This window comes from Streptomyces sp. NPDC058464, from assembly GCF_042721035.1.
Taxonomy (GTDB): Bacteria; Actinomycetota; Actinomycetes; order Streptomycetales; family Streptomycetaceae; genus Streptomyces.
In genome coordinates, this window is the sequence record NZ_JBHXMA010000061.1 from 1 (window position 1) to 50,828 (window position 50,828).

Genomic DNA, 50,828 nt, shown 5'->3' on the forward strand with positions numbered 1-50,828 from the left:
GTCCTCGGACCGTGGGGCTCGCTCGTCGTCGGTGGACTTCGTCGGCGGGGGGCGTGTTGTCGGCGAACGTGTTGTCAGCGGACGGTGATGGCCCGTTCCGGGCAGGCCGTCGCCCCGTCCCGGGCGGCCTGCTCCAGGCCCTGGGGGACGTCGCCGTCGAGGGGCAGCGCATAGCCGTCGTCGTCGAGACGGAACAGCTGCGGGGCCGCGGCCGCGCACCGCGCGTGGCCCGAACAGGACGACGATTCGATGGTGATCTTCATTCAACCCACTCCGTTCTACGGCTTGTTGGTCGACCCCGCGTCGACGGTGAACTGCAGCCCGGTGACGTACCTCGCCTCGTCCGAGGCGAGGAAGAGGACGGCGTTCGACACGTCCCGGGGCTCGACGTACGGGGCCAGGGGGTTCATCGCGGCGAGCGCGAACAGCGGCTCGCGCGCGGCGAGTTCCTCGACCGGCACGCCGACGGTGATGCCCGTGTCGCCGACCCCGGTGGGATGGACGGTGTTCACCCGGATGCGGTGCGGGGCGAGTTCGTTGGACAGGGCCTTCATCAGGCCCACCACGCCGTGCTTGCTCGCCACGTAGTGGGCGTACGGCACATGGCCGCGGATGCCTGCGGCGGAGCTGGTGATGACGATCGAGCCGCCCTGTCCCGCCTCGATCATCCAGGGGATCGCGGCGCGTGCGGTGTTCCAGGCGCCCTTGAGGTTGACGTCGACGACGACGTCCCAGACGTCCTCGGACAGCTCCCAGGCGGTGCCGGAGCTCATGACGCCGGCGTTGGCGACGACCGTGTCGAGCCGCCCGAACTGGCTGCGCGCGGCGTCGACCGCGGCCCGCATCTCGGCGATCGAGCGGACGTCGGCCTGTACGGCGACACACCGCCGGCCGGTCTCCCGGACCAGTTCGGCGGTCTCCTCCAGTTGTTCCTTGGTGCCGAGCGAGTAGGGCAGTTCGTCGCTGATGTCGTGGCAGACGTCGGTGACGACGACGTCCGCCCCCTCCTCGGCCAGCCGCACGGCGTGGGAGCGGCCCTGCCCGCGGGCCGCTCCCGTGACGATCGCGACCTTGCCGTCGACGCGTCCCGTGGCCACCTCAGTTCTCCTTCGGCTGGTCGTTCAGGTCCGCGGCGGCCTCGCGCAGGGCGCGCAGCCGGGACCGGAGGAGTTCCCGCTCGGGCCCGTCGGACGTGCCCGGCTCGGCGAGGCGTGCGTCCGTCTCGGCGATCTCGGCGAGGAGCCGGTTGTGGGCCTCGTCGCGGGTGAGCAGGTCCAGGTCGGTCCAGTCGGACCGCTCGGACTCGGGTCGCCGGCTCACGCGGGCAGGTTGTAGAGGCGGCGGGTGTTCAGCTCCACGATCTTGTGCACCTCTTCGTCGGGTACGTCGGCCAGGACCTCGGCCGCGTAGGCGCGGGACTTGGGCCAGTAGGAGTCGGAGTGCGGGTAGTCGCACTCCCAGGTGATCCTGTCGACGCCGACGTGGTGCCGTACCTCCACGCCGAACCGGTCGTCGATGAAGCAGCCGTGGAAGTGCCGGTGGAACAGCTCCGAGGGGCGCACGCTCTGGTTGACGTTCTGGTAGAAGCGGTGCCGCTCCCAGGTGCCGTCGGCGCGCTCCAGAAGGTACGGGATCCAGCCGATGCCGCCCTCGGACAGGCCGATCTTCAGCTTGGGGTGCTTGTGCAGCACCGAGGAGAAGAGCAGGTCGGCGGTGGCGTACATGGCGTTGCAGCCGAACAGGGTGATTGTCACCGCGAACGGGGCCTCCTCGGCGGTCTTCGGCGGCTTGCCCGAGGTGCCGAAGTGCAGGCACACGGGCAGGTCGGTCTCCTCGGCCGCCGAGAACATGGGGTCCCAGTAGCCGGTGTGGAAGGAGGGCAGGCCGCGGGGGGCGGGGTTCTCGGGGAAGGAGATCGCCTTCGCACCCTTGGCCGCGGTGCGGTGGATCTCGGCGACACAGGCGTCGACGTCCCACATCGGCATGATGACCAGCGGGATGAGCCGGCCCGGTGCGGTGGCGCACCACTCGTCGAGGACGAAGTCGTTCCACGCCCGCACGCAGAGCAGGGCCAGTTCGCGGTCCTGGCCGTCCAGGAAGACATGGCCGGAGAACCCCGGGAAGGACGGGAAGCACAGGGCGCCCCACACGCCGTCCAGGTCCATGTCGCGGATCCGGGCCCCGGGGTCGTAGCAGCCGGGGATCATCTCGTCGTAGCGCGTGGGTTCGAGGCCGAACTCCTCGGGCCTCTTCCCGGCGACGGCGTTGAGGCCGATGTAGGGGTAGACGCGGTCCTCGTAGACCCAGACCTCGGCGGGGGCCCGGCCCGCGCCGCGCGGTTGCTCCACGATGCGCGGCCCGGCCTCCCGGTGTTTCGCCGGCAGCCGGTCGGACCACAGGCGCGGGGGTTCGATCAGGTGGTCGTCGGTCGACAGCAACTTCATCCATGGCTGCAACGGCATCGTGTGCTCCCTCGGTCTCGGGGACTCTCTAGCACCGGGCGCATTGTGTGCACTGAACCTGTCTCACTGGGCGGGAGAGATCGACTCAATCGGCCGTGATTCGGAGATCCTCGAAGACGGACCAACCTTCCCTAGTATCATTTAGGCTACTCTTTTCTTCTGTGGAAGGAGACCCCATGGGTCGAGTGCAGGACAAGGCCGTCTTCATCACCGGGGCCGCGCGCGGCCAGGGCCGGGCCCACGCGGTCCGGCTCGCCTCGGAGGGGGCCGACATCATCGCCGTGGACCTGTGCGCGGACATCGCCACCAACGGCTATCCGCTGGCCACCGAGGCGGACCTGGACGAGACGGTCCGGCAGGTGGAGAAGCTCGGCCGGCGCATCGTCGCCCGCAGGGCCGACGTACGGGATCCGGCCGCGTTGAAGGCGGCGGTCGCCGAGGGGGTGGCGGAGCTGGGGCGGCTCGACGCCGTGGTCGCCCAGGCCGGGATCGCCCCGCTGGGGCCGCAGCAGACCGCGCAGGCCTTCCTGGACGCCGTCACCGTCGACTTCAACGGGGTGGTCCACGCCGTCGACGCGGCCCTGCCCCAGCTGCCCGACGGCGGCTCGATCGTCGCGACCGGGTCCATCGCGGCGCTGATACCGGCGACCGTCGACAACCCGGCCAACGGGCCCGGCGGACTGGGATACTCCTTCGCCAAGCGCCAGGTGGCCGCGTTCGTGCACGACCTGGCGACGGTCCTGCTGTCCCGCCGGATCCGGGTCAACGCGGTCCATCCCACGAACGTCAACACCGACATGCTGAACAGCGACCTGATGTACCGGTCTTTCCGGCCCGACCTGGAGAACCCGACCCGCGAGGACGCGCTGCCCGGCTTCCCCGCGACGACCGGTTTCGGGATCCCCTACGTCGAGCCGGAGAACGTCTCCGACATGGTGCTGTTCCTGGTGTCGGACGAGTCGCGGTACGTCACCGGCATGCAGATGCGCGTCGACGCCGGCGGATACGTCAGGCGGCGCCCGCAACTGCCGGCGTTCTGACCCTCATGCCCCCATGTCGATGACCACCTTGCCGGTGGTGCGCCGCTCGGCCACGTCGGTCAGCGCGGCCGCGACGTCGGCGAGGGGGTGGACCCGGGAGACGAGCGGGCGCATCCCGTCCCGGACCATCCGGGCGAGCGCCCGGTCGCCCGCGGCCACCGCGTCCGGGGCGTACCGGCGCAGCATCCGGATCTCGAAGCCCCGTACGACCGTGTCCTTGAGCAGCACCAGGTTGAGCGGGATCCGCGGGATCCTGCCGTCGGCGTAGCCCACGGTGACGAACCGGCCGCCGCGGCGCAGCGCGCGCAGGGCGGCCTCCGCGTGGTCGCCGCCCACGGGGTCGACGACCAGGTGGGCGCCTTCGCCGCCGGTCAGTTCGCGGATGCGGGTCTTCAGGTCCTCGCGGACGTAGTCGACGCCGCCCTCGGCGCCCAGCTTGCGGGCGACGGTGAGCCGCTCCGGGCCGGAGGCCGCCGCCACGACGCGCATGCCGAGCCGGGTGGCGATGTCGACGGTCGCGGAGCCGACGCCGCCCGCGGCCCCGAGCACGGTCGCCCACTCCCCCGGCGTGCCCTGCCCGACGGTGGTCAGGGCGTGGTAGGCGGTCGCGTAGGTGACGTGGAACGCGGCGGCGTGGACCATGTCCAGGCCCTCGGGGACGGGGCGCAGGCCGGTCACCGGCACCACGGCCTGCTCGGCGAAGGCGCCGGTGAGCACCGCTCCGGCCACGGGTGTGCCCACCGCGGGGCCGGAGACGCCCGGGCCCAGCGCGGCGACGACACCGGCGAACTCGCTGCCCGGGGTGAACGGCAGCGGTGCGGGCACCTGGTAGCGGTTCGCGACCAGCAGTACGTCCGGGTAGTTGACCGCGGCCGCGTGCACCCGGACCAGGACCTCTCCCGGGCCGGGTACGGGGTCGTCGACTTCGATGACGGCCAGGCCGTGCGGGGGCCCGTAGTGCGTACAGCGTGCGGCTCTCATGGTGTTCTTCCGGTGGCCGGCATCGCCGGGTCCCGGGGCAGTCCCAGGACCTGTTCGGCGATGGTGTTGCGCTGGATCTCGGCGGTGCCCGCGCCGATGGTCGAGGCCCGGGTGCGCAGGAAACCCCACACCCAGCGGCCGCGCTGGACGGCGTGCGGGTCGCGGCGGCCCAGGATCCCGTAGGACCCCAGCAACTGCATGGCGAACTCGTGCAGTTCCTGCTCGAAGGTGACGATGAACAGTCGTGCGGTCGAGGAGGCGGGGCCGGGTTCGCCCTTGGCCATGATGTCGGCGATGGTCCGCATGCCGGTGAGCCGCATGATCGTCACCCGGATCTCGAAGTCCGCGAGCCGGTCGCACACCAGGGGGTCGGCGGTCGCGCCGCGTTCGTGCGCCAGCTCGACCAGCTCGTCGAGGACGCGCCGGTACCGGGCGGCCTGGTTCATCGCCCCGGCGGCGCGTTCGTGGCCGAGGCTGGTGCGGACCAGGGGCCAGCCGCCGTTCTCCGCGCCGATCCGGTCGGCGACCGGGACCCGGACGTCGTCGAAGAAGATCTCGCAGAAGTGCGCGTCACCGGTGAGGTCGCGCAGTGGGCGCACGGTCACGCCGGGGGCGTGGGCGTCGATCAGGAGGTAACTGATGCCGTCCTGGCGGGAGTCGGGGGGTCCGGTGCGGACCAGGGTGAAGAGGATGTCGGCGATGTCGGCCGAACTGTTCCACACCTTCTGGCCGTTGACGACGTACTCGGCTCGGGGGTCGTCGGGGCCGCCGCCCGCACGGCGTGCCGTGGTGCGCAGTGCGGGCAGGTCCGAGCCCGCCTCCGGTTCGGAGTAGCCCTGTGCCCAGACGGTGTCGCCGCGCAGCATGGGGCGCAGGAGGCGTTCCTTCTGCTCGGGCGTGCCGTACCTGATGAGGGTGGGCGCGGCGATGCCGATTCCGGTGCCCAGGGGGCCGGGGACCCGGGCTCGCGCGTACTCCTCCTGGTAGCTGACCTGGCGGGCGAAGGGCAGGCCCATGCCGCCGTACTCGCGCGGCCAGCTCGGGCCGGCGTATCCGGCGTCGCAGAGCGTGCGCAGCCAGTTCTTCTGCCAGGCGAGGCGTTCGGCGGGGTCCTCGGGGCGGCGGCCGGGGTGGTGCCGCGTCAGGAAGGCGCGCAGGCGGGAGCGGAACTGATCGTCGGTCTCGGCCGCGGTCATCGCGGGGCCATGCGGATGGCGCCGTCGAGACGGACGGTCTGGCCGTTGAGGTAGGGGTTCTCCAGCATCTCCACGGCCAGGCGGGCGAAGTCGTCGGGGTCGCCCAGGCGTTTGGGGTGCGGGACGGAGGCGGCGAGTCCGTCGCGGATGTCCTCGCGGAGGCGGCCGAGCATGGGGGTGTCCATGATGCCGGGGGCGATGGTGTTAACCCGGATCTGCCAACTGGCGAGGTCACGGGCGGCGACGAGGGTCATGCCGTGCACGCCGGCCTTGGCGGCGGTGTAGGAGGTCTGGCCGATCTGGCCGTCGAACGCGGCGACCGAGGCGGTGAGGACGACGGCCCCGCGGTCGCCGTCCACGATGTCGTTGCCGGAGAGGCGGGCGGCGGCCAGGCGCAGCACGTTGTAGGTGCCGATCAGGTTGACCCGTACGACCTCGGCGAAGGTGGCGAGTTCGCCGGGGGTGCGCTCGCGGTCGATGATCCGGGTGCGGTCGCCGCCGCGTCCGGCGCAGTGCACGGCGAAGCGCAGCGGACCGTGTTCCTGCGCGGCGTCGAGGGCGGCGTTCACCGCGGCCTCGTCGGTGACGTCGGCGCGGACGAAGCGGGCGGCGCCGCCGAGTTCGGCGACCGCCTTGGCGCCCTGCTCCTCGGAGAGGTCGGCCAGGACGACCCGGCCGCCGCGGTCGGTGATCCGGCGCGCGGTGGCCAGTCCGAGGCCGGAGGCGCCGCCGGTGACCAGTGCCGTGGATCCGTCGATGTTCACTCGGGTCTCCTCACAGGCCCAGGGACTTGCTGACGATGGTCTTCCGCCGCAGTTGCCGGCCACCCACCTATTCAGTATACGTAATTAGCGACCGCTGGCACAGCAGAAAGCCCAGCACGGCAAAAAGCCGCACGGGGCGTCGGTAATCAGTGTCACTAAATCAGTGCCACCAGGGGATGAGGGCGTCCAGGTGGCGGCGCATCCGGTGGCGGGCCACTCCGGCGTCGCCCTGCACGATGGCGTCGAGGATGCGCTGGTGGACGTGCCGGACCTCGTCGGCCGCCGAGTCGCCGGGCAGCGGCCGGTCGTGTCCGGAGGCGTGCCGGCGGAACAGCTCGGTGATGATGGCGAGGAACAGCGACAGCACCGGGTTGTCGGCCAGGGCCGCCAGTTCGGAGTGGAACAGGTCGGCCTTGCGGTGGTCGTCGGCCGGGCCCTCGACGGTCCAGCGGACGGCCTTGCCGAGGCGCTCGGCGACCTGCGGGGCGCCCGCGGCGTGCCGGGCGGTCACTCGGGCGACGATGCCGAGTTCGACGGCGTTGCGGACGATCCGCAGGTCGTCGGCGGTGACGCCCTGGTATTCGAGGAAGAGGGCCATCGTGTCGATGCTGGCCTGCGGCTCGGGCGCGGTGACGACCAGGCCCCCGCCGGGGCCGCGCCGCATCCGGGCGACCGAGTGGTACTCCAGGAGCCGTACGGCTTCCCGCAGCACGGCCCGGCTGATTTCGTAGCGGGCCAGCAGGTCCGCCTCCGAGCCGAGGACCATGCCGATCTGCCAGCCGCGCGCGGCGATGTCGTCGTGGATCCGGGAGGCCACCACCTCGGCGAGTTTGGCGCGCGGACCCTCGACCAGCTCGGGCTCGACCACGCTCCCCGAGATCCGCGCCCCGCGGCGTACCCGGTGCTTCTCGATCCAGGCGGCCACCGACTCCAGATGGGCCGTCAGCTCGGTCTGCGCGCGGGCCCCGTCGTCGGCGACGACGGCGTCCACGACGGCGCGGTGCTCGCGGTGCGAGGCCTCCTTCGCCGCATGCATCTCCGCCTTGGAGATCCGGCGCGAGGTGTGGGCGTAGCGGGCGGTGAGGCGGGTGAGCACGTCGATGAACAGGTGCAGCACCGGGTTGCCCGACAACTGTCCGAGCACCGGGTGCAGGGGGTCCTGCGAGTGGACCGACGGGTCGTCCCAGTGGTCGCGTTCGGAGTCGAGGGTGGCGCGCAGCGTGGCGATGCCCTCCTCGGTGATGCGGTCGGCGGCGAGGCCCGCGGCGATCGGTTCGAGCAGCCGGCGGGCCTGGAGCAGATCGGTGACGCTGGTGCCCACGTACTCCAGGTAGATCACCATGGCCCGGGTCGCCGGTCCCGCGTCGGGAGCGCAGACGATCAGGCCGCCACCGGGGCCGCGCCGCATCCGGGCGACCTGGTGGTGCTCGACCAGGCGCACCGCCTCGCGCAGCACCGCCCGGCTCACCCCGAGTTGCTCGCGCAGGTCCACCTCGGAGCCCAGCGACTCGCCGACGGGCCAGCCCCGGCGGATCACGGTCGCCTCGATGCGCTGCGCGGTCTGCGCGGCCAGTTTGCCGACGGGGGTGTCGGTCTCGCCGTCGGCGGGCTCGCGGTCGACGGCAGTCGCCATGGGCCAACTCCTCTGCGGAAACATTGCGGATCCCCAGTCTATTCAGCACCGGGTCGGGAGCCCCCGGACCGGACATCCGGCGCCGAGATCGGTTCACTGATTTCGGTACCACCTCTTGGCAACCGGGCCAGAGCCATGATTAGAGTACCCTCATTTCGAGATCGCTTGCATGAGGACCGAGGAGTCGGCGGCGATGCGGCTGGAGCCCACACCCGAACTGGAGGCCTTCCGCGGCAAGGTGCGCGCCTTCGTGGCCGAGCACGCGCCGGGCGTCAAGGCGCACGCCGGGGTACGCGCCCCCGGGCCGGAACTGATGCCGGCGATCCGGGCCTGGACCGCCGAGCTGTACGAGGCGGGCCTGCTCGGCATCGACTGGCCCGCCGAGTACGGCGGCCGGCCGGACGCGCACCCCCTGGAACCCTCCGTGGTGGCAGAGGAGATCGCCCGGGCCCGCACCTGGGCGCCGGTCGGCGCGGCCTCGCTGGCCTCGGCGGCCCTCATCGAGTTCGGCACCGACGTGCAGCGGGCGCGGTTCCTGCCCCGTATCCGCTCCTGCGACGACGTCTGGTGCCAGCTGTTCAGCGAGCCCGAGGCGGGCAGCGACCTGGCGTCCCTGCGCACCCGGGCCCGCCGCGAGGGCGAGGGCGACGACGCGGTGTTCGTCGTCGACGGCCAGAAGGTGTGGACGACCAACGGCCAGCATTCGGACATGGGTTACCTGCTCGCGCGCACCGACGCCGACGCGCCGAAGCACAAGGGCATCACGGCCTTCGCGCTGGACATGCGCAGCCCGGGGGTCGAGGTGCGGCCGCTGCGCGAGATCACCGGGACCACCGACTTCAACGAGGTCTTCCTGGACGGCGTACGGATCCCGTCGGCGAACGTGATCGGCCGGGTGGACGACGGCTGGCGGGTGGCGATGAGCAGCCTCGCCCGGGAGCGGTCCGGGGTGGCCGCGCGCGGCGTCGAGCTGTTCGCCGTGCTCGACGACCTGGTGCGGCTCGCGGAGGAGGTACCGGTCGGCGGACGGCCCGCGCTCGACGACACCGCCACCCGCCAGGAGATCGGCGAACTCGCCGCACGGGTGCAGGTGAACGCCGCGCTGATCGCCCTCGCGCAGTCGCGGATGCTGCACGGCACGGAGCGGCCCGCGGACGCCCTGCTGGGCAAGATCTTCTTCAGCGAACTCAACCACGACCTGGCCGACTTCGGCCTGCGCCTGCAGGGCACCGACGGCCTGCTCACCGAGGACGATCCGGCGGCGGTCGCGGCGGGCTGGTGGCAGGACGCCCACCTGTACTCGCGCGCGTACACGATCGCGGGCGGGGCGAACGAGGTGCTGCGGACACAGATCGCCGAGCGGGGCCTGGGGATGCCCCGGGAACCCCGCTGACCTGGCCGAAGCCCTCGCCGTCCTGGTCGAACGCGCGGCGCCCAGACCGGCGTCAATCAAATAGACCGATTGGTCGATAGAAAGTCGACTCTCCGGCCGAAAACCTGCCCGCAATATTGATTGTACCGGTCGGTCCACGTATGGTGCCCTCAATTGCGCCGCCGAGAGAACGAGGGAACCATGAGCGAGAGCATCGCCGGGACCGATGCCGCCACGGAGCTGCCGGAGCTGCCGGAGTTTCCGACGCCCCGATCGAGCCAGTGCCCGTTCGCGCCCCCTCCGGGCCTGCTCGCGCTGCACGAGACGGACCAGGACGTCATACGTGTCCGGACCTGGGACGGCACCACTCCGTGGCTCGTCACCTCGCACGCCGCGCAGCGCGAGCTGATGACCGACCCGCGGCTCAGCGCGAACATCGGTGCCCCCGGCTACCCGCACACGACGGAGGCCATGAAGGCGCACGCGGCCGAGATCCAGCCGTCGATCAACAACACCGACGGTGCCGAGCACACCCGCTGGCGCCGGATGCTGACGAATTCGTTCACCCGTCACCGGATGGAGAAACTCCGCCCGGAGATCCAGCAGATCACCGACGGTCTCATCGACAGGATGCTGGCCGGGCCCAACCCGGTCGATCTCAACGAGGCTCTGTCCCTGCCGCTGCCGTCGCTCATGATCTGCGCGCTCCTCGGCGTGCCGTACGAGGACCACGACTTCTTCCAGGAGCACGCCGGGGTCACCAACGCCCGCTTCAAGACCCCCGAGGAGGCGGCCCGGTCCGTCGCGGAGGTGCGCCGGTACATCGCCGGGCTCATCGAGGCCAAGATGGACGACCCCGGTGAGGACGTCCTCTCCGACCTCGGCGCGCGGATCAGGGAGGGGGTGCTCTCCATGGAGGAGGCCGCCCCGCTCGGGCACATCCTGCTCGTCGCCGGCCACGACACCAGCGCCAACATGATCACCCTGGGCACCGCGCTGCTGCTGCAGCACCCCGACCAGCTCGCGGCGCTGCGGGAGAACGAGGACGACCCGAAGTACGTGACCAAGGCCGTCGAGGAGCTCCTGCGCTACCTGACCATCCCGCATCTGCTGGCGCGGCGGGCGGTGCTGGACGACATCGAGATCGCCGGGGAGACCATCCGCGCCGGCGAGGGTGTCATCGCCTCGCTGCCGGCGGCCAACTGGGACCCGCAGGCGTTCCCGGAGCCCGGCAAGCTCGACCTGACCCGTACCGCGGCGCACCACCACGCGTTCGGCTGGGGTCCGCACCAGTGCGTCGGCCAGCAGCTGGCCCGCATCGAACTGCACGTCGTGTTCAGCACGCTGTTCCGTCGCATCCCGACCCTGCGGCTCGCGGTCGACGTCTCGGAGTTGAAGTTCAAGGAGGACTCCCAGGCGTACGGCATCTACGACCTGCCCGTCACCTGGTGACCGGCGCCCCGGGGAAGGAGACATCCGCGTGGCCACGATGAGATCCGTCCGGACCGGCGCGAAGAACACGGTCGACGTCGTGGAGACCGAGCGTCCGGTGCCGGGCCCGAAGGACGTGGTGGTCAGGATCCGCGCCTGCGGGATCTGCGGCACCGACACCTTCTTCGTCCAGGCGGGCGGCACGCCGTACAACGCCGACGGTTCGGTGGTGCCGCTGCTGCTCGGGCACGAGCCGGCCGGCGAGATCGCGGAGGTGGGCGCCAAGGTCACGGATCTCGAGGTCGGCGACCGGGTGGTGGTCAACCCGCAGGGCGTGCCCTCCGGCATCATCGGGTGCGGCGGCCCGCACGGCGGGATGAGCGAGTACCTGCTGCTGGAGGACGCGGAGATCGGCAGGACCCTCGCCGTCTTCCCCGACACGATGCCCTTCGACGTCGCCGCGCTCAACGAGCCGATGGCCGTCGCCCGGCACTGCGTCAACCGGTCCGGGGCGGGGCCCAGTGACAAGGTCCTGGTCTTCGGTGCCGGGCCCATCGGGCTGGGCGTCACCATCTGGCTGAAGCTGCGCGGGGTCGAGCACGTCGTCGTCGCGGACGTCATCCCCGAGCGGCTGCGGACCGCGCTGGCCGTCGGTGCCGACGCCGTGATCGACTCCTCGGTCGAGGACGTCACCGCGCGGCTGACCGAGTTGCACGGCGAGGCGGCCAACGCCCTGGGCCAGCCGGGTGCGGGCACCGACATCTACATCGACGCCGCCGGTGCCGCCGCCGTCTTCAACACCACGGTCGACGCCGCCAAATGGGGCGCCAAGCTGGTGATGGTCGCCGTGCAGAAGCCGTCCGAGGCGATCGACCTCGGCGGGATGCTGCGCAGCGAGCTGACCCTCATCGCCTCGCAGGGGTATCCGACCGAGATCTTCGAGGTGACGGCGGAACTCGCGGAGCACCAGGAGCGGTTCGCCAGACTGATCAGTCACCGGGTGCCGTTCGCCGAGGTGCACCGGGCCTTCGAGCTGGCGCTGACTCCCGGCGCCGCCGAGAAGGTCGTCGTCACCTACGACGACGAGGGGTGAGCAGCCGAGGAGGGCGGAGTCCCGCTCCGCCCTCCTCGGCGGCATCCCCGAGTCGCCTCGTCGTCACAGGAGTTCGACGATCGTCGCGTTGGCCGTGCCGCCGCCCTCGCACATGGTCTGGAGGCCGTAGCGGAGGTTCTCGCGGCGCATCCGGGTCAGCAGCCGGGTCATCAGGATGGCGCCGGAGCCGCCGAGCGGGTGGCCGACGGCGATCGCGCCGCCGAGCGGGTTGAGCCGCTCGGGGTCCGCGCCGGTCTCGGCGAGCCACGCCAACGGCACCGGTGCGAAGGCCTCGTTGACCTCGTAGACGCCGATGTCGTCGAGGGACAGCCCGGAGCGGCGCAGTACCTTCTCGGTCGCGGGGATCGGGCCGAGGAGCATGGTGACCGGGTCCGCGCCGCTGACCGCTCCGGTGTGATAGCGGGCGATCGGGGTGAGACCGAGGTCGCGGGCCCGCTCGGGGGTGGTGATGAGCAGGGCCGCCGCGCCGTCGGAGATCTGGGAGGAGTTGCCGGCGTGGATCACGCCGTCCTCCTTGAACGACGGCTTGAGCCGGGCCAGCGTCTCGGTCGACGTGCCCCGGCGCAGACCCTCGTCCGTGCCGAACTTGGTGCCGTCGACGTCGATCGGCACGAGGTGGTCGTCGAAGACGCCCGCGTCGATCGCCGCGGCGGCCTTCGCATGCGACTCGGCGGCGAACTCGTCGAGGCGGGCACGGCCGAACCCGTGGCGTTCGGCGATCATCTCGGCGCCGATGCCCTGGCTGAACTCGACGCCGTCGTAGCGGGCGATGACGGCGGGACCGTACGGCTGTCCGGTCGTCCGGTGCGAGCCGAGCGGCACCCTGCTCATGGTCTCGACGCCGCCCGCGACCACCAGGTCGTACTGGCCGGCCATGACGGCGTGCGCGGCCTGGTCGACGGCCTGCTGGCTGGAGCCGCAGGCCCGGTTGACGGTGACGGCCGGGACGTGCTCGGGCCACCCGGCGGCGAGCACCGCGGAACGGCCGACGTTGCTGGACTGGTCGCCGATCTGGGTGACACAGCCCCAGACCACGTCGTCCACGGTGCCCGGGTCGATGCCGGTGCGCTGCACCAGCGCCTTGAGCACCTCGGCCGACAGGTCCGCCGCGTGCACCGACGCCAGCGAGCCGTTGCGCTTGCCGATCGGGGTGCGTACGGCGTCGACGATGACGGCGTCTCGCATGACAACTCCTAGGTCAGGTCATTCGGGGAACGGCACGCCCCAGTCGCGGAACACGGCGCGGCTGTCGGCGCCGACGGCCGGTGCCGTGCGGCCGGGGCGGGTCGGGGTCGCCGAGAAGCGGGGGGCCGCGGCGGGCTGGAGCACGCCGTCGCGGGTGAACAGGCTGGCGCGTGCCGCCAGATGAGGGTGTGCCGGCGCCTCGGTCAGGCTCAGGACCGGCGCCACGCAGGCGTCGGTGCCCTCGAACAGCGCCGCCCATTCGTCCCGGGTGCGCTCCGCGAAGCGGTTCGCCAGCAGCTCCCGCAGCTCGGGCCAGGCCGAGCGGTCGTGCTGCCGGTCCGGGTCCACGCCGAGGCCGAGCAGTTCGACCAGGTTGCGGTAGAACTTGCGTTCCAGCGCGCCGACGGCCACATGGCGGCCGTCCTTCGTCTCGTACACGGCGTAGAAGGGCCAGCCGCCGTCGAACCGGTTGACGCCCCGCTCGTCGCGCCACTCGTCGCGGGCGAGCTTGGCGAAGGTGCTGGCGAGCAGGTGGGCGGAGCCGTCGACGACGGCCGCGTCGACGACCTGGCCCGCGCCGGTTCGCCCGACGACGTGCAGCGCGGCCAGTACCCCGATCACCAGGTAGCAGCCGCCGCCCCCGAAGTCGCCGACGAGGTTCAGCGGGATCCGCGGCGGGCCGCCCGCCTCGCCGATGGCGCCGAGCGCGCCGGTCAGCGCGATGTAGGTGATGTCGTGTCCGGCCGCGGCGGCGAGGGGGCCGTCCTGGCCCCAGCCGGTCATCCGGCCGTAGACCAGGCGGGGGTTGCGGGCCAGGCAGTCGTGCGGTCCGATGCCCAGCCGTTCGGTGACGCCCGGCCGGAACCCCTCGATCAGGACGTCCGCGCGCGCCGTGAGTCGCAGCAGTGCGTCGATCGCGGCGGGTTGCTTCAGGTCCAGTACGACCGACCGCTTGCCCCGGTCCAGCACGGCCGCCGGTCCGCCCGCGTCCGACTCGGCCTCCCGTCCGGGCCGGTCCACCCGGACGACCTCGGCCCCCAGATCGGCGAGGAGCATCCCGGCGAACGGTCCCGGTCCGATACCGCCGAGTTCGAGGACCCGGCAGCCGGCGAGCGGCCCGACCGCACCGGTCGGCGCCCCACCGCGGTCGGCGTTCTCGTCCCGGCCTGCGGTCTCGGCTCCGCCGACGGTCCCGTCCCAGCCGGTGGCCTCGGCTCCGGACGCCATCGTCAGCGGCCCTTCCAGGCCGGTGCCCGCTTCTCCGCGAACGCCGCCGCCCCTTCCCGGGCGTCCTCGGACCGGAACACCGGCTCGGCGATGTCGAACTGCCTGCCCCACGCCTCGTCCAGGGTCCAGTCGGCGGTGGAGCGGGCGATCTGCTTCGTCGCCGCGACCGCGAGCGGGCCGTTCGCCGCGATGGTCGCCGCGAGGTCGAGGGCGCCCTCCAGCGCGCCGCCCTCCTCGGTGAGCCGGTTGACCAGGCCGTGGCCGGCGGCCCGGGCGGCGCCGATCGGCTGCCCGGTCAGCAGCAGTTCGAGGGCGATGGCGTACGGGATGCGGCGCGGCAGGTGGAGTGCGGCGCCCGCGCGGGCGACCAGCGAGCGGGTCACCTCGGGCACGCCGAGCCGGGCCGTGCGGGCGGCGACGACGAGATCGCAGGCCAGCAGCAGTTCGAAGCCGCCCGCCAGGGCCCAGCCCTCCACGGCGGCGATCAGCGGCTTGCGCGGCGGGGTCATGCTGATCCCGCACAGGCCGCGGCCCTCGATCGCGGGGGTCTCGCCGCGCAGCCAGGCCTTGAGGTCCATGCCCGCCGAGAACGTGCCCCCCGCGCCGGTGAGCACGCCGACCCGCAACTCGTCCGACTCGTCCAACTCGTCGACCGCGGCCGCCACTCCTTCGGCCACCGCGGCGTCCAGGGCGTTCTTCACCGCCGGGCGGTTGATCGTGATGAGCTGTACCGCGCCTCGGCGCTCCACCAGTACCTCGTCGGACACGCCTACCTCCTCGGATGCTCGCCGGAAACGGCGAATCGGGCCAGTTCATGGGCGACCATGCCGTCCAGGTCCGCCGCGGGCGGCGCGGGGAGTTCGACGGCCCGGTCGCGGGTGGGCAGCAGGACGACGGCCGTCCCGGGGGTGGTGACCTCGCCCCGCTGGTTCTCGCAGCGCACCTCGATGTCGACCTCGGCGCGCCCGTCCGTCAGGCGTTTGCCGACGACCGTGCCGCGCACCCAGGTGGTGTCGCCGCGGTAGTTGAACCTGCGGTGCTCGCAGCGGAGTTTCCACAGCCAGCCGTCGTCGCCGATCCAGTCGGTGAGCAGATGGCACAGCCAGGTCTCGCGCATGCCGCCGTAGTCGTAGGGGGCCGGCAGGCCCAGTTCCCGGGCCCGCTCCGGCTCCCAGTGCAGCCGCTGTACGGTGTCGGGGATGTTCAGCGGGTTGGGCGGGTAGAGGCCGGGCGCCTTGCGCCGGACCTTCGCGGCGATCCCGAACGCGCCGGGCGGGGTGAGCTGCATGCCCCAGCCCAGGTGCCACACGACCACGTCGGTGGTGGTCAGCGGCCCCTTCACGCGGGGCTGGAGCTCGTCGCCGATCTCGACGTCCTCCCAGTACCGCGGCTCGGCGCCGCGCCGGGTCTCGGCCGCGTACGCGCCGTCGATCGCGGCCAACTCACCTTCGGTGTAGGGCTGTTGGACGAGCTGTTCCTTGGCCCGCCGCTTCGAGGTGTGCCGCTCCGCGTTGATCCAGGTGCCCCGCCGCAGCGCGTGCATCTCGCCGCGTCCGTTGGCGTAGAGGTAGTCGTTGACCACGTGGGCGGTGCGGCCGCCGAAGCGGCTGGGTTTGAGGTCCGCGCCCACCTGGGTCTGCAACACCCGGCAGCGGTCGCCGCGTTGCAGCGGCCGCCACCACTCGAACTCCATCACCGCCTGGTAGGAGCCGAGCCCGGCGAAGGGGTCGCCCTTGAGCAGCGCTCTGGTCTCGGGGTCGGGCGCCGGGGCGGCGTCCTCGCCCATCGTGTAGAGGAAGGTGGGCGGTGCGATCAGTGCGCCCCAGCGGGTACCGGCCGCGTAGTCGGGATCGCAGTACAGGGGGTTGTCGTCGCCGTACCCGTAGGCGAAGTGGCGGGTGGCGTCCCAGGTCACCTCGTAGTTGTGCGGCGGATTGCGCTGGGGCCGGGGGATGCCGAGGCGGCGCCGGGAACGCTCGACGGCGTCGTCGGTCAGGACACCGAACCGCTCCTCGGTTTCCGTCATCGCTGTTCCTCCTCCTTCAGTTCCAGCCGGTCCCGGACCAGTCCCAGCAGCTCCACCCGGCTGACCTTGCCCGAGGGGGTCCGGGGCAGTCCGCCGAGGACGACGATGTGCGCGGGCACCTCGTAGGGGGTGAGCCGGCCCCGGCACAGGGCGACAAGTTCGGCGGGGTCCGGGGCGGGCCGGGCCGGTTCGGCCTCGACCGCCGCGACCGGCACCTCGCCGAGCCGCACGTCCGGCAGTCCGGCCACGGCCGCCTCCCGTACGGCAGGGTGCGACTCCAGGACACGGCGGACCGTGTCCGGCTGCACCTTGAAGCCGCCGCGGATGATCGCGTCGTCCGCGCGTCCCTCGATCCAGACGAACCGGTCGGCGTCGATCCGGGCGAGGTCGCTGGTACGCGCCCACACCCTGCCGCCCTGCGTGCTCTGTTCGGTCCTGACCTCAAGCCGACCCGTCCGGCCGGCGGGCAGTTCCGCGCCGTCCTCGCCGGCCACCCGCAGTTCGACGCCGTCGAAGGCGCGCCCGGCGCTGCCCGCCTTGTGCCGCCACCACCGCTGGTGCAACGGCAGCGTCCACCCGGCCACGGCTCCGGCGAACTCGGTCGCCCCGTAGGTCATCAGGACGGGCACGCCGTAGGTGCGGAAGAACGCGTCGGCGAGTTCGGCCGGGCAGGGCGCGGTGCCGGAGGTGACGACCTGCAGGCTCGCCAGGCGTTCCTTCGGCACCTTGGCGTCGAGGACGGCGCGGATCGCGGCCGGCACCAGGCTCGCCGCGCGCAGCCCGTGCCGCTCCACCGCGCTCGTCCACGGTTCGACGGCGAACCTGGGCATCAGCAGCATGCGGCGGCCGGTCGCGAGGCAGGCGAGCGCCCGCCACAGCCCGCCGATGTGCACGAGCGGGCTGGACACGAGCGAGGCCGACGCCGACAGCAGGCGCTCCGCTCTCGGGGTCTGCCCGCCGGAGACGAGGGCCTGGTCGAGCTGGCCGATGCGCAGGTGGACGCGTTTCGGGGGGCCGGTGGTGCCGGAGGTGAGCATCTCCACGGCGACGCCGGGGTTGGCCGGGGCGTCGGCGGGAGCGGTGCCGCCGGCGGGCTTCACCGAGCCGTCCGGGCCGAGTTCCAGCGCCGCGCCGTGGGCGGTCACCGCCTCCGACACGCCTGGGCGGGCCAGTGGTTCGGCGCCGGCGACCACGACGGGCAACGCACAGCGGTCGACGTCGGCCGCGAGCCGCTCGGCGGGCTGCAACGGGCTCAGCATCACCAGGCAGCGCCCGGAGGCGATCACCGCGGCGACCACGGCGACGTGCTCGGGCCGGTTCTCCAGTACGACGCCGACCCGGCCGCCGGACGGCAGGCCCGCTTCGTCCAGCAGCGCCACGACACCGCTCGCGGTCCTGCGGACCTGTCCCCAGGTCCACCACTCGCCGTCGTACTCGATCGCCTCGGCCTCGGCGGCGGCTTCGCCGAGCAGCCGGGTCAGGCGGTCACGGATTCCCACGTGCTCGGCCTTTCGTCGCCTCGGGCGCGGTGATTCCCACCAGCCCGGCCAGCCGTCGACGGTGTGTCGCCGGGCTGCCGAAGAGCTGTTCGGAGGACTTCGCGCGTTTCAGGTGGAGGTGCGCGTCGTGCTCCCACGTGTAGCCGATGCCGCCGTGGATCTGGATGTTCTCCTTGGCCGCGTGGGTGTAGGCGTCCGCGCAGCAGACGGCGGCGACCGCGGCGGCCGCGGACAACGGCGACTCGCTCGACTCCCCCGACTGCAGCGGGTTCGTCGCCGCCACGGACAGCGCGTGGTACGCCGCCGAACGGGCCGCCTCGACCTTCAGCAGCATGTCGGCGCACTTGTGCTTGACCGCCTGGAAGGAGCCGACGGGCCGGCCGAACTGCACCCGGACCTTCGCGTACGCCACGGCCGCGTCCAGACACGCCTGCGCGCCGCCGGCCTGCTCGGCGGCGAGGGCCACCACCGCGAGGTCGGTCACCCGGCGCAGGTACGCTGTGGTGTCCGCGGCCTTGGGGCCGACCGGCTGTGCCAGGGCGCCGTCGAGGTCGATGCGGGCCAGGCGCCGGGTCGGGTCGAGCGTCTCCAGCCGGGTCCGGGTCACTCCGGGCGCCGTACCCTCCACAGCGAACAGCCGGGGGCCGGTGGCCGCGCGAGCCACGACCAGGATGAGGTCGGCGCTGTGGCCGTCGACTACGAACATCTTCGTGCCCGACACCCGGTTGCCGGCACCGCCCCTGTCGGGTACGGCCCCGGCCCGCACGTCGTCGACGTGCCACGACCCGCTCTCCTCGGCCAGCGCCAGCGTGCCGGTCAGCGAGCCGTCGGCGATGGCCGGCAACCAGCGTGCCTTCGCCGTATCGTCGCCGGAGACCGCGAGGGCCTGGCCGGCCAGGGCCACGGTCGCGAGGTACGGGGAGGGCAGCAGGGCCCGGCCCAGTTCCTCCAGTACAAGGCCCAGTTCGACGGGGCCGCCGCCGAAGCCGCCGTACTCCTCGGGCAACGCCAGCCCGAGCAGCCCGAGTTCGTCCGACATCCGCCGCCACAGCGCCGGGTCGTATCCGTCCGCGGACTCCATCGAGCGGCGCACGGCCTCGCTCGGCGCCTTGTCCGCCAGGAAGCGGCGCAGCGTCGCGCGGAGTTCCTCGTGCTCCTCGGTGAAGGTCGGTGCCACGTCTCTCCCGTCCTCGGCCGTCACCGGGGCGTCTTCGACCGCAGGTAGGCGGCGAAGTCGGGGATCCGGGTGCGGTCCACGATCTCGATGCGGATGCCGGAGGGGGCCAGGTGGTAGGCGAAGACGGACGGTTCGCCGTCGATCAGCGCGCAGGCCTCGGGGGCGAAGCCCGCTTCCGTCAGCCGTTTCGACGTCGTCGCCAGGTCGTCGCAGAAGTAGCCGAGGTGGTGCGTGGCGTTGTGTTCGGCGGCCGTCCACGGTGTGCCGGGGATCTCCTGGACGAGTTCGATGTGCGGAGCGTCCAGGGAGTAGGCGTAGCGGAGGTTCAGCACCCGGTCGCCGTCCGCCAGCCGGACCGGGAGGTGCGCGGACATGGTCCCGGTCCACCGGTACCCGGCGACCTCGCTCATCCGGGCCTTCCAGGCGTCCACGTCGTCGACCACGATCCCGGTGTGGTAGAGGTCCGCCGCTCGCAGGGGGTGTGTCATGGCCGGTGCCTCACCACTCCAGCCGCAGCGACTTGATGCCGTACATGTTGCCGTGCTGCCACAACTCCTGGCCGGGGGCGACCCGGTAGTCGGGGATGCGCCGATGCCATTCCTCGACCGCCACGTTGAGTTCGAGGCGGGCGAGGTGTGAGCCGAGGCAGCGGTGCGGGCCGGAGCCGAACGCGATGTGGTTGGTGGCCTTGCGGTGCAGGTCCACCGCCGTCGGGTTCTCGTACCGCTCGGGGTCGCGGTTGGTGACCGCGAGCGGGAGCATCACCATCTCGCCCGCCCTCACGGGGCAGCCGCCGATCTCGACGTCCTGGGCCGCCTTGCGCGCCGGGACGACGAACGAGTAGACGCGCAGGATCTCCTCGACCCCGGTCGGGATCAGCGAGGGATCGGCGAGGATCTCGGCGCGCTGCTCCGGGTGCGTGGCGAAGTGGTACAGCGCCCAGCCGATCGAGATGGGCACGGTGTCGAAGCCGGCCTGGAACATCAGGACGCAGAAGGCGTGCATGTCCCGGTCGTCGATCGGTTCGCCGTCGATGGTCCAGGTCATGGCGTGCGAGAGCAGGTCGTCCAGGGGCGTCCTGCGGCGCCGGGCGATCTGTTCCTCGAAGTACGCCGACACCTCCCGCATGGCGGTCAGCTGCCGGGCGCCGTCCGGGTCCTCGGCATGCGAGAGGTGCAGCAGTTCGCGGGTCCAGGCGAGGAAGATCGGCAGGTCGTCCTCCGGCAGGCCCATCATCCGCATGAAGATCAGGGTCGGGAAGCGGCGCGCGAACTCGTCGAGCACGTCGGCGCCGTCGCGGTCCTCGAGCGCGTCGATCAGGTCCGCCGCCGTCCGGCGGACCTCCGGTTCGCGGGCGGCCACGGTGCTCGGGGAGAAGTAGCGGCCGAGGAGGCGCCGCCACACACTGTGCGTGGGCGGGTCCAGCATCTCGGGGATCCACAGGAACTTCGGGTCCGGTTCGAGCGCCGTCACCGACCTGCTGGAGAAGGTCCGCCAGTCCTGGAGGGCCTCCTGCACGGCCGGGCCGTCCGTGACGACCCAGAAGCCGCGCGCGACGGTGCTGCGGAACCCGCCGTGGGTGCCGGCCATCTCGTCCCAGCGCTCCTGGTGGCTGAGGACCGGTCCGCCGAGCCGGTTGTCGAAGTGGTAGGCGGGCGTGCCCTCGTACGTCCCCTCGGACTCGTCGAGTGTCGTCCCCATCACGGCTCCTTTCGTCGCACGTCCGTCAGGTCTCGTCGTGCGTCCGTCGGGTCTCGTCGTACGTCCGTCGGGTCTCGTCGTACGTCCGTCACGTCGCCGCGCCGTCGATCTTGAGGGCGATCAGCTCGTCGTCGCCGAGGCCGAGCGAGCGCAGGACCTCGTCGGTGTGTTCCGCGAACTGCGGTGCCCGGGTGAGGGTGGCGGGGGTCTCGTCGAACTGGACGGGGCTGGCGACCAGTTCACGGTCGACTCCGTCGGCGTCCACGACGGGGGCGATGAGACCGTTGGCCCGCAGGGCGGGATCCTGGCCCACCTCCCAGGCGTTCTGCACGGCCGACCACTGCCCCTCGCCCCGGGAGAGGATCTCCGCCCACTGGGCGTAGGAACGCGAGGCGATGAGACCGGCGACCAGCTCGGCGGCCTCGGCCGCGTTCGCCATCAGCTTCTCGGTGCTGTCGAACCGCTCGTCGCCGCTCAGCTCCTCGCGGCCGGCCAGCTTGCAGAACTCGGCCCAGTAGCGGCCCGGTTGCAGCATCGACAGTTCGATCCAGCGGCCGTCGGCGGTGCGGTAGGCGCCGATGAGCGGGTTGGTGGCCGAGCCGTACCGTGGCTGGGTCTTCACCGGGAGCGGGCCGCCGGTCAGCAGTGCGAGGTTGACGGTGAACTGGGTCGCCCAGGCGCCGACCCCGATCAGGGACACGTCCACGACGGACGGTTCGCCGGTGGTGGCCCGGGAGTAGAGGGCGGCGGCGATGCCGCCGGCGATGGTCATGCCGCCCATCGAGTCGCCGTAGGCGCCGGCCGGCATCCGGATCATGCGGTCGGCGGCGGGCGGGGTGACACCGGCGGCGCTGCCGCCGCGCGCCCAGAAGGCCGTGCTGTCGTAGCCGCCCTTGTCGGCTTCTTCCCCGCGGGCTCCGAAGCCGCTGCCCCGGACGTAGATGATGTCGGGGTTGATCGCCCGGACGTCCTCCAGCTCGATCCGCAGCTTCTTCCGCGCCTCGGGCAGGAAGTTGGTGAGGAACACGTCGCTGGAGCGGATGAGCTCCTCAAGGACGGGCCGCGCCGAGGGCTTCTCCAGAGCGAGGCCGACGCTGCGCTTCCCGCGGTTGGGTCCCTCCATGATCGGGAAGAACGACGAACCCTCGCTGGCCGCCTCGTACCCGAGCACCCGCACCAGCCCGCGCTGGGCGTCGCCGCGTTCGGCGTGCTCGATCTTGATCACGTCGGCACCCCAGTCGGCCAGTACGGCACCCGCCGCCGGGACGAAGGTGAACTGCGCGACCTCAAGCACCCGCACGCCCTCCATCGGCCTCTGCATCCGACCAGACCTCCCCGACCCCGCTCCTGCGCACACCCGCTATTGCGCATACCCAATCGGCTATCAGTGGGTCCGAGTATGGACCGAGTGCGCTAAAAAGTATACTGTTTTCGCCATGCTGGATTTCACGATCGAACCTGACTTCCAGGCCAAGCTCGACTGGGCGGCCGCCTTCGTACGCGAGGAGGTCGAGCCGCTCGATCTCCTGTTCCCGCACGGCGGCGACCCGTACGACACCGGCAACGAGAAGGCCCGCGCGATCCTCGGGCCGTTGCGGGAGCAGGTCCGGGATCAGGGCCTTTGGGCCTGCCACCTGGGCCCCGAACTGGACGGACCCGGCTACGGCCAGGTGAAGCTCGCCCTGCTCAACGAGGTCCTCGGCCGCTCCTACTGGGCGCCGACGGTCTTCGGTACCGCCGCCCCGGACACCGGCAACGCCGAGATCCTGGCGATGTTCGGCACCGAGGAGCAGAAGGCCGACTATCTGCGGCCGCTGCTCGACGGTGAGATCGTCTCGGCCTTCTCGATGACCGAGCCGCAGGCGGGTGCCGACCCCAAGGAGTTCACCTGCCGCGCCTGGCGGGACGGCGACGAGTGGGTGATCGACGGGGAGAAGTGGTTCTCCTCCAACGCCCGGTACGCCGCCTTCCTCATCGTCATGGCCGTCACCGACCCGGACGCGCCTCCGCACCGGCGCATGTCGATGTTCATCGTGCCGTCGCGGACACCCGGCATCGAGATCAAGCGCAACGTCGGCACCATGGACGAGCGCGAGAACCTCGACGAGGGCATCCACGCCTACATCCGCTACCACCAGGTCCGCGTCCCGCTCGACGCCATGCTCGGCGGCCCCGGCGAGGGCTTCGAAGTCGCCCAGGCCCGCCTCGGCGGCGGGCGCGTGCACCACGCGATGCGTACGGTGGGCAAGTGCACGCGTGCCTTCGACATGATGTGCGAGCGGGCGCTGTCCCGTCGTACCCAGGGCACCCTGCTCGCCGACAAGCAGGCGGTGCAGCAGTTCATCGCCGACTCCTGGGTGGAGCTGCAGCAGTTCCGGCTCCTCGTGCTGTACACGGCCTGGATCATCGACACCCAGCCGCACGGCGCCGCCCGCACCCAGATCGCCATGTGCAAGGTGCAGACGGCGAAGGTGCTGCACGACGTCATCCAGCGGGCGGTCCACCTGCACGGCTCGCTCGGCACGACCGGGGAGCTCCCGCTCGCCAAGTGGTGGATGGCCGCGCCGAACCTCGCCCTCGCCGACGGCCCGACCGAGGTGCACCGCACCACCATCGCCAAGCAGCTCCTCAGGAACTGCACGCCGGCCGAGGGCCTGTTCCCGAGCGAGCACATCCCGCCCAGGCTGGAGGCGGCCCGCAAGCGGTACGCCCACATCATCGAGGACGACCGTCTCAGCGGCCGGGTGGACGGATGAGCGGCGAGCCCGATGCGGGTTGCCGTGACGTCAAGTCCGTCGCCGCGGCCGAACTGTTCGACCTGTTCGATCTGTCCGGCAAGGTCGCGCTCGTCACCGGCGGCAGCCGGGGGCTGGGCCGGGAGATGGTGCGGGCCTTCGCCACCGCAGGCGCGGACATGGTGGTCGCGAGCCGCAAGCTCGACGCGTGCGAGACGGTCGCGGCGGAGGTCCGCGACCTGGGCCGGCGCGCGCTGCCGGTCGCCGCGCACGTCGGCCGCTGGGACGACCTCGGCCGGCTCGTGGACCTCGCCTACGAGGAGTTCGGTCACGTCGACGTCCTCGTCAACAACGCCGGGATGTCCCCACTGGCCCCCTCCTCCGCGGAGACCGGCGAGGAACTCTTCGACAAGGTGATCGGCGTCAACTTCAAGGGCCCGTTCCGGCTCTCCTCGCTGATCGGGCAGCGGATGGCCGAGGGCGACGGCGGCTCGATCATCAACGTGTCGTCCTCGGGCGCGCTGTTCCCCCAGCCGCGGTTCGGCCCGTATGCCGGTGCCAAGGCCGCGCTCAACGCGCTGACCACGGTCTTCGCCCTGGAGTACGGTCCGACAGTACGTGTCAACACGATCTCCGCGGGCCCGTTCCTGACGGACATCTCCAAGGCGTGGACGGAGGAGAAGAGGCAGAGCGCGCGAAGCGCGGTGGGCAGACCTGGGCGGCCGGAGGAGATCGTCACCACGGCGCTGTATCTGGCGAGCGATGCGTCGAGTTATACGACGGGGTCCCTGATTCGGGTGGATGGCGGGTTGTACTGAACAGCGCGGGTGCGTGGGGGCTGGTCGCGCAGTTCCCCGCGCCCCCAAAAGGGGCGCACTGCAGCACCCCGTCTTTTAGGGGCGCGGGGAACTGCGCGAGCAACCACGGCGCTCCCGCAGCCGACTGACTACCGAAGCAGCTCAGTCGCCTCCGTCAGCAACACGGGCAACGCAGGCCCCATCCGCCGATGCATGTCCGTCAACCGCCCCGCCTTCCGCCCCCGTTTGATCAAAAGCGCGGTCGCCGCCGCCTCCTTGTACTTCGTCAGCGCCTCGAACCAGGCGATGTCACGCAACGCCTCGCCACGCGCCTCCTGGTACGCGTCGATCAGCTCGGCCCTGCCCGGCATCCCGGTCGGCTCCTCGGAGACGGACGCCGGGTGGTGTGCCTCGTCCGTGAAGAAGGTCAGCCAGGTGATGTCGACCCGGGGGTCGCCGAGCGACCAGATCTCCCAGTCGATGACCGCGTTGACCGAGTCGGCGTCGCACAGCGTGTTGCCGAGCCGGTAGTCGCCGTGGGTGAACACCGGCATCATCGCGGCGGGCACGGTGGCCCGCAGGCGTGCCTCGACCGCCTCGCAACCGGCGCGCAGGTCCTCGGGGACGGTGCTGAACGCCCGTGCCCAGCGGTCGATCTCGGCGCCGGGCGTGACGACGGGCTCCACGGCCAGCGCCGTGCGCTTGGGGTCCACGCGGTGCAGGTGGGCGAGCATCCGGGCGGCGTCGAGCGCACGGGCCCGCACCTGTCCGGCCGGCACGGTTCCGCGGGGCACGAGCACCGGCTCCACGCACTGTCCGGGCACCAGTTCCATGGCCACGAAGGGTTGTCGGGCGGTCGGGGTGCCCTGGTCGGAGAAGAGCACCTTCGGCACCCGGACGCCGGGCACTCCGGCCAGCACCTGCATGAGCCGCGACTGGCGCAGGACGTCCCGGTTGCGGACCGGTGCCAGACCGGGCGGGGCCACCTTGAGGACGACGCGCTCGTGGCCGGCGGGGGCATCCGCCAGTGCGGCCACGTACGTGAGGCTCGACGTGCCGCCGGCGAGCGGTTCGACCGACTTCACCGTGGCCTCGGGTGCCCAGCCGCGCAGGGCGACGGCCGTCCGCCGCGTCAGTTCTTCGGTCAGGTCCTCGCTGTCGGCGACGACGCTCATGCGCCGGCCCCCGTCCGGTCCTCGGCGGTGAGCTCCCGGACGATGTCGCGGCGGACCAGTTTGCCGGTGGGGGTGCGGGGCAGTTCGGGCCAGCGTGTGATGCGCTCCGGGGTCTTGGAGCCGCGCAGTGTGGCGCGCACCTGGGCCCGCAGGGCCTCCGGGTCGACGCTCACGCCGTCGCGCAGGACGACCACCGCCTCGATGCGCTGGCCCCATTCCTCGTCGGGGAGGCCGACGACGACCGCGTCGAGCACGTCCGGGTGGCCGAGCAGGACGTCCTCGATCTCGGCGGGCGCGATGTTCTCGGCGCCGCGGATGATCGTGTCGTCGGCCCTGCCCTCTATGTGGAGGTAGCCGTCGTGGTCGAGGCGGCCCCGGTCGCGGGTGTGGAAGAAGCCCCGCTCGTCGACGGCGGAGTTCCCGCCCGCGTACTCCCCCGACACCTGCTCGCCGCGTACCCAGATCTGCCCGGTCTCGCCGGGGGCCGCCACCGCGCCGGACACGTCGCGGACCTCCAGTTCGACGCCCGGCACCGGCAGCCCCGCCGAGCCGAGCCGGGCCCGGACCATGGGATCCTCGCTCGCGACGGCCGTACGGTGCTCCTGCGGGCCCAGCACGGTGATGGTGGAGGAGGTCTCCGTGAGCCCGTAGGCGTTCACGAAGTCCACGTGCGGCCAGGCCCGCAGGGCGGTCTCGACGACCCGGACCGGCATCCGGGCTCCGCCGTAGGCGAGCGCGCGCAGCGAAGGCACCGACCGGTCGAGCCCGTCCGTGTCCATGATGCGGGCGAGCATCGTCGGTACGACCATCGCGTGGGTGATCCGCTGCTCCCGGACCAGGCCGAGCCAGCCGTCCGGGGTGAAGCGCTCCAGGGTGAGGGCCCGGCGCCCCGCGTACAGGTTCGTCAGCACGTTCGACACGGCGGCGATGTGGTATGGCGGAACGCTCACCAGCGCCGCCTCGTCGGGGTCGGCTCCGGCGAACTCCACCGTGCCGAGAACGTAGGAGACCAGGTTGTGGTGGCGCAGGACCACGCCCTTGGGCGCCGCGGTCGTGCCGCTCGTGTAGATGAGGACGGCCGGGGCGCCGGGAACCGCCGGGTCGTCGTCGGCTCCGGCCGGGGCGCCCCCGTGCTCGGCGGCCTCAGCGACCTCGACGAGCCACTCGGCGGGGCTGCGGACCGGAAGTCCCGCGCGCCGCAGCCCCGCACTGTGCGCCGGGTCGGCGATGCCCAGCGCGCGGGGGTGGTTGGCCAGCAGGGCGTCCAGCTGGGTGTCGCCCAGGCGGTAGTTGACCGGTACCAGGGGTACTCCGGCGCGGGCCGCCGCGAACAGTGCGGCGGGGAGGGCCGGGCCGTTCACCGCCAGGTACACGATCGCGTCGGCTTCGGCATCGCGGACCAACCGCGCCCCGCCGACGGCGAGTTCCCGCAGCCGCGCGGCGGTCAGGCCGTCGTCCGCGCGCCCGATGACGACCCGGTCGCCGAAACCCTCGGCGGCCATGTCCAGCAGCATCGACATGTTCACGGGCCGCCCGCCCCTCAGTCCGAGGCCGGGAGCGGCTTGGCGGCCTTCATCGGCAGCGGAACGCCGTTGACCGTCAGCACGCCCGGTCCCGGCTTGGTGCACAGCAGCTCCACGCCCAACTCGTCGTCGGCGTACCGCTTCCCGAGGAGTGAACCGCCCGTCAGGCCCGGGTCGGCCGTGCCGGTGGCGGCGGCTCCCGCCCCGTTTCCGTTGCCCTCGACCATGGCGGCGCCCCCGCAGTCGATCTCCAGTTCCTCGTCCGGGCACCGCACGACGATCACCGCCGTCGTGTCGACCGTACTGGTGAGCATCTGCCCCACGCGTGGCCTCATCGCAGTGTCCTCCGCGGCTCTCGTGGCACCGAACGCGCGGCGCCGAGTAACCAGAGAAAAGTATACTACTTTCCTCGATCGCGTCGAGAACGGAGCTGCCGGATGGAACTGGACACCGTCCTGTTCGAGGTGACCGACCACGTCGCCACCGTCACCCTCAACAGGCCCGAGGTGATGAACGGCTTCAACCAGCGGATGCTGGAGGAATTCACCGTCCTCTGGGACACCGTCAAGAACGATGACGACGTGCGCGTCGTCGTGCTGCGCGGGGCGGGTGACCGGGCGTTCTGCACGGGGATGGACGTGAAGGAGGGCATCGACCGCCATCCCAACGTCTGGTCGCAGACGGATCCCGGCGAGTTCCTCTCGCCGAAGCAGAACCAGGTGTGGAAACCCCTGGTCTGCGCGGTGCACGGGATGGCCGCGGGGGGCGCCTTCTACTGGCTCAACGAGGCCGACATCCTGATCTGTTCGGAGGACGCCACCTTCTTCGACCCGCATGTCAGTTACGGGCTCACGGCGGCCCTGGAACCCATCGGGCTGGCCCGGCGCATCCCTCTCGGCGAGGCGCTGCGCATCGCCCTGCTCGGCCTGGACGAGCGGGTGTCGGCGGCCCGCGCTCTGCAGATCGGCCTGGTCAGCGAGGTGCTGCCGCGCGAGGACCTGTGGGACCGGGCCGACGACATCGCCCGCATCATCGCCGCGAAGCCGCCGGCCGCCGTCCAGGGCACGGTCCGCGCGATCTGGGAGTCCCTCGACTCGACCCGCACCCAGGCGCTGCGCACCGGACTGTCGTACACGCAGCTCGGCAACCCGATCGGGAAGGCCGAGATCGACCGCGCGACGGTGCCCCGGGGGAGGTGGACACTGCGCTGAGACTTCCCGCCCACATCTAAATAAGTGTACTTTTTTAGCGATGCAGTTTCGGGGTGATCAACGGGAGGCTGTCATGCGGTTCGGTATGCCCTGGCCCGGCCGGGAGGTCGGACGGGAGGCCGAGCAGGCCGGTGCCGAGGCCTTCTGCGCCGGGGAGTTCGCCGACCACGACCCCTATCTCACCGTCGCCGACATCGTGGCGAACACCGATCGTGCGATTGCGGGCCCCGCCATCGCCTACGCCTTCGCCCGCACGCCCTACGCCCACGCCACCGCCCTGCGCCACCTGCACGCCCAGGCACCCGGCCGGCTGTTCCTCGGGCTGGGCAGCGCGGCGTTCCGGATCAACCGGGACTGGCTGGGCGTGCCCGCGGAACGGCCGGTGGCCCGGATCGCCGAGACCGTGGGTGCCGTACAGGCCTGGCTGCACGCGGAGAACGGCGAGCGGGTCCGGTACGCCGGCGAGTTCTACGACCTCGCCGCCGACGTCCGGGCCCCTGTCCTCGGCCGGCTGGACATCCCTGTCCTGCTCGCGGCGTTCAACGCCCGCATGGCCGTCACCGCCGGCCGGGTCGCCGACGGCGTCATCGGGCACGGGCTGTTCACCGGCTCCTGGTGGAACGAGGTCGTGCGGCCCGCGGTGGCCCGGGGTGCGGACGAACAGGACCCGGCCGTCACACGCCCGCTCGAACACGGCTGGATCATCACGGCGGTCGACGACAACGCGCCCGAACGCGCGATCGCCGACGCCCGGCGCATGATCGCCTTCTACCTCACGGTCCGGACGTACGACCCCTTCGTCGCCCATCACGGCTGGGCGGAGCCCGTAGCCCGGCTGCGCGACGCCTTCCGGGTCGGTGACACCGACGCCATGACCCGGGCGGTCACCGACGAGATGCTCACCGAGATCGCCGTCTGCGGCACGACCGCCGACGCGAAGGACACCTTGTCCCGCCGCGCCGCCTCGCTTCCCCGCGACATCGGCTACTTCGCCCCACCGAGTTTCCTGGTGAGCCGCGCCCGCCGCGCGGCGTACGCCCGAGCCGGGCTCGCCCTGATCGGCGTCCTGCCGGAGCCGGACCCGGTCTGAGCCGGGTCCAGTCTCGGAGCCAGGTCCAGTCTCGGAGCCGGGTCCGGTCCGGGTGGGCCGTCAGGCCTGCTCGGGAACCGGGGCCAGTTTGCGGCTGGCGTCGAAGCCGACGACCTTCGCGAGGGTGCCGCCGAGGATGGCGGCGCGGTCCTCGTCGCCCACTCCCTCGAAGTTCTCGGCGATGCACTCGTCGCTGCTGCGGAAGGTGCCCTCGGCGTGCGGGTAGTCGTTGCCCCACATCACCGTGGACAGGCCGGTGATGTGGCGGGCCTTGACGGCCGTGGGGTCGTCGGCGAACTGGACGTGGATCTGCCGGCGGACGTACTCGGTGGGCTTGAGCGGGTACGGCCACCTGTCGTTGACCGCGAACAGCCGCCCCATGGCGGACTGCTCCTTCGGCCCACGGCTGTCGTCCCAGAAACCGAGCCACCAGTCGGGGTCCTGACCGGTGCCGGTCTTCCATGCCTTGTCCATGTAGCCCATGAAGGAGACCAGCCAGCCGGCCGTGTACTCGATCAGGTTGAAGTGCAGGTCGGGGAAGCGCTCGCACACCCCGCCGCCGACGAGGCTGGCGATGATGCCCTGCGGTCCGGCCACGGCCGAGCCGACCGCGCTGCCCATGGTGCGGCCGGCCACCATGTCGTCGGTCAGGTTGCCCTTGCCCATGTTCATGGCCGTCATCAGGCCACGGACGGTCATCGCGGTCTCGGACACCTGCTCCTTGACCTTCACCCCGCCGGTCGCGACATGGATGAAGACCGGCAGCCCGTGCGCCTGCGCGGCCGCCCAGACCGGGTCGTACTCGCGGGCGTAGTACGGCAGGGGCGGGATCTCCGGGAGAAGGAGCGCGCCGATCCCCAGCCGCGCCACCCGCTCGATCTCCGCGACGGCCGCGGGAACGTCCGTGAGCGGGATCGCCGCCGTCGGCCGCAGCCGGTCCTTGTACTGCAGATACCGTTCGACCAGGTAGTCGTTCCACACGCGGGCGTGGGCCATGGACAGTTCGTGGTCGTCCGTGAAGAGGACGAACAGCGAGAGGTTCGGGAACATCACCGACGCGTCGACACCGTCGAGGTTCATGTCCCGGATGATGTGGTCCGGATCGCCGTCCGGGGTCTCGCCGCCGGTCTGGCGGTACTTGGAGATGGTCCAGCCGTCGAAGCCGATGGTGTGCAGCTTCTTGAACTCGGTGTGCCCGCCGTCGACGATCGGCTCGTCGAGGGTGAACTCCTCTTCCCACAGGGCACGTTCACGAAGGTGCCTGGGCAGCCGGGTCTTGAAGAGATCGACCGGCTCGATGATGTGCGAGTCGCCGGAGACGACAAATTCCTTGAACACAGGCGGTACCTCTTTCGAACCTCGTCGTTCGTCGCAGAAATCCAACCCGCTGGCCCTGCCGAAGTTAGCTGTACCGAACGGTCGAGTCAATAATTCAGCACACGGAATGACCAGGCGATTCCCGCCTGGAATCCTGACAGCTTGCTGACACTGGGGTCGATATCTCACCCCTTCCCGGGGCATCCACATTAAGTACACTCAACTCAGCAGGGCGTCCGAGTAGCACCGCAGGTGACCAGGAGGCGGACATGACGACGGCGTACGCGTTCTCCACGCAGCTCTACATCGACGGGCGCCGCACCGACGGCCGGTCGGGCACCCCGATGTCCGTACGCAACCCCGCGACGGAGGAGTCGATCGCCGAGGTCCCCGGCTCCTCGACGGCCGACGTGGACCTGGCCGTCCGGGCGGCCCGGCGTGCCTTCGACGAGGGTCCCTGGCCGCGGATGAGGCCCATGGAGCGGGCCGGTGTCCTGCTGCGGATGGCCGAGGAGATGGAGCGCCGGCTGCCCGAACTCGTCGCCGTCAACATGGCGGAGGCGGGCTCGGTGCGGGCCCTGGCCGAGACACTGCAGACCCGCATCCCGGTGACGCATCTGCGGGACATGGCCGAGCGGGTGATCCCCACGTTCGCCTGGGACCGCCCGATGGACCCCACGATCGCGCCGGGTACCGGCATCTCGCAGGGGGTGCTGCGCCGGGAGGCGTTCGGGGTGTGCGCGCTGGTCTCCGCTTACAACTTCCCGTTCTTCCTCAGCATGATGAAGGTGATCCCGGCCCTGGCGGCCGGCTGCACCGCCGTGCTGAAACCGGCGCCCGCCACGCCGCTGGAGTCCCTGCTGATCGGTGACTTCGCGGACGCCGCCGGGCTGCCGCCGGGCGTGCTGAACATCGTGACCGGTGACGCGGCGGAGGGCCGGGCGCTGACCACCCATCCCATGGTGGACCTGGTGAGCTTCACCGGCTCCGACACGGTCGGCCGCATGGTCTACGCGCAGGCCGCGGCCTCCCTGAAGAAGGTCGTCCTCGAACTCGGCGGCAAGTCTGCCGGCATCGTCCGCGCCGACGGCGACCTCGACGGCGCGGTCCGTGCCGCGCTCACGGGCATCACCGCCCATGCCGGGCAGGGCTGTTCCCTGCTGACCCGTACGCTGGTGCACGAGTCCGTCCACGACGAGCTGGTCGCGCGACTGACCGCGGCCCTCGCCCAGGTGAAGGTCGGTGATCCGGCCGACCCGGCCACCACCATGGGCCCGTTGATCAGCGAAGCGCAGCGGGGCAAGGTCGAGAAGCTGATCCGTGTCGGTGAGGAAGAGGGGGCCCGTCTCGTCTGCGGCGGCGGCCGGCCCCCCGGTCTCCACCGCGGCTACTTCGTCGAACCCACACTCTTCGCCGACGTCGACAACTCCATGACCATCGCACGCACGGAGTTCTTCGGCCCGGTCGGCGTCGTCATTCCCTTCGCCGACGACGAGGAGGCGGTGCGGATCGCCAACGACAGTCCCTACGGTCTCGCCGGCGTCGTGTGGAGCGCCGACACCGTGGCCGCGTACGAGATGGCGTCCCGTATCCGGACCGGCGCGGTCGCCATCAACGCGAGCAGCGCCGGAGTGGTCCCGCGGGCCGCGTTCGGCGGTTACAAGCAGAGCGGACTCGGCCGGGAGTGGGGCGAGTTCGGACTGGACGAGTACCTGCAGACGAAGACGGTCAGCTGGGCGGCACGCTGAGACACGTACCGCCCACCCGGCGGGACGACGACGGCGGAGAGCTCGAAGGCCTCGGTGCCCGCAGGCTCCCCCGGCGGACGGCTCCGACGGCGGTGCGGCACCCGGAGAGAAGAACGACATCAACCATGGAATTCAGCACACTCAAATGCCTGATTGATCGACATATTGCCTGCGTCATTGGCCAGCGATCTCGACCGAACGGTCAAAAGAGGATACCTTGCCATGATGGACTTCGAGCTCAGCGAAGAGCAGGAGATGCTCCGTGAGGCCTCGCGCGACCTGCTGTCGGAGCGGGCCCCGATCGAACACGTGCGGGCTTGGGCGGACCGCGCGGAGGATGTCGATCCCGAGGTGTGGCGGCTGACGGCCGCCCTCGGCTGGCCCGGTCTCGGCCTGCCCGAGGAGTACGGCGGCGCCGGCCAGGGGCTGGTGGAACTCGCGCTCGTCGCCGAGGAGATGGGGCGGGCGCTCGGACGGGGCCCGGTCACTCCCACCGTGATCGCCGGCCGGGCACTCGCCGCCGCGGGGTCGCCCGCGCTGCGCGCCGAGGTGCTGCCCGTGCTCGCCGCCGGCTCGGACTGGGCCACCTGGGCCTTCGCCGAGCCGCACACCCCGTGGTCCCTCGACGGCGTGCGGGCCACGGCCCGGTGCGACGGCGACGCGGTCGTCCTCGACGGGGTGAAGACGGCGGTGCAGGACGCGGGCGGCGCCCGCTGGCTGCTCGTCACCGCCCGCCAGGACGGGGTCCCGGCGTCCTTCCTCGTCGACCGTACGGCCCCCGGTGTGACGGTCCGGCGGCAGCGGGTGCTGGACCTGACCCGCTCGTTCCACGAGGTCCGGTTCGAGGGGGTGCGGGTGCCCCCGGACCGCCGTCTCGCCGCCGGCCCCGGCGAGATCCAGCGCCTCCTCGACGAGGCGTCGGTGCTGCGCTGCGCCGACGCGCTCGGGGTGATGGAGCGGATGCTGGAACTCACCGTCGAACACACCACGTCCCGCGTCCAGTTCGGCCGAGCGATCGGCGCCTTCCAGGCCGTCAAGCACGCCTGCGCCGACATGGCACTGCGGGTGCACGGCGCCCGCGCCGCCACCGGCTACGCGGCGATGTCCGCCGACGCGGGCGCCGCGGACGCCGGCCGGGCCGCCTGCGCCGCCGCCTCGTACGTCGCGGTCGTGGCCGGCGAGGTCGCGGCCCGGGCCCTCCAGCTGCACGGCGGCATCGGCTTCACCTGGGAGCACGAGCTCCACCTCCACCTGCGCCGGGCCAGGGCCGACAGCGTGCTGTACGGCGACGCCGCCGTCCACCGCGACCGGCTGTGCACCTTCCTGCGGGCGTCTCCCGCAGCCACGTGAGCGGACGATCCGAAACCGAAGGGTTCCCCATGGAGATCAAGGGAAAGAAGGCGGTGGTGTTCGGCGGCGCCTCCGGCATGGGCCGGGCCACCGCCGAACTCCTCGCGACCCGCGGCGCCGACGTCGCCGTGCTCGACCGTCCGGCGTCGGCGGGCGGTGAGGTCGCCGCCGCGCTCGGCGGCAGCTTCCACCCCGTCGACGTGACCGACTTCGCGGCGACCGAGAACGCGCTGGACGCGGCCGTACAGGCACTGGGCGGGCTGCACGTGTCGGTCACGACGGCGGGCGGCGGCAGTGTGCGGCGCACCCTCGGCAAGGACGGACCGCATGATCTGCAGGCCTTCCGCCGGGTGCTCGACCTCAACGCCGTCGCCACCTTCAACATCAGCAGGCTGGCCGCCGCGCACATGAGCCGCAACGAGGCCGAGGAACCCGACGGCGAACGCGGTGTCATCGTCAACACGTCGTCGATCGCCGCCTTCGAGGGGCAGATCGGGCAGGTCGCCTACTCCGCGGCCAAGGCGGCCATCGCCGGCATGAGCCTGACCATGGCCCGCGATCTGGGTTCCCTCGGCATCCGGGTCGTCGCCATCGCGCCGAGCCTGTTCGAGACCGGCGCCACCGAGAGGATCCCCGCCGAGACCAGGGCCGCCCTGGTGAAGGACGCCGCGTTCCCCCGGCGGCTGGGCCGGCCAGAGGAGTACGCGAAGCTCGCCCTGGCGGTCGTGGACAACCCGATGCTGAACGGCCAGTGCCTGCGTCTGGACGCCGGCCAGCGGTTCGGACCGAAGTGACCGGTGCGATCGAAGCGACTGAAGTGACCAAAGTGACCGAGGTGAGGTGCTGATGCCGGACCACACACCGCACCGGGGCAAGGTCGCCCTGATCACCGGGGGCGGCCGGGGCTTCGGCAAGGCGTTCGGCGAGGCGCTGTCGGCGCTCGGCGCGCATGTCGTGCTCGCCGACATCGACGGCGACGCCGCGGCCGAGGCGGCCGCGGAACTCACCGCACGAGGCCGGGGCGCGACCGGAGTCGCCTGTGACGTCGCCGACGAGGACGGCGTCGGCGCCGTGGTGAGCGAGATCGCCGCACGCCACGGCGGGCTCGACGTCCTGGTCAACAACGCCGGTCTGCACGCCGCCTACAACAAGCCCTTCACCGAACTGGGCCTGGCCAGGGTCCGGCGGGTGGTCGACGTCAACATCATGGGCACCGTCATCTGCACCATGGCCGCCCGCGAGGCCATGAAGGGCCGCGCCGGCGCCTGTGTCGTCAACATCTCCTCGTCGGCGGCGTACGCGAACCGCAGCATCTACGGCGTGTCCAAGCTCGCCGTGCGCGGCCTGACGGTGTCCTTCGCGCGGGAGTTCGCCGCCGACGGCATCCGGGTCAACGCCATCGCGCCGGGTCTGATCTTCACCGACGCGGTGCGGGCCCAGCTCTCCCCCGCCGAGGCCGAACGCGTCCTCGGGGAGCAGATCCTGCCGCAGGAGGGCCGGGAGGAGGACATCGTCGAGGCGCTGCTCTACCTCGTCTCGTCGAAGGCGTCCTTCGTGACCGGTGAAACCCTGCGGGTGACGGGCGGGTTCGCGCTCTCGGTCTGACGACACGCCGGTGGCCGTGACCCCAACCGGGAGCACGGCCACCGGCGTTCGCTCAGACGGTCACCGGCTGGGTCTCCGGCCGGCCGGCCGGCTCCTGCTCCTCCGACTTGATCGCCTTGAGCAGCACATACGGAGTGGCGATCTTCCAGACGAAGTACGTCAGCGAGGGGATCGTGTTCGCGAGCACGCCGTTCCAGGCGAACGGCCCGCTGTCCGTGACGAAGACGAAGGCTCCGGGGATGAGGAGCACGCCCAGCACGATGCTCAGCCAGCCGTACCACTTGGGGAAGACCTGCTTCTCCCGGTGGTCGACGAACGCGGTACAGCCGATCGACCAGACCTGGAGGACGAAGATGCACGCGTTGCCCACCAGCATGAGGTTGAAGGTGTCGGTCAGCGCGGCCAGTACGTCGGGCGAGTGGATCTCCGGCCGGTACGCGGCCGCGGAGAGGATGGCGAGGGGGAAGAAGAAGCCCAGCGGTGCGACCACACCGGTGGTCAGCTGGATCATGGACAGCAGCCCCCAGCCGCCCTCGACGCGCTTCATCTGAAGGCTCGTCACGACGACGTAGGGGTACTCGAAGGGCACGGCCAGCACCATGATCACGGTGCACCACAGGATCCCGGTGCGGTGGTCGTGCAGGAACGTGACGAGGTCCGCGGGGCTCATCCTCGGGTCCACCGGGGTGAGGAGGTGGCCCGCGCTGAAGGCCACGATGAAGCCCACCATCAGGACGACACCGCACCACGCCGACACGCGTTCCAGTCTCAGATACAGGTCTCTTCTCAACTGCGGCTCCCTTGTGGGCCGGCCGGCGTCCACCGGCCGGCTGCTGCCGACCGGTGCCTACCGGCCGATCTCGTCCCAGCCGACGAGCCTGTCCAGCAGCAGTGCCGCGCTGGAGAGGTAGTCGCCGTATCCGCCGCGGAAGAAGAGCAGCGGGGTCTTCAACGACTCGACGCACAGGTCGTGGACCCGTCCCACGACCAGCAGGTGGTCGCCGATCTCGACGACCTGCTCCACCACGCAGTCCACCCAGGCGACGACTCCGTGCAGGACGGGGCTGCCCAGCGGCGAGACCTCCCAGGCCGTGTCCACGAACCGCTCCCCCGCCGGCCTGGTCGCCAGTCGCCGGGAGATGCGTTCCTGGTCGCCCGCCAGCGCGTTGGCGCAGAAGCGGCCCGCGGCCCTGATCGTCCGCAGGGTCGTGGAGGATCGGTCCGCCAGGAAGGACACCAGGGGCGGGTCGAGCGACACGGACGTGAAGGTGCCGACGATCATGCCGTGCGGCCGCTGCTCGGCGTCCGTGGTGGTGACGGCGACCACGCTGGTGGGGAAGTTGCCCAGCACGTCGCGGAATCGGCGGCCCTCGGTCACATCCACCTCCCGGGGACGGACCGCGCCGTCCCTCATATCAGGACCCGCATCGCCTCGGGCAGTTCGAGCCCCATCCCGGCCAGGGCGTTCGCGTGGTACGCCGAGCCGGGCACGTGGATCATGTGCTGGAGTCCGACGTGCGCGTCCCGCCAGTACCGCTGGATCGGGTTGCCGCGCCGGATCGCGTTGCCGCCGGACCGGGCGAAGATCTCGTCCAGCGCGGAGACGGCCCGCCAGGCGCACCGGACCTGGTTGCGCCGTACGTTCGACCGGTCCTCGACGGTGATCTCCTGGCCTGCCTCGGCCTTGTCGTACAGCCGGCTGATGCCGTCGATGAGCTGGACCCGGGAGGCGGCGATCTCGGCGGCGGCCTCACCGGCCGCGTAGAGCACGTACGGGTCGTCGCGGACCTGGACGCCGGTCACGGCGACCCGGTCCTTCTGCTGGCCGAGGTGCACGGCGAGCGCGCCCTCGCAGATGCCGATGACGGCCGCGGTGATCCCGAGCGGGAACATCGAGGCGAAGGGCAGCCTGTACAGCGTGTCGGTGAGACCGATCGCCTCGGCGGCGGCCCCGTCCTGGACGGCCTCCTGCCGTACGGTGCGGTATTCGGGGATGAACGCCTTGTCGACGACGACGTCCTTGCTGCCGGTGCCGGAGAGGCCGACGACGTCCCAGGTGCCGTCGATGATCTGGTAGTCCGAGCGGGGCAGCACCACGTGCATCACGGTGATCGGCCCGGCCGGCCTGCCCTTCCCGTCCCCGAGGAGTGCGCCGAGGAAGTCCCAGCGGCAGTGGTCGCTGCCGGAGGAGAACGGCCAGCGGCCGCTGAGGACGTAGCCGCCGTCCACCGGGTCGGCGATGCCGTTGGGCATGTACGGGGAGGCGATCCAGGTGTCCGGGTCGTCGTCCCACACCTCGTGGGCGAGCCGCGGGTCCATCTGGGCCAGCTCCCACGGGTGGACCCCGACGACACCGCACACCCAGCCGGCGGCCCCGTCGTGCCGCGCGACCGCCATCACCGCTTCCGCGAAGTCCCGGGGATGAGAGCCGAAACCGCCGAACTCCTTGGGCTGCAGCAGTCGTATGACTCCGGCGGAACGCAGCAGTTCGACGGTACGGTCGCTCAACCTGCCGAGTGACTCGTTCTCGTCGGCGAGTGCGGCCAGTTCCGGACCCGACTCCTCGATACGGCCGACCACTTCATGCGTCACTCCGCCCACCTCCTGGTGACTGGTCCATCGCCCGCGCGGCGTGGCGCCGACGGCGGGATGTCTCAGTGTCAGGGCAGGGGACGGGCGGCGGCCGGGCGCTTTCCGCTGACCGGGACTGGGCTGTCTCAGCGGGTCACGCGGGGGCGCAAGGCGAGGCTGGAGCGGGCCATGAGGGCGGCGGACCACACTCCGGCGCCGTAGGCGAGGTCGTCGAGGCGTCGGGCGACGCCGTAGCGCACCGGGTCGAGAGTGGCTTGATCACGCCGGTACTCCAGTGCGATGTCGGCCAGGGCGGCGACCGCGGCGGCGCGACGCACCCGGCCGGAGAGCGCACAGCCGACGGCCGTCAGCGGCCACCAGTGGCGGGTCAGCAGCGCGGAGGTCTGGGACAGGGTGGCGAGGGCTCCGTTGCCGGTGAGCCGCACGGCCAGCCGGTACGGGTGCTCCGTGCCGTCGAGCTTGCGGGCGATGCGTACGGCGACGGCAGCGAGGACGGCCGCGGCGGCCGGTGCCGACCAGCGCCGCCCGGCGAGCAGCGCGGCGGCGAACGCCGTGCTCCACGGCGCGAACACGACGGGTGCGACGGACTCCGGGTGGCGTTCGGCGAGGGGCTGCGCCCCGGTGCCGTAGACGGCCTTGCGCCGCAGCCAGTCCCCCAGTCGCACCCGGTGTTCGTGGGCGGCCCGGACGGCGGGTTCGTAGCGCACCCGGCGCCCCGCCGCCACCATCCGCCAGCACAGGTCGACGTCCTCCCCGACCCGCATGCCCGCGTCGAAGCCCGCCCCCAGCGCGTCGACCCGGGCCACCACGCACGCCGAGGAGGCCCAGGAGACGGGGGTACCGGGCCGAACCGGGGCCGGATGCGCGCCGAGGTCGAGTGAGGACCGGGAGTTCTCGTACCGTTCGATCCAGGTCCTGGCCGGGGTGGGCAGCCCGGTGATGCGGGGTACGGCCATCGCGACCCGGGGGTCGGCGAAGTGCCGGAGCAGGGTGGGGACCGTGTCGGGGTCCAGGACGATGTCGGAGTCGACGAAGACCACGTACGGGGTGGTGACCAGCCGCAGACCGGCGTTGCGCGCGGCGGCGGGCCCGGCGTTGACGGCGAGGGCGACCAGGCGCGCACCGTGCCGGGCTGCTGCCGCGGCCACGGCGGCCGGCTGCCGGGAGGCGTCGTCGACCACGATCACCGCGCGGCCCGGACCGATGCTCCGCAACAGGCGGTCCAGTTGACGCGGGCGGTCACGGACCGGCACGACCACCGTGTACCGGGGGTCCGTGGGTGCCGGGAGCGAGCCGACGACGGGATGCGCCATGCCCGTCTCCAGCAGCCGGTCCGCGAGCAGCGCCCCTGCCGCGTCCCGCACGACGAGCGCCCGCCCGGTCAGCAGCCGCCGCGCTCGCGGAGTCAGCTTGAGCAGCCGCGTCGGAAACCCGCCGAGCAGCGCCCGGCCACCGTCGACCACCTGCGTGTGCCGGTCCAACTCCACGACGAATCCGAGGGGAAGCGTCATCGGCGCACGCCCTTCGAGGCATTCAAGGTATTCGAGGTATTCGAGGTATTCGAGGCAGCGGACAGCGTCAACGGCGAACCGGCCCCGGGGTCGGTGAGACGGCCGCGGGTGTCGGGGGTCCAGGCGGTGATGCCGCGGAGCGTGGCGGAGACCATGGCGGCCATCGTCCGGCGTCCTTCCTCGGCCGTGGCGCCGGCCGGGTCGCCGAGCACGCCGGAGGCGGAGACCGCGCGGACACCTCGGGCCGTCAGCTCCGGCAGGAGTACGGGAAGCGGGCGGGTGTCGCCGGCGACGGCGGCGTCGAGGCGGACACGTTCGGGTTCCAGGTGCAGCAACAGGGAGGTCTCCGTGCGGCCGGCGTGCGCATCGCCGCCCGGCGCCTCGCAGCCGGCCCAGACGGCGTCGTGGCCCTCGGTGCGCAGCAGGGCGAGGGCGCCGTCGAGGGTGGCCGTGTTTCCGCCGTGGCCGTTGACGAACACGATCCGGCTCGCCCACAGGGACAGCGAGCGTGCCAGTTCCACGACGACCGCGCGCAGCGCCTCGTGCCCGATCGAGACGGTCCCGGGGAAGCCGGCGTGCTCGCCGCTCGCGCCGAAGGCCAGGGCCGGCGTCACCAGCGGTGGACCGTACGGTCCGGTGGCGAGAGCGTCGGCCGTGCGCCGGGCGACGGCGCGGGCGACGACGGTGTCGGTGTCGAGCGGCAGATGCGGACCGTGCTGCTCGGTGGACCCGACCGGGACCAGGACGAGCGCGCCGGAGGGCACGGCCGGCCACACGGCGTCGGCCAGGAGGGGCGGTACGGCGTCTCCTGGTACGGCGTCCCCCGGCATGCTCAGGCCGCCGTGGACTCGGCGCCGGCCGGGAGCGCCGAAGCGGCCGCCGGTACGTCCGCGCCGCCCAGCGTCAGCCGGAAGCCGGGCGGTATCGCCAGGTCGCCGGGGTCCAGTTCGTGCACGGAGGAGTGGCCGAGGCCCAGGACGGCCGAGTCCAGTCCGCCGCGCAGGATGTCCAGCACGTTCTCGACACCTGCCTGCCCGTTCGCCGCGAGGCCCCACAGACAGGCGCGGCCGATCAGGACGGCACGGGCACCGAGAGCGAGTGCCTTGGCCACGTCGCCGCCGCGGCGGACACCTCCGTCCAGCAGGACCTCGACCTGGTCGCCGACGGCATCCGCGATCGCGGGCAGCAGCCGGATGGTGGCCGGGGTGGTGTCCAGGTTGTTGCCGCCGTGATTGGACACGGACAGCGCCGGGACGCCGGCGTCGACCGCCCGCCTGGCGTCGTCCACGCGGGAGACGCCCTTGAGGAGGAAGGGGCCTCCCCACTCCTCCCGCAGCCACGCGAGGTCCTCCCAGGTGGGCGGCGGGGTCCGCATCCACTCGCCGTAGGCGCCGAAGAAGGTCGGCGCGGCGCCGCCGGGCGCGGTCAGGTTGGGGACGGTGAGGTCGGGGACGCGGCCCGACCTGGCGTACCGCCACAGCCAGCCGGGCCGGGGCAGGACGTCGGGGGCGAACCGCAGCACGGTCCTGAGGTCGAGCTTGTCCGGGATGGCGGGGCTGCCCCAGTCGCGGCCGTGCGAGAACGACCAGTCGAGGGTGACGATGAGCGCCTTGGCGCCGGCGGCCCTGGCCCGGTCCATGCGCTGCACCATGGTGTCGCGGGTGCCGCTCCAGTACAGCTGGAAGAAGAAGTCCGGCTGTGCGTCGGCCACCTCCTCCATGGGCTTGCTCGCGAACGAGCTGAGCCCCATGATCACCCCCCGGTTGGCGGCGGCCCGGGCCACGGCCACCTCCCCGTCCGGATCGACGGCCTGTACCCCGGTCGGTGAGATGAGCACGGGGAGTGCGGTGGGCACGCCCAGTACCGTCGTGGACAGGTCGCGGTCCGCGTGGTGGCCCACGACGCGCGGCGCGAAGCCCAGTTCGGCGAAGGCCTCCGTGTTGGCGTCGATGGTGCGGCCGCGCTCCGAGCCGGCGACGAGCGCGCCGTAGACCGGGCCGGGCAGCCGCCGTCTCGCCCTGCGCCGGGCCTCGGCGACCGTCTCGAACCAGGGGTTCCTAGGCATGTGTCCGGCCCTTTCCGGTGGGTGTCGGGTCCAGCCCGGCCAGGGGGCTCTCGGCGCAGTCGCGCACCGGAGGACGGCGGGTGAGCACCAGGTCCACGGGGCCCCGCGAGTGGTCGCCGGACGGCTTGGGCAGCCGGGCCGTGTCACGCCGGGCGAGCCGTTCCGCGCCGTAGCCCTGCACGCACTCGGGGTCCGGTCCGTCCAGCGGGAGCCCGGTGAAGAACTTCGCGGCCATGCAGCCGCCCTTGCAGGTGTCGTAGAACGCGCAGGACGCGCAGGCGCCGCCGTGCTGCGGGGTGCGCAGCCGTCGGAACAGCTCCGAGTCGCGCCAGACACCGGAAAAGCCGCCGGGCTCGCGGACGTTGCCGGCCAGGAACTCGTCGTGGATGGCGAACGGGCAGGCGTAGACGTCGCCGACCGGGTCGATCAGGCAGACGACGCGCCCGGCGCCGCACAGGTTGAGGCCCGGCAGCGCCTGGCCGTAGGCGGACAGGTGGAAGAAGGAGTCGCCGGTCAGCACGTTCTCGCCGTGCGCCAGCAACCAGTCGTACAGCTCGCGTTGCTGCCGGGCCGTCGGGTGCAGGTCGTCCCAGACGTCGGCGCCGCGTCCGGAGGGGCGCAGCCGGGTCAGGCGCAGCTGGGCGCCGTAGCGGTCGGCGAGTGCCTTGAAGGCGTCCAGCTGCGGGATGTTGTGCCGGGTGCAGACCACGGAGATCTTGAAGTTCCGCATGCCGGCGGCGGCGAGGTTCTCCAGTGCCCTGACGGCCGTGGCGTACGAACCCGGGCCGCGCACCGCGTCGTTGACGTCGGCGGTGGCGCCGTCGAGCGAGATCTGGACGTCCACGTAGTCGTTGCGGGCGAGGCGTTCGGCGGCCTCGGGGGTGATCCGGACGCCATTGGTGGAGAACTTCACGCCGACGTGATGGGCGGTGGCGTGGTCGAGGAGTTCCCAGAAGTCGGGGCGGACGGTGGGCTCGCCGCCGCCGATGTTGACGTAGAAGACCTGCATGGCCTCCAGCTCGTCGATGACGGCCTTGGCCTCGGCGGTGCTCAGCTCGCGCGGGTCGCGTCGGCCGGAGCTGGACAGGCAGTGGGCGCAGGACAGGTTGCAGGCGTAGGTCAGTTCCCAGGTCAGGCAGATCGGCGCGGCGAGCCCGAGCTCGAACAGGTCGACCAGCCGGGACGGGGACGTGGCGGTCATGAGGTCCTCCCGACGACCATCGACGACTGCGCGAGTACGGCGAGGGCCCGGCCGTAGCGGGGCAGTTCGTGCTCCGTGAGACCCGCGGCCAGGCAGGCGGCGCGGGCCGTGGGTGCGTCCGCGAGCGCCTGGACGACGGTCAGCAGCCGCCGGTCCTTGAGGAACGACAGCTTGCGGGTGCCGAAGTGGTACAGCAGCGCGCCGAAGGGTTCCGGTCGCACCGAGACCTGCGGATGCAGGTCCCAGGCGCGGTCGAGGTCCATCGCGGTCATCCGGCGGCGCCTAGTAGACGCCGCACATGCCGTCGATGGAGACCTCCTCGATCAGCTCCTCGGCTTCGATCAGGGACCCTTCGGACGGAGTCCCCTCGTCCTGGATCTCGCTGGCCGGGACGGGCGGGATGACATGCGTCTCGTTCATGCGACTCTCCCTGGGCATCGCTCAGTTCGGACATCCCGAGAATAATGACACCGAGTGCCGAAAGTGAAGACGCCGGAGAAGCAGAGCCTCGAAGAGGACACGGATGGCCAGCACTGCACCGCATGGGTACTTGACACCGCGTCACTCCTCGATAGGGAGCGGGCACCGGTGAGGCGTCCCGACGTCATCGTGGTCGGGGCCGGCGGCAGTGGCGCCGTACTCGCGGCGCGGCTCGGCGAGGACGCCGACCGCACGGTGCTGCTGCTGGAGGCCGGCCCGGTACCGTCCCATCCGGCGGCGTTCGCACCGGAGTTGCTGGACGCCCGGCTCGTGCCCGGCGCACAGCCCGGACACCCCGCCGTCCAGCCGTACGCGGTCCGGCTCACTCCGGAGCGCCCGTACACGGTCGTACGGGGACGCGTTCTGGGCGGCTCGACGACCGTCAACGGCGGGTACTTCGTCCGAGCCAGGCGGGAGGACTTCGACCGCTGGTCCGCCGCAGGCGGCCCGGCCTGGTCGTACGACCGGATGCTGCCGTTTCTCCGTGCGCTGGAGACCGACCTCGACGAAGGCGGCGGCGAGTTGCACGGAGACCGCGGGCCGGTGCGTGTCCGCCGCACCGGCCTCGGCCATCCGGCCGCCGTCGCGTTCCGGGCGGCCGCCCGGCGGCTGGGCTTCCCCGTGGAACCCGACAAGAACGCCCAGGGCGCGCCGGGTTTCGGCCCGGTGCCGTGCAACGCGGTGGACGGGGTGCGTCTCAACACGGGCCTCGCCTGTCTACTGGGCGCGGCCGGCCGGCCCAACCTCCTGGTGGAGGGGGACAGTACGGTTCTCCGGGTCGTCGTCGAGCGGGGTCGTGCGACCGGCGTGGTGGTCGAGCGGCACGGGCGCCGCAGGACGGTGTCCGGCGGCCAGGTCGTGCTGTGCGCCGGGGCGTTGCGCTCCCCGCACCTGCTGCATCTGTCGGGCATCGGGCCGCGCCGCCTCCTGGAGTCACTCGGCATCCCCGTGGTCAGGGATGCGCCGGCCGTCGGAGCGCGGTTCGGCGACCATCCGCAGGTGGTGCTGGAGTGGGCGCCCCGGTGTCCGCTGCCGGAGCCCGTCGGTTCCTGGCTCGGTGGCGCGCTGCACCTCTCGTCGTCCGACGGGACCCACCCGGGTGACCTGGAGATCCTGCAGTCCCTCGTCCCGCCGGCCGGCCTGACCGGCGGCAGGGTGTCCGTGCCCGGCGCTCCGCTCGCGTTCCTCGCCTCCGTCCAGACCCCACGGCTGACGGGCCGGATGCGCACCAGGTCCGCCGCTCCCGCGACGCCCCCGGACTTCGACTACGGCTACCTGTCGACGGCGGCGGACCGGCGGCGGATGCGCGAAGTGGTCCGTGTCACCGCCGAGTTGGTCGGTACGACCGACTTCACGGAGGTCTCTGCGGGGCTCGCGGAGCCGGTGGCCGAGGTGCTGGGCGACGACCGGCATCTCGACGACTGGATTCGCGGGCACCTCGGCACGTCCCACCACACCTGCGGCACGGTACCGATGGGTCCCGCCGAGGACCCCCGGGCCGCCGTCGACGCCTACGGCGCGGTGCACGGTGTCGCCGGTCTGCGCGTCGCGGACACGTCCATCCTGCCGACGCCGCCGCTCAGGGGCCCGGCGGCCACCGCCGTCCTCATCGGTGAGGTCGTCGCCGACGCCCTGCGGCGCGGGCCGGCCTGACCGGGGCCCCGCGCCGCCGGGCCGCGCGGCTACCCGCGAAGGTCCCGGTATCCGTCCGCGAGTTGCCGCACGGCCAGATCCAGCAGTTCGCCCAGGTCGGCGTCCTCGTCGGCCAGCCACTGCTCGTACGCCGTGACGCACGCGGCCAGGACGGTGCCGCCTATCAGCCGGGGCAGCAGGTCCGACGCGGGGTGTCCGAGCCGCCGGGCGGCGAACTCCGTGACGAGGTCCCGCCACGACGCGTACCGCACGGCCGAGTCCGCCTGGAGCGTCGGCACGCGCAGGATGAGGGCCATGCGCTGCCGGTGCCAGGGCACCTCCGCCGGGTCGAACCGGTTGAACTCTACGACCGCCTCGCGCAGCGCTTCCATCATCGGCTTGTCCGGGTCGGCCGCCGCCAGCAGGGCTTCGAGCCTGACCAGTTGGGCCTCGAAGTCACCCCACACGAGGTCGTTCTTGGAGGCGAAGTACCGGAAGAAGGTGCGTCGGCCGATGCCCGCCGCGGCGGCGATGTCGTCGACCGTGGTGTCGTCGAAGCCGCGTACGGCGAACAGTTCGAAGCCCAGCCGTTCGAGCGCGCTCCGCGAGGTCACGCGCGGCCGTCCCGACCGGGTGGATCCCGCACAGACCGCCGTGTCACCCCGTGACGGCTCCATCCGCGATTCCCCTTCTTCGCCACGAGTACCGGCGACGGCGAGCAGCCTGCGCCCCGCGCCGTCGGCCGACATCCTCGCATCAGCCAGGTGGGCGGCCGCGCGGGTGCGCCGGCATGGCTCCGTCGGCACCGAAAAGACTATGCGGTTGCTCCCGCCCCCGAACCGCTCGACGTCGTGGCCCGACCGCCCTTGGCGATCGGTGGCCACGCGGCAGCTGCCCCCGCTCCGGCGCGTGCGGAGGGGCCGTCCGGCCGGACGGCCCCTCCCCCGTGCTCAGCGGGCCGCGGCGGGCTCCGCGGTGTGCTGTTCCTCGGCCGCCGGCGCCGTCGGGGCGGTCATCCTCCGGCTCAGCTTCTCCCCCTCCACGTCGATGTCCGGCAGCAGCCGGGACAGCCACTTCGGGAGGTACCAGGCCTTGTGGCCGAGCAGAGCGAGGACGGCCGGCACGATCGCCATCCGGACGACGAAGGCGTCGAAGAGGACCGCGATCGCGAGCCCGAAGCCGATCATCTTGATCATCGACTCGCCGGCGCCGATGAAGCCGGAGAACACCGCCATCATGATCAGCGCGGCGGCCACGACCACCCGGGCGCTGTGCCGGAACCCGGACACGACGGCATCCTTGGGCGCCTCGCCGTGGACGTACGCCTCGCGCATCCGGGAGACCAGGAACACCTCGTAGTCCATCGCCAGTCCGAAGACGATGCCCACCAGGAAGATCGGCATCATGCTCATGATCGGACCGGTGGACTCCACGCCCAGCAGCTCGGCGCCGTGGCCCTGCTGGAAGACCGCGACGACCGCGCCGAGGGCCGCGAGGACCGAGAGCAGGAACCCGAAAGCGGCCTTGAGCGGCACGAGCAGGGATCGGAACACCAACAGCAGAAGGACGACAGCCAGGCCGACGACCACCACGAGGTAGGGGATCAGCGAGTCCTGCACCTTCTGCGCGACGTCGATGTCCAGCGCGGTCTTGCCGGTCACCTCGAAGGAGACCCCGGCGTCCTTCTCGATACCGGGCCGTTCGTCGCGGATGGTCTTGACCAGGTCCTTGGTCTTCTCGTCGGTCGGGCTGGTGGCCGGGGTGGCGGCGAACACCGCGGTGTTCCCGGCTTCGTTGAACCGGGCCTGGGACACCGAGACAACGCCCTCGGTGCCGGCGATGTCCTTCGAGACAGCCGCCACAGCCGCCGCGGCCGCCTTCGGGGCGTCGGCCCCCTTCGCGTCGACGACGATGGTCAGGGGGCCGTTGAAACCGGGGCCGAAGCCGTCGGCAAGGGCGTCGTAGGCGCGCCGCTCGGTGGTGGAGGTGGGCTTGGCCTCGTCGCCGGGCATGCCGAGCTGGAGATCCATCACCGGTATCGCGCAGGCACCGAGACCCACGACGGAGAGCACGAGCACGGGCAGCGGAAACCGTACGACGGCCCTGGCCCAGCGGGAGCCGCCGTTCTCGGTCCTCGCCTGCTTCCTGCGGTGGCGGCGGGAGTTCCGGCGCGCGCCGCGCGCGAGTACCGCGTTCGGCCAGAAGCCGAGGATCGCCGGGACCAGGGTCAGGCAGATCAGCACCGAGGCCAGCACAGCGCCGGCGGCGGCCAGGCCCATCTTGGTGAGCATCGGGATGCCGACCACCGAGAGGCCGGCCAGGGCGATGACGACGGTGAGACCGGCGAAGACGACCGCGGAACCGGCCGTGCCGGCGGCCAGGCCCGCAGCCTCTCTCGGCGCGTGGCCCTTGGCGCGCTCCTCTCGGTAGCGGGAGACGACGAACAGGGCGTAGTCGATGCCGCAGGCCAGACCGAGCATGGTGGCGAGGGTGCCGGTGTTCTCGGACAGTCCGAAGGTCTCGGACAGGGCCATGATCCCGGTCATGCTGACGGCGACGCCGATGATCGCGGCGAGCAGCGGGAGCCCGGCAGCGGCCAGCGAGCCGAACGTGATCAGCAGTACGACGGCGGCGATGGCGATGCCGACGGCCTCGGCGCTGCCGCCCGCAGCCGGCTTCGCCGCGAGGGCGTCGCCGCCGACCTCGATCCTGAGACCCGAGCCCCGGGCCTGTTCGACGGCCCGTTCCAGGTGGATTTTGCTCGCGTCGGTGAGGTCGTCGGCCTTCGCCTTGAAGGATACCGTCGCGTAGGCGGTCCCGCCGTCCGTGCTGACGGCCTTCGCCCGGAACGGGTCGACCACGGCGGCGACCTGGTTGCCGTCGCCGGCCTCGTCGACGAGCTTCTCGATCGCCTTCTTGTTTCCGGCGGCGGTGACCTTCTCGCCGCTCGGCGCGATGAAGACGATCCGGGCGCTCGCCCCGTCCGCGGCGGCGCCCGGGAAGCGCTTCTCCATCAGGTCGAACGCCTTCTGCGACTCGATCCCCGGCATGGTGAAGCCCTCGTCGGCGGCCGCGGGCGCCTTGGCGGCGGCGAATCCGACGGCGCCCAGCACCGCCACCCACAGGACGGTGACGAACCATCGCCAGCGGAAGGCCGTGCGGCCCAGGTGGTAAAGGACAGTTGCCATGACGGGGGAAGCCTCCGCATCAGGGGTTCGGCAAGGGACGGAGGACCGGTGACCGCCCCTGCGTGAGGGAGCCCGCCCTGGTCGGGGCGGGTTCGGGGAGGTGTCCGTCTCCGCTTCCCAGCCTTCCGCGAGCCGCCCGGCGCGACGAGGGTGCGCTCTCCCGGATGCGAGGTGTAGCCCGCTACACCGCCGGGAGGATCGGCGGGCCCGCACCGAGCCGCCCGGTGACGGACGGTGATCACAGTGATCACGGTGAGGGCGGTGAGGGCGGTGAGGGCGGCCGTCACGACGGCGAGGCCGGCGGTCCTGCGGCGGTGCTCGGTGCCCGCGGTCGGCGTGCCTGCGACCACTCAGGACCAGGGCTGGTACGGCTGCTCGACCGCCGGGACCGGCGCCGGACTACCCCGGCTTGCGATGAGCCCGTCGGCGGCGCCAGGCGGCGCCAGGCGGTAGTGGTGGCTGGAGCCGGTGGTCGGGTGAGCGGCGGGCACGGTGACCGGGCGGGCCATGGGGTGTCCTGAGGCCCAAGGGCGGACAGGGGCTGGATCCAGAGGGCGGGTGCCGGGCGGGGCCGGTCGCGGAGGTCGGGCCGGGCCTCGGGGTGCTCGGGCCACCGGGACGAGCCGGCCGGTCGGCGGGGTGGTTTCGGACATCTGGCGGATGGTGCCGTACAGGGGCCTGCACCGACCGTGGAGCACGTAAGGCACGACGCGCCGGCAGCCCGCCGGCAGCCGTACGCACCGCCCGAGGCCACGCCCGGCCAGGAAAGTGGGAGGTCCCATGCCGAACGACCTGACGCTCCTGTGCGCGCCCGGCGGTGACCCCACTCTGGATCCGCTCCTCGGCGACGCCCATCTCAGCGAGGACTGCATGCGCATGGCAGGCGCCGCGAGAGCAGTGCTCTCTCCCCGCGAGTCGGCCGTCCGGGCGCCCTCGATCCGCTGCTCGGAAACCGCCGACGCCATCGGTCTCACGGCATCACCCGAGCCCATGCTGCGCGACCTCGACATAGGCAGATGGAGCGGTCACACCGCCGCCGAAATCGCGGCAACCGACCCCGACGGATTCACCGCCTGGCTCACCGATCCGGACGCCATCCCGCACGACGGAGAATCCCTGCGACAGCTGTGCCACCGGTCGGCCGACTGGCTCGGCAGCATGACACCGCACACCGACCACACGCTCGCCATCACCGAAGCGGCCGTCATCCGGGCTCTGCTCATCGACACACTCGCCATACCCGCACGCGCCTTCTGGCACCTCACCATCCCGCCCCTGTGCGCGGTCTTCCTCACCCGCCGCCACGGCCGCTGGGACGTCCAGTTCGGCAACCTCGCGCCCCACCAGCCCCGGCGCAGGCTCCTCACCAGACGCACGACGCCCCTCACCACCGCCATCGCCTGACCAGCGCATGCGAGATCAGGGACACGTCCCAGCACCGATGTATGAGGCCAGGACGTTGGTGACGGACTGCCCGAGTGTTGCTGCGGGCGGTCGACCGCCGAGAGCGGTGTGGGGCCGGCGGTAGTTGTAGTGGATGTTCCACACCGCCAGCGCCTGGGCTCGCTGTGTTTCGGAGGTCCAAGTGCCCGCGCACAGGGACTCTTCTGCCAGAATCCGGTTGTACCGTTCCACTTTCCCGTCGTGCCGGGGCCTATACGGCCGGATCCGCTGGTGCCGTGAGCCGAGTAGGGCGCGGGTGAACGCGTCGGCCCGGCGGCAGACACCATTGTCGGTGACGAGCCGTTCGATGCGGGTGATGCCGTGTACGGCAAACCACGCCCTGGCTCGGTGCCGGAACGCGATCGCCGTCGAGGCTTTCTCATCCGGCAAGGGCTCCGTGCAGGCGAGGCGGGTGTGCCCGTCGATCGCGGAGTGCAGGTACACCTACCCTCCACGGCCGGTCCTCTTCTTGTTGCGGCCGACTGCCCGGGAGTGGTCGCTGTCTCGGCCGTGGGCTCGCCATCCGCCGCCGTCAGGTATCCGTCCGACCTTCTTCACGTCGATGTGCACCATGTGTCCCGGCCGGCGAGCGGTGATCGTGCGCGCATGCCCTGGAGATGCCCATCTCCGCAGCAACGTGGGCGATCGGACGGGACACGCATCGCTCGACGAGTCGCCTGCGGCCCTCAATGGAGAGAGGCGCGTTGGCGTGGGTGCCCATCAGATGACGGCGAGGTTGTTGAGCAGGTGGCCAAGTTCTGCCGGCGCCTGAAGGTGGGCCAGGTGGCCCTGGCCGGGGAGTTCGTGGACTCCGGCGTGCGCGACGTGCTGCCGCACGTTGTCGAACGACGTTCCGTAGGGGGCCGTTCCGCGGTTGCACTGGCCGATGATCAGGTCGACTCGATCTGCCTGTCGCGCCATCGCATCCGGGGGAAGCGTCGCGTTGAGCGCGCCGAGTTCGGCGTACAGCGGTCCGCTCAAGCGACGCAAGATCGCCCAACCGTAATGATCGGCCCGAAGAGCCTCGACATGCGCAGCGGAGAAGCCGGAGATCTGCCGATTGACGATCTCGACGCAGCGATCCCAGTCCGCCGTCTCCGCTGCGGCCTTCAGGTCCGGCAGTGCACGACGTCCGAATGGCCGCATCACCGGCTGCGGCTCTCTCGGGCCACCTGACAACTTACGGACTCGTACCGCATGCGGCTGATGACCATGTCGCCGTGCGGGCGGGCGGGATGCCAGCCGGCGGCGCCGGCGGCGCTCCGAGGTGTCCAGCCCGGTCGCCGCCGACGACCTCGCGCACACCACGCCCGCCTCAGGCCTCCGAGCCCTTCCGTGCGCCGCAGGGGCACCAGCG

At 71.9% G+C, this 50,828-nt stretch carries 48 protein-coding genes and 1 pseudogene; 14 read left to right on the plus strand and 35 right to left on the minus strand.

What is annotated here, in order from left to right; genetic code table 11:
* Positions 1 to 74: 74 nt before the first annotated feature.
* From ACFWPQ_RS46680 to ACFWPQ_RS46695, 4 genes are read right to left on the minus strand one after another with little or no spacing between them, the layout of a single operon-like run.
* Positions 75 to 263: a ferredoxin gene (locus ACFWPQ_RS46680; protein ID WP_384049783.1), complete on the minus strand. Its 189-nt coding sequence runs from the start codon at positions 261 to 263 to the stop codon at positions 75 to 77.
* A 15-nt stretch (positions 264 to 278) separates the two neighbouring features.
* Positions 279 to 1,097, minus strand: a complete 819-nt coding sequence (locus tag ACFWPQ_RS46685; RefSeq protein WP_384049786.1) for a mycofactocin-coupled SDR family oxidoreductase — start codon at positions 1,095 to 1,097, stop codon at positions 279 to 281.
* A gap of 1 nt (position 1,098) precedes the next feature.
* Positions 1,099 to 1,320: a hypothetical protein gene (locus ACFWPQ_RS46690; protein ID WP_384049789.1), complete on the minus strand. Its 222-nt coding sequence runs from the start codon at positions 1,318 to 1,320 to the stop codon at positions 1,099 to 1,101.
* Entirely contained in the window at positions 1,317 to 2,462 is a 1,146-nt protein-coding gene (locus tag ACFWPQ_RS46695; RefSeq protein WP_384049791.1) for an amidohydrolase family protein, read from the minus strand. The genes ACFWPQ_RS46690 and ACFWPQ_RS46695 overlap by 4 nt, the downstream gene beginning before the upstream one ends.
* Before the next feature lie 176 nt (positions 2,463 to 2,638).
* Here ACFWPQ_RS46695 and ACFWPQ_RS46700 point away from each other — a divergent pair, with 176 nt between their 5' ends.
* Complete coding sequence (locus tag ACFWPQ_RS46700) at positions 2,639 to 3,502, plus strand: mycofactocin-coupled SDR family oxidoreductase (protein WP_384049794.1); 864 nt, start codon at positions 2,639 to 2,641, stop codon at positions 3,500 to 3,502.
* A 3-nt stretch (positions 3,503 to 3,505) separates the two neighbouring features.
* On the opposite strand, the gene ACFWPQ_RS46705 is transcribed toward ACFWPQ_RS46700, so the two are convergent.
* The 4 genes from ACFWPQ_RS46705 to ACFWPQ_RS46720 all read right to left on the minus strand — a co-directional run bounded on the left by ACFWPQ_RS46705 (position 3,506) and on the right by ACFWPQ_RS46720 (position 8,076).
* A complete protein-coding gene (locus ACFWPQ_RS46705; protein ID WP_384049797.1) occupies positions 3,506 to 4,483 on the minus strand; it encodes an NADPH:quinone oxidoreductase family protein in 978 nt (325 codons plus the stop codon).
* On the minus strand, positions 4,480 to 5,679 hold the full coding sequence (locus ACFWPQ_RS46710) for an acyl-CoA dehydrogenase family protein (protein ID WP_384049799.1): 1,200 nt from the start codon (positions 5,677 to 5,679) through the stop codon (positions 4,480 to 4,482). Before ACFWPQ_RS46710 ends, ACFWPQ_RS46705 begins: the two co-directional genes overlap by 4 nt.
* Positions 5,676 to 6,443: an SDR family NAD(P)-dependent oxidoreductase gene (locus ACFWPQ_RS46715; protein WP_384049802.1), complete on the minus strand. Its 768-nt coding sequence runs from the start codon at positions 6,441 to 6,443 to the stop codon at positions 5,676 to 5,678. The genes ACFWPQ_RS46710 and ACFWPQ_RS46715 overlap by 4 nt, the downstream gene beginning before the upstream one ends.
* Positions 6,444 to 6,603: 160 nt before the next feature.
* Positions 6,604 to 8,076: a FadR/GntR family transcriptional regulator gene (locus ACFWPQ_RS46720; protein WP_384049805.1), complete on the minus strand. Its 1,473-nt coding sequence runs from the start codon at positions 8,074 to 8,076 to the stop codon at positions 6,604 to 6,606.
* A 169-nt stretch (positions 8,077 to 8,245) separates the two neighbouring features.
* On the opposite strand from ACFWPQ_RS46720, the gene ACFWPQ_RS46725 reads away from it, so the two are divergent.
* The 3 genes from ACFWPQ_RS46725 (at position 8,246) to ACFWPQ_RS46735 (ending at position 11,972) form a co-directional block, all read left to right on the plus strand.
* A complete protein-coding gene (locus ACFWPQ_RS46725) occupies positions 8,246 to 9,469 on the plus strand; it encodes an acyl-CoA dehydrogenase family protein (protein WP_384049808.1) in 1,224 nt (407 codons plus the stop codon).
* A 180-nt stretch (positions 9,470 to 9,649) separates the two neighbouring features.
* Complete coding sequence (locus tag ACFWPQ_RS46730; protein WP_384049811.1) at positions 9,650 to 10,900, plus strand: cytochrome P450; 1,251 nt, start codon at positions 9,650 to 9,652, stop codon at positions 10,898 to 10,900.
* 28 nt (positions 10,901 to 10,928) lie between these two features.
* Entirely contained in the window at positions 10,929 to 11,972 is a 1,044-nt protein-coding gene (locus tag ACFWPQ_RS46735; protein WP_384049814.1) for a zinc-binding dehydrogenase, read from the plus strand.
* Between the two features lie 63 nt (positions 11,973 to 12,035).
* Here ACFWPQ_RS46735 and ACFWPQ_RS46740 read toward each other — a convergent pair whose 3' ends face one another.
* The 9 genes from ACFWPQ_RS46740 to ACFWPQ_RS46780 all read right to left on the minus strand — a co-directional run bounded on the left by ACFWPQ_RS46740 (position 12,036) and on the right by ACFWPQ_RS46780 (position 22,129).
* On the minus strand, positions 12,036 to 13,178 hold the full coding sequence (locus tag ACFWPQ_RS46740) for a thiolase family protein (protein WP_384049817.1): 1,143 nt from the start codon (positions 13,176 to 13,178) through the stop codon (positions 12,036 to 12,038).
* Positions 13,179 to 13,196: 18 nt separating this feature from the next.
* A complete protein-coding gene (locus ACFWPQ_RS46745) occupies positions 13,197 to 14,405 on the minus strand; it encodes a CaiB/BaiF CoA transferase family protein (RefSeq protein ID WP_384049820.1) in 1,209 nt (402 codons plus the stop codon).
* Positions 14,406 to 14,407: 2 nt separating this feature from the next.
* Positions 14,408 to 15,172 (minus strand): crotonase/enoyl-CoA hydratase family protein, encoded by a 765-nt coding sequence (locus tag ACFWPQ_RS46750; protein WP_384049823.1) that lies wholly within the window; start codon positions 15,170 to 15,172, stop codon positions 14,408 to 14,410.
* A 2-nt stretch (positions 15,173 to 15,174) separates the two neighbouring features.
* Positions 15,175 to 16,431 carry a MaoC family dehydratase N-terminal domain-containing protein gene (locus tag ACFWPQ_RS46755; protein WP_384049826.1) on the minus strand — a complete coding sequence of 419 codons (1,257 nt, stop codon included), beginning with the start codon at positions 16,429 to 16,431 and terminating at the stop codon, positions 15,175 to 15,177.
* Positions 16,428 to 17,930 (minus strand): class I adenylate-forming enzyme family protein, encoded by a 1,503-nt coding sequence (locus tag ACFWPQ_RS46760; protein ID WP_384049827.1) that lies wholly within the window; start codon positions 17,928 to 17,930, stop codon positions 16,428 to 16,430. The genes ACFWPQ_RS46755 and ACFWPQ_RS46760 overlap by 4 nt, the downstream gene beginning before the upstream one ends.
* Positions 17,917 to 19,107, minus strand: coding sequence for an acyl-CoA dehydrogenase family protein (locus ACFWPQ_RS46765; RefSeq protein ID WP_384049829.1), 1,191 nt, complete (start codon positions 19,105 to 19,107; stop codon positions 17,917 to 17,919). Before ACFWPQ_RS46765 ends, ACFWPQ_RS46760 begins: the two co-directional genes overlap by 14 nt.
* 20 nt (positions 19,108 to 19,127) lie before the next feature.
* The gene (locus tag ACFWPQ_RS46770) at positions 19,128 to 19,595 is read right to left on the minus strand and encodes a VOC family protein (RefSeq protein WP_384049832.1); all 468 of its coding nucleotides are present in this window, start codon (positions 19,593 to 19,595) and stop codon (positions 19,128 to 19,130) included.
* 10 nt (positions 19,596 to 19,605) lie between these two features.
* On the minus strand, positions 19,606 to 20,808 hold the full coding sequence (locus ACFWPQ_RS46775; protein ID WP_384049835.1) for a cytochrome P450: 1,203 nt from the start codon (positions 20,806 to 20,808) through the stop codon (positions 19,606 to 19,608).
* An 88-nt stretch (positions 20,809 to 20,896) separates the two neighbouring features.
* A complete protein-coding gene (locus ACFWPQ_RS46780; RefSeq protein WP_384049838.1) occupies positions 20,897 to 22,129 on the minus strand; it encodes a CaiB/BaiF CoA transferase family protein in 1,233 nt (410 codons plus the stop codon).
* Positions 22,130 to 22,244: 115 nt separating this feature from the next.
* Between ACFWPQ_RS46780 and ACFWPQ_RS46785 the strand changes: the two genes are divergently transcribed.
* Positions 22,245 to 23,564, plus strand: a complete 1,320-nt coding sequence (locus ACFWPQ_RS46785) for an acyl-CoA dehydrogenase family protein (RefSeq protein ID WP_384049841.1) — start codon at positions 22,245 to 22,247, stop codon at positions 23,562 to 23,564.
* Positions 23,561 to 24,361 (plus strand): SDR family NAD(P)-dependent oxidoreductase, encoded by an 801-nt coding sequence (locus ACFWPQ_RS46790; protein WP_384049844.1) that lies wholly within the window; start codon positions 23,561 to 23,563, stop codon positions 24,359 to 24,361. The genes ACFWPQ_RS46785 and ACFWPQ_RS46790 overlap by 4 nt, the downstream gene beginning before the upstream one ends.
* A 128-nt stretch (positions 24,362 to 24,489) precedes the next feature.
* Here the strand turns inward: ACFWPQ_RS46790 and ACFWPQ_RS46795 are convergent, their stop codons facing one another.
* The 3 genes from ACFWPQ_RS46795 to ACFWPQ_RS46805 are packed head-to-tail and all read right to left on the minus strand — an operon-like array spanning position 24,490 to position 27,373.
* Entirely contained in the window at positions 24,490 to 25,515 is a 1,026-nt protein-coding gene (locus tag ACFWPQ_RS46795) for a phosphotransferase family protein (RefSeq protein ID WP_384049847.1), read from the minus strand.
* Entirely contained in the window at positions 25,512 to 27,041 is a 1,530-nt protein-coding gene (locus ACFWPQ_RS46800; protein ID WP_384049850.1) for an AMP-binding protein, read from the minus strand. The genes ACFWPQ_RS46795 and ACFWPQ_RS46800 overlap by 4 nt, the downstream gene beginning before the upstream one ends.
* Positions 27,042 to 27,055: 14 nt before the next feature.
* On the minus strand, positions 27,056 to 27,373 hold the full coding sequence (locus ACFWPQ_RS46805) for a hypothetical protein (protein WP_384049853.1): 318 nt from the start codon (positions 27,371 to 27,373) through the stop codon (positions 27,056 to 27,058).
* Between the two features lie 102 nt (positions 27,374 to 27,475).
* On the opposite strand from ACFWPQ_RS46805, the gene ACFWPQ_RS46810 reads away from it, so the two are divergent.
* Both ACFWPQ_RS46810 and ACFWPQ_RS46815 read left to right on the plus strand, forming a co-directional pair.
* Complete coding sequence (locus ACFWPQ_RS46810; protein ID WP_384049856.1) at positions 27,476 to 28,249, plus strand: enoyl-CoA hydratase/isomerase family protein; 774 nt, start codon at positions 27,476 to 27,478, stop codon at positions 28,247 to 28,249.
* 73 nt (positions 28,250 to 28,322) lie between these two features.
* Entirely contained in the window at positions 28,323 to 29,339 is a 1,017-nt protein-coding gene (locus tag ACFWPQ_RS46815) for an LLM class flavin-dependent oxidoreductase (protein WP_384049859.1), read from the plus strand.
* Between the two features lie 60 nt (positions 29,340 to 29,399).
* Here the strand turns inward: ACFWPQ_RS46815 and ACFWPQ_RS46820 are convergent, their stop codons facing one another.
* Complete coding sequence (locus ACFWPQ_RS46820; RefSeq protein WP_384049862.1) at positions 29,400 to 30,677, minus strand: amidohydrolase family protein; 1,278 nt, start codon at positions 30,675 to 30,677, stop codon at positions 29,400 to 29,402.
* A 248-nt stretch (positions 30,678 to 30,925) separates the two neighbouring features.
* On the opposite strand from ACFWPQ_RS46820, the gene ACFWPQ_RS46825 reads away from it, so the two are divergent.
* The 4 genes from ACFWPQ_RS46825 (at position 30,926) to ACFWPQ_RS46840 (ending at position 35,359) form a co-directional block, all read left to right on the plus strand.
* Positions 30,926 to 32,404, plus strand: coding sequence for an aldehyde dehydrogenase family protein (locus ACFWPQ_RS46825; protein ID WP_384049865.1), 1,479 nt, complete (start codon positions 30,926 to 30,928; stop codon positions 32,402 to 32,404).
* A 222-nt stretch (positions 32,405 to 32,626) separates the two neighbouring features.
* Positions 32,627 to 33,754 (plus strand): acyl-CoA dehydrogenase family protein, encoded by a 1,128-nt coding sequence (locus ACFWPQ_RS46830; RefSeq protein WP_384049867.1) that lies wholly within the window; start codon positions 32,627 to 32,629, stop codon positions 33,752 to 33,754.
* 29 nt (positions 33,755 to 33,783) lie between these two features.
* Entirely contained in the window at positions 33,784 to 34,548 is a 765-nt protein-coding gene (locus ACFWPQ_RS46835; protein ID WP_384049870.1) for an SDR family NAD(P)-dependent oxidoreductase, read from the plus strand.
* A 52-nt stretch (positions 34,549 to 34,600) separates the two neighbouring features.
* On the plus strand, positions 34,601 to 35,359 hold the full coding sequence (locus ACFWPQ_RS46840) for an SDR family NAD(P)-dependent oxidoreductase (protein ID WP_384049873.1): 759 nt from the start codon (positions 34,601 to 34,603) through the stop codon (positions 35,357 to 35,359).
* A gap of 52 nt (positions 35,360 to 35,411) precedes the next feature.
* On the opposite strand, the gene ACFWPQ_RS46845 is transcribed toward ACFWPQ_RS46840, so the two are convergent.
* The 9 genes from ACFWPQ_RS46845 to mftA all read right to left on the minus strand — a co-directional run bounded on the left by ACFWPQ_RS46845 (position 35,412) and on the right by mftA (position 43,148).
* Positions 35,412 to 36,149, minus strand: coding sequence for a hypothetical protein (locus tag ACFWPQ_RS46845; protein WP_384049875.1), 738 nt, complete (start codon positions 36,147 to 36,149; stop codon positions 35,412 to 35,414).
* Between the two features lie 57 nt (positions 36,150 to 36,206).
* A complete protein-coding gene (locus ACFWPQ_RS46850) occupies positions 36,207 to 36,737 on the minus strand; it encodes a flavin reductase family protein (RefSeq protein WP_384049878.1) in 531 nt (176 codons plus the stop codon).
* A gap of 32 nt (positions 36,738 to 36,769) precedes the next feature.
* Positions 36,770 to 37,951: a hydroxylase gene (locus ACFWPQ_RS46855; RefSeq protein ID WP_384049881.1), complete on the minus strand. Its 1,182-nt coding sequence runs from the start codon at positions 37,949 to 37,951 to the stop codon at positions 36,770 to 36,772.
* A gap of 125 nt (positions 37,952 to 38,076) precedes the next feature.
* Positions 38,077 to 39,462 (minus strand): mycofactocin biosynthesis glycosyltransferase MftF, encoded by a 1,386-nt coding sequence (gene mftF / locus ACFWPQ_RS46860; protein ID WP_384049884.1) that lies wholly within the window; start codon positions 39,460 to 39,462, stop codon positions 38,077 to 38,079.
* Positions 39,459 to 40,292 carry a mycofactocin biosynthesis peptidyl-dipeptidase MftE gene (gene mftE / locus ACFWPQ_RS46865; protein WP_384049887.1) on the minus strand — a complete coding sequence of 278 codons (834 nt, stop codon included), beginning with the start codon at positions 40,290 to 40,292 and terminating at the stop codon, positions 39,459 to 39,461. The genes mftF and mftE overlap by 4 nt, the downstream gene beginning before the upstream one ends.
* A gap of 2 nt (positions 40,293 to 40,294) precedes the next feature.
* Positions 40,295 to 41,527, minus strand: coding sequence for a pre-mycofactocin synthase MftD (gene mftD / locus ACFWPQ_RS46870; protein ID WP_384049890.1), 1,233 nt, complete (start codon positions 41,525 to 41,527; stop codon positions 40,295 to 40,297).
* The gene (mftC, locus tag ACFWPQ_RS46875; RefSeq protein WP_384049893.1) at positions 41,520 to 42,728 is read right to left on the minus strand and encodes a mycofactocin radical SAM maturase; all 1,209 of its coding nucleotides are present in this window, start codon (positions 42,726 to 42,728) and stop codon (positions 41,520 to 41,522) included. The genes mftD and mftC overlap by 8 nt, the downstream gene beginning before the upstream one ends.
* Entirely contained in the window at positions 42,725 to 43,000 is a 276-nt protein-coding gene (mftB, locus tag ACFWPQ_RS46880) for a mycofactocin biosynthesis chaperone MftB (protein WP_384049896.1), read from the minus strand. The genes mftC and mftB overlap by 4 nt, the downstream gene beginning before the upstream one ends.
* A 10-nt stretch (positions 43,001 to 43,010) precedes the next feature.
* Positions 43,011 to 43,148, minus strand: a complete 138-nt coding sequence (mftA, locus tag ACFWPQ_RS46885) for a mycofactocin precursor MftA (RefSeq protein WP_384049899.1) — start codon at positions 43,146 to 43,148, stop codon at positions 43,011 to 43,013.
* A 168-nt stretch (positions 43,149 to 43,316) separates the two neighbouring features.
* Here mftA and mftG point away from each other — a divergent pair, with 168 nt between their 5' ends.
* Positions 43,317 to 44,861: a mycofactocin system GMC family oxidoreductase MftG gene (mftG, locus tag ACFWPQ_RS46890; RefSeq protein WP_384049902.1), complete on the plus strand. Its 1,545-nt coding sequence runs from the start codon at positions 43,317 to 43,319 to the stop codon at positions 44,859 to 44,861.
* Between the two features lie 29 nt (positions 44,862 to 44,890).
* On the opposite strand, the gene mftR is transcribed toward mftG, so the two are convergent.
* The 3 genes from mftR to ACFWPQ_RS46905 form a co-directional block, all read right to left on the minus strand.
* Positions 44,891 to 45,517 (minus strand): mycofactocin system transcriptional regulator, encoded by a 627-nt coding sequence (mftR, locus tag ACFWPQ_RS46895; protein WP_384049905.1) that lies wholly within the window; start codon positions 45,515 to 45,517, stop codon positions 44,891 to 44,893.
* A 273-nt stretch (positions 45,518 to 45,790) separates the two neighbouring features.
* Positions 45,791 to 48,028, minus strand: coding sequence for an MMPL family transporter (locus ACFWPQ_RS46900; protein WP_384049908.1), 2,238 nt, complete (start codon positions 48,026 to 48,028; stop codon positions 45,791 to 45,793).
* Between the two features lie 350 nt (positions 48,029 to 48,378).
* Positions 48,379 to 48,537, minus strand: a complete 159-nt coding sequence (locus ACFWPQ_RS46905; protein WP_384049911.1) for a hypothetical protein — start codon at positions 48,535 to 48,537, stop codon at positions 48,379 to 48,381.
* A gap of 271 nt (positions 48,538 to 48,808) precedes the next feature.
* Here ACFWPQ_RS46905 and ACFWPQ_RS46910 point away from each other — a divergent pair, with 271 nt between their 5' ends.
* Positions 48,809 to 49,432: a histidine phosphatase family protein gene (locus ACFWPQ_RS46910; RefSeq protein WP_384049914.1), complete on the plus strand. Its 624-nt coding sequence runs from the start codon at positions 48,809 to 48,811 to the stop codon at positions 49,430 to 49,432.
* Between the two features lie 15 nt (positions 49,433 to 49,447).
* Here ACFWPQ_RS46910 and ACFWPQ_RS46915 read toward each other — a convergent pair.
* Both ACFWPQ_RS46915 and ACFWPQ_RS46920 read right to left on the minus strand, forming a co-directional pair.
* Positions 49,448 to 50,068 (minus strand): annotated as a pseudogene (locus tag ACFWPQ_RS46915) (integrase core domain-containing protein); the annotation flags it as partial.
* A 123-nt stretch (positions 50,069 to 50,191) separates the two neighbouring features.
* Positions 50,192 to 50,620 (minus strand): hypothetical protein, encoded by a 429-nt coding sequence (locus tag ACFWPQ_RS46920; RefSeq protein ID WP_384049917.1) that lies wholly within the window; start codon positions 50,618 to 50,620, stop codon positions 50,192 to 50,194.
* Between the last annotated feature and the right edge of the window lie 208 nt (positions 50,621 to 50,828).

What these genes read in the sequence shown, in the direction of transcription:
- ACFWPQ_RS46680 (WP_384049783.1), bottom strand. Translation starts at nt 263, where the DNA reads ATGAAGATCACCATCGAATCGTCGTCCTGTTCGGGCCACGCGCGGTGC.
- ACFWPQ_RS46695 (WP_384049791.1), bottom strand. Translation starts at nt 2,462, where the DNA reads ATGCCGTTGCAGCCATGGATGAAGTTGCTGTCGACCGACGACCACCTG.
- ACFWPQ_RS46700 (WP_384049794.1), top strand. Translation starts at nt 2,639, where the DNA reads ATGGGTCGAGTGCAGGACAAGGCCGTCTTCATCACCGGGGCCGCGCGC.
- ACFWPQ_RS46705 (WP_384049797.1), bottom strand. Translation starts at nt 4,483, where the DNA reads ATGAGAGCCGCACGCTGTACGCACTACGGGCCCCCGCACGGCCTGGCC.
- ACFWPQ_RS46710 (WP_384049799.1), bottom strand. Translation starts at nt 5,679, where the DNA reads ATGACCGCGGCCGAGACCGACGATCAGTTCCGCTCCCGCCTGCGCGCC.
- ACFWPQ_RS46720 (WP_384049805.1), bottom strand. Translation starts at nt 8,076, where the DNA reads ATGGCGACTGCCGTCGACCGCGAGCCCGCCGACGGCGAGACCGACACC.
- ACFWPQ_RS46725 (WP_384049808.1), top strand. Translation starts at nt 8,246, where the DNA reads ATGAGGACCGAGGAGTCGGCGGCGATGCGGCTGGAGCCCACACCCGAA.
- ACFWPQ_RS46730 (WP_384049811.1), top strand. Translation starts at nt 9,650, where the DNA reads ATGAGCGAGAGCATCGCCGGGACCGATGCCGCCACGGAGCTGCCGGAG.
- ACFWPQ_RS46740 (WP_384049817.1), bottom strand. Translation starts at nt 13,178, where the DNA reads ATGCGAGACGCCGTCATCGTCGACGCCGTACGCACCCCGATCGGCAAG.
- ACFWPQ_RS46745 (WP_384049820.1), bottom strand. Translation starts at nt 14,405, where the DNA reads ATGGCGTCCGGAGCCGAGGCCACCGGCTGGGACGGGACCGTCGGCGGA.
- ACFWPQ_RS46755 (WP_384049826.1), bottom strand. Translation starts at nt 16,431, where the DNA reads ATGACGGAAACCGAGGAGCGGTTCGGTGTCCTGACCGACGACGCCGTC.
- ACFWPQ_RS46770 (WP_384049832.1), bottom strand. Translation starts at nt 19,595, where the DNA reads ATGACACACCCCCTGCGAGCGGCGGACCTCTACCACACCGGGATCGTG.
- ACFWPQ_RS46775 (WP_384049835.1), bottom strand. Translation starts at nt 20,808, where the DNA reads ATGGGGACGACACTCGACGAGTCCGAGGGGACGTACGAGGGCACGCCC.
- ACFWPQ_RS46780 (WP_384049838.1), bottom strand. Translation starts at nt 22,129, where the DNA reads ATGCAGAGGCCGATGGAGGGCGTGCGGGTGCTTGAGGTCGCGCAGTTC.
- ACFWPQ_RS46785 (WP_384049841.1), top strand. Translation starts at nt 22,245, where the DNA reads ATGCTGGATTTCACGATCGAACCTGACTTCCAGGCCAAGCTCGACTGG.
- ACFWPQ_RS46790 (WP_384049844.1), top strand. Translation starts at nt 23,561, where the DNA reads ATGAGCGGCGAGCCCGATGCGGGTTGCCGTGACGTCAAGTCCGTCGCC.
- ACFWPQ_RS46795 (WP_384049847.1), bottom strand. Translation starts at nt 25,515, where the DNA reads ATGAGCGTCGTCGCCGACAGCGAGGACCTGACCGAAGAACTGACGCGG.
- ACFWPQ_RS46805 (WP_384049853.1), bottom strand. Translation starts at nt 27,373, where the DNA reads ATGAGGCCACGCGTGGGGCAGATGCTCACCAGTACGGTCGACACGACG.
- ACFWPQ_RS46810 (WP_384049856.1), top strand. Translation starts at nt 27,476, where the DNA reads ATGGAACTGGACACCGTCCTGTTCGAGGTGACCGACCACGTCGCCACC.
- ACFWPQ_RS46815 (WP_384049859.1), top strand. Translation starts at nt 28,323, where the DNA reads ATGCGGTTCGGTATGCCCTGGCCCGGCCGGGAGGTCGGACGGGAGGCC.
- ACFWPQ_RS46825 (WP_384049865.1), top strand. Translation starts at nt 30,926, where the DNA reads ATGACGACGGCGTACGCGTTCTCCACGCAGCTCTACATCGACGGGCGC.
- ACFWPQ_RS46830 (WP_384049867.1), top strand. Translation starts at nt 32,627, where the DNA reads ATGATGGACTTCGAGCTCAGCGAAGAGCAGGAGATGCTCCGTGAGGCC.
- ACFWPQ_RS46835 (WP_384049870.1), top strand. Translation starts at nt 33,784, where the DNA reads ATGGAGATCAAGGGAAAGAAGGCGGTGGTGTTCGGCGGCGCCTCCGGC.
- ACFWPQ_RS46840 (WP_384049873.1), top strand. Translation starts at nt 34,601, where the DNA reads ATGCCGGACCACACACCGCACCGGGGCAAGGTCGCCCTGATCACCGGG.
- mftF (WP_384049884.1), bottom strand. Translation starts at nt 39,462, where the DNA reads ATGACGCTTCCCCTCGGATTCGTCGTGGAGTTGGACCGGCACACGCAG.
- mftE (WP_384049887.1), bottom strand. Translation starts at nt 40,292, where the DNA reads ATGCCGGGGGACGCCGTACCAGGAGACGCCGTACCGCCCCTCCTGGCC.
- mftD (WP_384049890.1), bottom strand. Translation starts at nt 41,527, where the DNA reads ATGCCTAGGAACCCCTGGTTCGAGACGGTCGCCGAGGCCCGGCGCAGG.
- mftC (WP_384049893.1), bottom strand. Translation starts at nt 42,728, where the DNA reads ATGACCGCCACGTCCCCGTCCCGGCTGGTCGACCTGTTCGAGCTCGGG.
- mftB (WP_384049896.1), bottom strand. Translation starts at nt 43,000, where the DNA reads ATGACCGCGATGGACCTCGACCGCGCCTGGGACCTGCATCCGCAGGTC.
- mftA (WP_384049899.1), bottom strand. Translation starts at nt 43,148, where the DNA reads ATGAACGAGACGCATGTCATCCCGCCCGTCCCGGCCAGCGAGATCCAG.
- mftR (WP_384049905.1), bottom strand. Translation starts at nt 45,517, where the DNA reads ATGGAGCCGTCACGGGGTGACACGGCGGTCTGTGCGGGATCCACCCGG.
- ACFWPQ_RS46900 (WP_384049908.1), bottom strand. Translation starts at nt 48,028, where the DNA reads ATGGCAACTGTCCTTTACCACCTGGGCCGCACGGCCTTCCGCTGGCGA.
- ACFWPQ_RS46905 (WP_384049911.1), bottom strand. Translation starts at nt 48,537, where the DNA reads ATGGCCCGCCCGGTCACCGTGCCCGCCGCTCACCCGACCACCGGCTCC.
- ACFWPQ_RS46910 (WP_384049914.1), top strand. Translation starts at nt 48,809, where the DNA reads ATGCCGAACGACCTGACGCTCCTGTGCGCGCCCGGCGGTGACCCCACT.